This window comes from Aminobacter sp. SR38 (assembly GCF_014843375.1).
GTDB classification, from domain to species: domain Bacteria; phylum Pseudomonadota; class Alphaproteobacteria; order Rhizobiales; family Rhizobiaceae; genus Aminobacter; species Aminobacter ciceronei.
Genome location: NZ_CP062119.1, coordinates 228,764 through 286,434, shown reverse-complemented (window position 1 = coordinate 286,434; position 57,671 = coordinate 228,764). Strand labels below are relative to the sequence as shown.

54 protein-coding genes and 4 pseudogenes (2 of these 58 running past the window's edge) are annotated in these 57,671 nt (G+C 57.9%); 30 read left to right on the top strand and 28 right to left on the bottom strand.

Features of this window, described 5'->3' with window-relative positions; all coding sequences use genetic code 11:
* From IG197_RS34640 to IG197_RS34585, 12 genes are all read right to left on the bottom strand, one after another.
* Positions 1–898 carry the 5' portion of a C-terminal binding protein gene (locus IG197_RS34640; RefSeq protein ID WP_192321470.1) on the bottom strand. The gene continues 53 nt to the left of window position 1, outside the view, so the window shows 898 of its 951 coding nt (coding positions 1–898); the start codon lies at positions 896–898; its stop codon lies beyond the left edge, outside the window.
* Between the two features lie 113 nt (positions 899–1,011).
* Positions 1,012–2,061 (bottom strand): AraC family transcriptional regulator, encoded by a 1,050-nt coding sequence (locus IG197_RS34635; protein ID WP_192321468.1) that lies wholly within the window; start codon positions 2,059–2,061, stop codon positions 1,012–1,014.
* 2 nt (positions 2,062–2,063) lie between these two features.
* The gene (locus tag IG197_RS34630; RefSeq protein WP_192321466.1) at positions 2,064–2,900 is read right to left on the bottom strand and encodes a fumarylacetoacetate hydrolase family protein; all 837 of its coding nucleotides are present in this window, start codon (positions 2,898–2,900) and stop codon (positions 2,064–2,066) included.
* A gap of 1 nt (position 2,901) precedes the next feature.
* Positions 2,902–3,768 (bottom strand): alpha/beta fold hydrolase, encoded by an 867-nt coding sequence (locus IG197_RS34625; RefSeq protein ID WP_192321464.1) that lies wholly within the window; start codon positions 3,766–3,768, stop codon positions 2,902–2,904.
* Complete coding sequence (locus tag IG197_RS34620; RefSeq protein WP_192321462.1) at positions 3,765–4,754, bottom strand: oligopeptide/dipeptide ABC transporter ATP-binding protein; 990 nt, start codon at positions 4,752–4,754, stop codon at positions 3,765–3,767. The genes IG197_RS34625 and IG197_RS34620 overlap by 4 nt, the downstream gene beginning before the upstream one ends.
* The gene (locus IG197_RS34615) at positions 4,744–6,456 is read right to left on the bottom strand and encodes an ATP-binding cassette domain-containing protein (protein WP_192321461.1); all 1,713 of its coding nucleotides are present in this window, start codon (positions 6,454–6,456) and stop codon (positions 4,744–4,746) included. The genes IG197_RS34620 and IG197_RS34615 overlap by 11 nt, the downstream gene beginning before the upstream one ends.
* Complete coding sequence (locus IG197_RS34610) at positions 6,453–7,484, bottom strand: ABC transporter permease (protein ID WP_192321459.1); 1,032 nt, start codon at positions 7,482–7,484, stop codon at positions 6,453–6,455. Before IG197_RS34610 ends, IG197_RS34615 begins: the two co-directional genes overlap by 4 nt.
* A complete protein-coding gene (locus IG197_RS34605; protein WP_192321457.1) occupies positions 7,481–8,824 on the bottom strand; it encodes a tetratricopeptide repeat protein in 1,344 nt (447 codons plus the stop codon). Before IG197_RS34605 ends, IG197_RS34610 begins: the two co-directional genes overlap by 4 nt.
* A 13-nt stretch (positions 8,825–8,837) precedes the next feature.
* Positions 8,838–10,451, bottom strand: a complete 1,614-nt coding sequence (locus tag IG197_RS34600; protein WP_192321455.1) for an ABC transporter substrate-binding protein — start codon at positions 10,449–10,451, stop codon at positions 8,838–8,840.
* Between the two features lie 29 nt (positions 10,452–10,480).
* A complete protein-coding gene (locus IG197_RS34595) occupies positions 10,481–12,289 on the bottom strand; it encodes a hydantoinase B/oxoprolinase family protein (RefSeq protein ID WP_192321453.1) in 1,809 nt (602 codons plus the stop codon).
* A 1-nt stretch (position 12,290) separates the two neighbouring features.
* Positions 12,291–14,441 (bottom strand): hydantoinase/oxoprolinase family protein, encoded by a 2,151-nt coding sequence (locus IG197_RS34590; RefSeq protein WP_192321451.1) that lies wholly within the window; start codon positions 14,439–14,441, stop codon positions 12,291–12,293.
* A 492-nt stretch (positions 14,442–14,933) separates the two neighbouring features.
* Entirely contained in the window at positions 14,934–15,593 is a 660-nt protein-coding gene (locus tag IG197_RS34585; protein ID WP_192321877.1) for a TetR/AcrR family transcriptional regulator, read from the bottom strand.
* 183 nt (positions 15,594–15,776) lie between these two features.
* Between IG197_RS34585 and IG197_RS34580 the strand changes: the two genes are divergently transcribed.
* Together IG197_RS34580 and IG197_RS34575 are read left to right on the top strand one after the other, a co-directional pair.
* Entirely contained in the window at positions 15,777–16,529 is a 753-nt protein-coding gene (locus tag IG197_RS34580; protein ID WP_192321449.1) for an SDR family NAD(P)-dependent oxidoreductase, read from the top strand.
* A gap of 8 nt (positions 16,530–16,537) precedes the next feature.
* Positions 16,538–17,752, top strand: coding sequence for an acyl-CoA dehydrogenase family protein (locus IG197_RS34575; protein ID WP_192321447.1), 1,215 nt, complete (start codon positions 16,538–16,540; stop codon positions 17,750–17,752).
* Positions 17,753–17,850: 98 nt separating this feature from the next.
* Here the strand turns inward: IG197_RS34575 and IG197_RS34570 are convergent, their stop codons facing one another.
* Positions 17,851–18,879, bottom strand: a complete 1,029-nt coding sequence (locus IG197_RS34570; RefSeq protein WP_192321445.1) for a phosphotransferase — start codon at positions 18,877–18,879, stop codon at positions 17,851–17,853.
* Positions 18,880–19,338: 459 nt separating this feature from the next.
* Here IG197_RS34570 and IG197_RS34565 point away from each other — a divergent pair, with 459 nt between their 5' ends.
* The 19 genes and pseudogenes from IG197_RS34565 to istB all read left to right on the top strand — a co-directional run bounded on the left by IG197_RS34565 (position 19,339) and on the right by istB (position 35,825).
* Complete coding sequence (locus IG197_RS34565) at positions 19,339–20,088, top strand: ABC transporter ATP-binding protein (protein WP_246765529.1); 750 nt, start codon at positions 19,339–19,341, stop codon at positions 20,086–20,088.
* The gene (locus tag IG197_RS34560; RefSeq protein ID WP_192321444.1) at positions 20,085–20,819 is read left to right on the top strand and encodes an ABC transporter ATP-binding protein; all 735 of its coding nucleotides are present in this window, start codon (positions 20,085–20,087) and stop codon (positions 20,817–20,819) included. The genes IG197_RS34565 and IG197_RS34560 overlap by 4 nt, the downstream gene beginning before the upstream one ends.
* The gene (locus IG197_RS34555; RefSeq protein ID WP_192321442.1) at positions 20,816–21,730 is read left to right on the top strand and encodes a branched-chain amino acid ABC transporter permease; all 915 of its coding nucleotides are present in this window, start codon (positions 20,816–20,818) and stop codon (positions 21,728–21,730) included. Before IG197_RS34560 ends, IG197_RS34555 begins: the two co-directional genes overlap by 4 nt.
* A gap of 3 nt (positions 21,731–21,733) precedes the next feature.
* Entirely contained in the window at positions 21,734–22,879 is a 1,146-nt protein-coding gene (locus tag IG197_RS34550; protein ID WP_192321440.1) for a branched-chain amino acid ABC transporter permease, read from the top strand.
* The gene (locus tag IG197_RS34545) at positions 22,815–23,993 is read left to right on the top strand and encodes an ABC transporter substrate-binding protein (protein WP_192321438.1); all 1,179 of its coding nucleotides are present in this window, start codon (positions 22,815–22,817) and stop codon (positions 23,991–23,993) included. Before IG197_RS34550 ends, IG197_RS34545 begins: the two co-directional genes overlap by 65 nt.
* A gap of 188 nt (positions 23,994–24,181) precedes the next feature.
* Positions 24,182–24,823 (top strand): TetR/AcrR family transcriptional regulator, encoded by a 642-nt coding sequence (locus tag IG197_RS34540; RefSeq protein ID WP_192321436.1) that lies wholly within the window; start codon positions 24,182–24,184, stop codon positions 24,821–24,823.
* A gap of 87 nt (positions 24,824–24,910) precedes the next feature.
* Positions 24,911–25,096 (top strand): annotated as a pseudogene (locus IG197_RS37050) (leucine zipper domain-containing protein); the annotation flags it as partial.
* A gap of 71 nt (positions 25,097–25,167) precedes the next feature.
* Positions 25,168–25,262: pseudogene (locus IG197_RS37045) on the top strand (integrase core domain-containing protein); the annotation flags it as partial.
* Between the two features lie 590 nt (positions 25,263–25,852).
* A complete protein-coding gene (locus tag IG197_RS34530) occupies positions 25,853–26,329 on the top strand; it encodes a nuclear transport factor 2 family protein (protein ID WP_192321433.1) in 477 nt (158 codons plus the stop codon).
* A gap of 174 nt (positions 26,330–26,503) precedes the next feature.
* A complete protein-coding gene (locus IG197_RS34525) occupies positions 26,504–27,748 on the top strand; it encodes an NADH:flavin oxidoreductase/NADH oxidase (protein ID WP_192321431.1) in 1,245 nt (414 codons plus the stop codon).
* A gap of 8 nt (positions 27,749–27,756) precedes the next feature.
* The gene (locus IG197_RS34520) at positions 27,757–27,966 is read left to right on the top strand and encodes a hypothetical protein (protein ID WP_192321429.1); all 210 of its coding nucleotides are present in this window, start codon (positions 27,757–27,759) and stop codon (positions 27,964–27,966) included.
* Positions 27,959–29,368: an amidase gene (locus IG197_RS34515; RefSeq protein WP_192321427.1), complete on the top strand. Its 1,410-nt coding sequence runs from the start codon at positions 27,959–27,961 to the stop codon at positions 29,366–29,368. The genes IG197_RS34520 and IG197_RS34515 overlap by 8 nt, the downstream gene beginning before the upstream one ends.
* A gap of 42 nt (positions 29,369–29,410) precedes the next feature.
* Positions 29,411–29,674, top strand: a complete 264-nt coding sequence (locus IG197_RS34510; RefSeq protein WP_192321425.1) for a hypothetical protein — start codon at positions 29,411–29,413, stop codon at positions 29,672–29,674.
* Complete coding sequence (locus IG197_RS34505) at positions 29,664–31,274, top strand: AMP-binding protein (RefSeq protein WP_192321423.1); 1,611 nt, start codon at positions 29,664–29,666, stop codon at positions 31,272–31,274. Before IG197_RS34510 ends, IG197_RS34505 begins: the two co-directional genes overlap by 11 nt.
* Positions 31,275–31,913: 639 nt before the next feature.
* Positions 31,914–32,291, top strand: a complete 378-nt coding sequence (locus IG197_RS37040; protein ID WP_192321422.1) for a succinylglutamate desuccinylase/aspartoacylase family protein — start codon at positions 31,914–31,916, stop codon at positions 32,289–32,291.
* A 383-nt stretch (positions 32,292–32,674) separates the two neighbouring features.
* A pseudogene (locus IG197_RS34495) lies at positions 32,675–33,068 on the top strand (NADPH-dependent FMN reductase); the annotation flags it as partial.
* Between the two features lie 100 nt (positions 33,069–33,168).
* Positions 33,169–33,726 carry a hypothetical protein gene (locus IG197_RS34490; RefSeq protein WP_192321420.1) on the top strand — a complete coding sequence of 186 codons (558 nt, stop codon included), beginning with the start codon at positions 33,169–33,171 and terminating at the stop codon, positions 33,724–33,726.
* A 69-nt stretch (positions 33,727–33,795) separates the two neighbouring features.
* On the top strand, positions 33,796–35,025 hold the full coding sequence (istA, locus tag IG197_RS34485) for an IS21 family transposase (protein WP_192319869.1): 1,230 nt from the start codon (positions 33,796–33,798) through the stop codon (positions 35,023–35,025).
* On the top strand, positions 35,025–35,825 hold the full coding sequence (gene istB / locus IG197_RS34480) for an IS21-like element ISSme2 family helper ATPase IstB (protein ID WP_192314504.1): 801 nt from the start codon (positions 35,025–35,027) through the stop codon (positions 35,823–35,825). The genes istA and istB overlap by 1 nt, the downstream gene beginning before the upstream one ends.
* Positions 35,826–36,646: 821 nt before the next feature.
* On the opposite strand, the gene IG197_RS34475 is transcribed toward istB, so the two are convergent.
* The 5 genes from IG197_RS34475 to IG197_RS34455 all read right to left on the bottom strand — a co-directional run bounded on the left by IG197_RS34475 (position 36,647) and on the right by IG197_RS34455 (position 40,369).
* Positions 36,647–37,900 carry an ATP-binding protein gene (locus IG197_RS34475; protein WP_192321418.1) on the bottom strand — a complete coding sequence of 418 codons (1,254 nt, stop codon included), beginning with the start codon at positions 37,898–37,900 and terminating at the stop codon, positions 36,647–36,649.
* A 256-nt stretch (positions 37,901–38,156) separates the two neighbouring features.
* Positions 38,157–38,840, bottom strand: a complete 684-nt coding sequence (locus tag IG197_RS34470) for a hypothetical protein (RefSeq protein ID WP_192321416.1) — start codon at positions 38,838–38,840, stop codon at positions 38,157–38,159.
* 306 nt (positions 38,841–39,146) lie between these two features.
* Positions 39,147–39,392 (bottom strand): ATP-binding cassette domain-containing protein, encoded by a 246-nt coding sequence (locus IG197_RS36755; protein WP_192321415.1) that lies wholly within the window; start codon positions 39,390–39,392, stop codon positions 39,147–39,149.
* A gap of 49 nt (positions 39,393–39,441) precedes the next feature.
* Positions 39,442–39,879, bottom strand: coding sequence for an SHOCT domain-containing protein (locus IG197_RS36520; protein WP_246765528.1), 438 nt, complete (start codon positions 39,877–39,879; stop codon positions 39,442–39,444).
* Positions 39,880–39,976: 97 nt separating this feature from the next.
* On the bottom strand, positions 39,977–40,369 hold the full coding sequence (locus IG197_RS34455) for a Spy/CpxP family protein refolding chaperone (protein ID WP_192321413.1): 393 nt from the start codon (positions 40,367–40,369) through the stop codon (positions 39,977–39,979).
* 314 nt (positions 40,370–40,683) lie between these two features.
* Here IG197_RS34455 and IG197_RS34450 point away from each other — a divergent pair, with 314 nt between their 5' ends.
* The 5 genes from IG197_RS34450 to IG197_RS34430 all read left to right on the top strand — a co-directional run bounded on the left by IG197_RS34450 (position 40,684) and on the right by IG197_RS34430 (position 45,480).
* Complete coding sequence (locus tag IG197_RS34450; RefSeq protein WP_192321411.1) at positions 40,684–41,403, top strand: response regulator; 720 nt, start codon at positions 40,684–40,686, stop codon at positions 41,401–41,403.
* A complete protein-coding gene (locus IG197_RS34445; RefSeq protein ID WP_192321409.1) occupies positions 41,400–42,797 on the top strand; it encodes an ATP-binding protein in 1,398 nt (465 codons plus the stop codon). The genes IG197_RS34450 and IG197_RS34445 overlap by 4 nt, the downstream gene beginning before the upstream one ends.
* 145 nt (positions 42,798–42,942) lie before the next feature.
* Positions 42,943–43,245 carry a hypothetical protein gene (locus tag IG197_RS34440; protein WP_192321407.1) on the top strand — a complete coding sequence of 101 codons (303 nt, stop codon included), beginning with the start codon at positions 42,943–42,945 and terminating at the stop codon, positions 43,243–43,245.
* Between the two features lie 274 nt (positions 43,246–43,519).
* Positions 43,520–44,278 (top strand): UTRA domain-containing protein, encoded by a 759-nt coding sequence (locus tag IG197_RS34435; protein ID WP_210346937.1) that lies wholly within the window; start codon positions 43,520–43,522, stop codon positions 44,276–44,278.
* A gap of 152 nt (positions 44,279–44,430) precedes the next feature.
* The gene (locus IG197_RS34430) at positions 44,431–45,480 is read left to right on the top strand and encodes a Xaa-Pro peptidase family protein (protein ID WP_192321403.1); all 1,050 of its coding nucleotides are present in this window, start codon (positions 44,431–44,433) and stop codon (positions 45,478–45,480) included.
* Here the strand turns inward: IG197_RS34430 and IG197_RS34425 are convergent.
* From IG197_RS34425 to IG197_RS34400, 6 genes are read right to left on the bottom strand one after another with little or no spacing between them, the layout of a single operon-like run.
* On the bottom strand, positions 45,467–46,711 hold the full coding sequence (locus IG197_RS34425) for an aminotransferase class V-fold PLP-dependent enzyme (RefSeq protein ID WP_192321402.1): 1,245 nt from the start codon (positions 46,709–46,711) through the stop codon (positions 45,467–45,469). The two genes, IG197_RS34430 and IG197_RS34425, sit on opposite strands and share 14 nt — an antisense overlap.
* A gap of 53 nt (positions 46,712–46,764) precedes the next feature.
* A complete protein-coding gene (locus IG197_RS34420; RefSeq protein ID WP_192321400.1) occupies positions 46,765–47,796 on the bottom strand; it encodes an ABC transporter ATP-binding protein in 1,032 nt (343 codons plus the stop codon).
* Positions 47,783–48,793: an ABC transporter ATP-binding protein gene (locus IG197_RS34415; RefSeq protein ID WP_192321398.1), complete on the bottom strand. Its 1,011-nt coding sequence runs from the start codon at positions 48,791–48,793 to the stop codon at positions 47,783–47,785. Before IG197_RS34415 ends, IG197_RS34420 begins: the two co-directional genes overlap by 14 nt.
* A 4-nt stretch (positions 48,794–48,797) precedes the next feature.
* On the bottom strand, positions 48,798–49,682 hold the full coding sequence (locus IG197_RS34410) for an ABC transporter permease (RefSeq protein ID WP_192321396.1): 885 nt from the start codon (positions 49,680–49,682) through the stop codon (positions 48,798–48,800).
* Between the two features lie 2 nt (positions 49,683–49,684).
* Entirely contained in the window at positions 49,685–50,620 is a 936-nt protein-coding gene (locus tag IG197_RS34405) for an ABC transporter permease (protein WP_192321395.1), read from the bottom strand.
* A gap of 11 nt (positions 50,621–50,631) precedes the next feature.
* Entirely contained in the window at positions 50,632–52,212 is a 1,581-nt protein-coding gene (locus IG197_RS34400; RefSeq protein WP_192321393.1) for an ABC transporter substrate-binding protein, read from the bottom strand.
* 228 nt (positions 52,213–52,440) lie between these two features.
* Between IG197_RS34400 and glnQ the strand changes: the two are divergent.
* From glnQ to IG197_RS34385, 3 genes and pseudogenes are all read left to right on the top strand, one after another.
* Positions 52,441–52,533 (top strand): annotated as a pseudogene (gene glnQ / locus IG197_RS34395) (glutamine ABC transporter ATP-binding protein GlnQ); the annotation flags it as partial.
* A gap of 417 nt (positions 52,534–52,950) precedes the next feature.
* On the top strand, positions 52,951–53,655 hold the full coding sequence (locus IG197_RS34390) for a DUF2270 domain-containing protein (protein WP_192321391.1): 705 nt from the start codon (positions 52,951–52,953) through the stop codon (positions 53,653–53,655).
* A gap of 84 nt (positions 53,656–53,739) precedes the next feature.
* Positions 53,740–54,021 (top strand): hypothetical protein, encoded by a 282-nt coding sequence (locus IG197_RS34385; RefSeq protein WP_192321389.1) that lies wholly within the window; start codon positions 53,740–53,742, stop codon positions 54,019–54,021.
* A gap of 243 nt (positions 54,022–54,264) precedes the next feature.
* On the opposite strand, the gene IG197_RS34380 is transcribed toward IG197_RS34385, so the two are convergent.
* From IG197_RS34380 to IG197_RS34365, 4 genes are all read right to left on the bottom strand, one after another.
* A complete protein-coding gene (locus IG197_RS34380) occupies positions 54,265–54,768 on the bottom strand; it encodes a GNAT family N-acetyltransferase (protein ID WP_192321387.1) in 504 nt (167 codons plus the stop codon).
* A 16-nt stretch (positions 54,769–54,784) separates the two neighbouring features.
* Entirely contained in the window at positions 54,785–55,438 is a 654-nt protein-coding gene (locus IG197_RS34375) for an acyl-homoserine-lactone synthase (protein WP_192321385.1), read from the bottom strand.
* A 24-nt stretch (positions 55,439–55,462) separates the two neighbouring features.
* A complete protein-coding gene (locus tag IG197_RS34370; protein ID WP_192321384.1) occupies positions 55,463–56,308 on the bottom strand; it encodes a LuxR family transcriptional regulator in 846 nt (281 codons plus the stop codon).
* Between the two features lie 145 nt (positions 56,309–56,453).
* Positions 56,454–56,702, bottom strand: a complete 249-nt coding sequence (locus IG197_RS34365) for a helix-turn-helix domain-containing protein (protein WP_192321382.1) — start codon at positions 56,700–56,702, stop codon at positions 56,454–56,456.
* A gap of 272 nt (positions 56,703–56,974) precedes the next feature.
* Between IG197_RS34365 and IG197_RS34360 the strand changes: the two genes are divergently transcribed.
* Positions 56,975–57,671, top strand: the 5' portion of a protein-coding gene (locus tag IG197_RS34360; protein ID WP_192321380.1) for a threonine synthase. It continues 554 nt past the right edge of the window; 697 of the gene's 1,251 nt are visible here — the first part of the coding sequence; the start codon lies at positions 56,975–56,977; its stop codon lies beyond the right edge, outside the window.

Genomic DNA, 57,671 nt, shown 5'->3' with positions numbered 1-57,671 from the left:
GAATGTCCTCCGAACATTTGGTCTGCAGTTCAACTATTGCGGCTTCGGAATAGAAGGCTGCATGTGGTGTCACAATCGCGTTGGGGTAAGGTGCGAAGCGGGCCGCTTCGCGTCCGGTTTCAACCTCCAGCACGTCAAGCCCCACGCCGCCAAGATGTTTGCTATCTAGTGCGGCTAGCAATGCCTCGGTGTCGATGAGGCCGCCCCGTGAAGTATTGATGACTATGGTTCCCTTTGAAACCAGCCCCAAGGTTTCACGGCGAATGAGGTGGCGTGTCGACGCGTTGAGTGGAACGTGGAGTGAAAGAACATCCGACTGCGCCAGCGTCGCCTCCAGTGTCTCATCACGATGAAACTCAGCCGGCACCTCCGCGCTATAATACGGATCGTAGAAACGCACCTTCATTCCAAACGCTCTTGCTCGTGTAGCGAGAGCTGAACCAATCTTACCGAAGCCGACCAGACCCAACATCTTGCCCTGGATGCGATCCATTGGACGCAAAGCATCGAGGTTCCAGCCCCCTGATGTGGTCTGGGCTGCCCCAGCGTGAATTCCCCGCATCAAAGACAGCATCAATGCGACGGCATGGTCCGCCACTTCGTGGACGCAATAGTCCGGCACATTGGTGACCTTGATGCCTTTTGCCGTGGCGGCTGCAATGTCGATTGTATCGGTGCCAATCCCTGAACGCGCTATGATTCTGCAATTTTGCATCGCCGCTATCAAATCGGCGTCTACAGGCGCATAACAGTTCAATATCGCGTCGGCATTTCGGACTAGTTCTTTTAATGCTGCGCGATCGTTTGGCGGAGAAATCCGAACATCTGCAACGCCTGTTAGTATAGCTTCGGTAATATTTAGGTCTGGAAATACTGTGTCTGTAACAACGACTTGCACGGCGTGATCCTCTCTGCCTTGTTAACAAGAATGATCACATCATATATGAAAAAATGCCCGTTCAATCTTGGTATATAAGTGATATAATCAATAGCGGCGTATGAATAAGTACGCTAATGCGAACTTGGGGTGTCGTCAGCGCTATTGAGGGCGGACACCCCCCTGGACAAGCTACGTACGTCCGCGGGACGAAGACCGAAATGATCAAAAAACGTCTTGGAAAAATGGTTAGGATTGCTGAACCCTGATCGATAGGCAACCTGCGATATGCTTAGGCAGTTCAGCAGCGAATCCTGGAGCATGCGTTTGGCAGCAGCCAAGCGACGAGCGCGTATGACCTCGGAAACACACTGCTTGCGCTCCTGAAAAATCTGCTGGAGATAACGGGATGTGCAGCCGAATTCCTGGGCCAATGGCCCGACCCCGAATGTTGGATCGCGATACCTATCTTCGATGATACGCAAAGCGCGTTGCGCATGCGCGGTACGCACGGAACTGGTGCCAAGCGAATTACCTTGTCCTGCCAACATGGCTACTTTGAGCATGTCAAAGAGCACGTTTACCGCCCCACTTGCGGTTTTCTGAGAGAGTTTTGCCACAACCTCCGACAGTGTCTGGGCGTACGACATGAATAGCCTGACTTCGGGAATATCGGCAGAAAACGTCACAGCCGTCAGATCGTCGGCCGAAGCGTAGTATTCGCGGAGCATCTTTCCGCTAATCGTGAGCGTTCGCAGGCGATTGGGGGCTGGCTGCTCGTAGATGTATTGGTCCGCAGTCGATATCATCGCCAGATCACCTGGCCGTACGAGCGCCTCTCGTCCACGCTGGATCAACTTGATGGGATTCATCACCGGCATCGGGATATGGAAGAAATCGCCGGCCCCGCCGGTGCTCGCATGTTCCCTCAAATGTCGGATGGACATCGCGCCGCAACTGACCCCACCAACCCTCAGGTTGGGGAGGTCCTGTGCGTATAGAAATGCTGGGCGCTCACTGTCGCCAACGGAGCGAACATCCAGTGGAAAGTATGCCTCTCGCAAGGCATCTTGCCAATTGCGTCTATAGCGGGTCGCCTCGCCAGGGGCGACTTCCATCCGCAGTTGGTATCCAGCGCCCTGGCTTTCGTCGTGGGCTGAATCGATTTCGCTCCGTAACTGCATGGCTACATCACCTTCGTATGAAGCTCCCCAAGGGATTCGATCTCTACGGACACCCGGTCACCCGGCTTCAGCCATGCACCGCCGCCGCTTCCCATGGCGACACCTTCTGGTGTCCCTGTCAAGATCACATCGCCCGCCCGCAGGGTCATGAACCTGCTTACGTAGGAAATGAGCTCGTAAACCGGGAAGATCATATCCGCTGTGTTGGAGGCCTGCCGGACGTCGCCGTTTACCAGACAGCGTATGGTCAATTGCTGCGGATCTGGCACCTCATCCGCAGTCACCAGGCAAGGCCCAAGCGGCAAGAAGCCATCAAGGGTTTTGCCGATTGTCCATTGTCCCGTGGCCATCTGCAGGGTGCGCGCGCTCAGGTCATTAGCGCAGGCATAACCCAGAACGTAGTCAGCAGCTTCGCTAACTGGTATATCCTTGCCCGTCTTACCGATAACCACCGCCAGCTCGGCTTCGTAATCAATCTTCTCATCCACACCGGTCAACATGATCTCGGCACCATGGCCAGACAGGCTGTTGGCGTACTTCGCGAAGACAACGGGAGTGGTTGGAACCTGCATCTTCAGTTCCGCCGCATGACGCCGATAATTTAGGCCGATGCAAATGATCTTTTCGGGCCGATCGAGTGGTGCCTCCAGCGAAAGGGATGCAAGAGGAACCGCGGGTTCAAGCACCTCTTCACCTTGAAGACGCAATGCCTCAATTCCCTTGAGAGAAAGAAAATTCCGATCGGGGGAAGCTAACTCGGATGGTATCGAATAAACCATCCCTCCAGCCAGCACGCCGAAGCGTGACGTATCCTCGGTAGCATATCTCACAATCTTCATGTCAGTATCTTTCCTCGCTTAAAAATCTCTCGAGTGCTGCGTTTACGATAGCTGGCTGCTCTTCTTGCGGCAGGTGACAGCATTCGGGAATTGGCAGCACCTCGACAGAGGTACCCATGCTCCGCCAGACGGTTGGCATGTCGAACATTTGTCCAACCAAATGGAAGTCCGCGCCCCAAAGGGCGAGAATTGGGCATGAGATCGGCACATGCGCGTCTGCCTGGTCCTGCTCTAGATCAAGCGGTGCAGCCCGATAATCGTTGAACGCTCCCCGGAGAGCCCCAGGGCGGGAATAGGCACGGACATACGTCTGAATGGCGGCTTCAGAAAGCGCATCAGGCCGGTATGTCCAATCGGCAAAAAGATGCCGCAGGAAGATGTCCTCTCGGCCGGTAATCAGAGCTTCCGGCAAGTCTGGAATCTGCTGAAAATTAAAGAACCAGTATCCTTTGGCAATCCGCGCATTCATCTGCTCAAAGACGATACGCGTTGGCACGTTGTCCATGACGACCAAACGTGAAATGCGATCCGGAAAATCCTTCGCGAAGCGCGTCGCCACTCGTGCTCCGCGATCGTGACCGACTAGTGCGACGCGGTCGAGCTTCAAATGGTCGAGGAGAGCCAAGACATCCGTTGCCATGGTTCGCTTGTCGTAGCCTGACGCAGGCTTTTCTGTGTCACCATAGCCTCGGAGGTCGGGGGCGATGATGTGGTACGAGCCGGACAGATGTGCGATTTGGTGTCGCCAAGCATAGCTCGTCTGCGGATATCCATGCAGCAGCACAACGGCAGGCCCCTCCCCCGCCTCCAACCAATGCATCCGAATTCCGTTGAGCTGAGTGCTATTGCGATGAACAGCAATTGTCATGAGAATGAACCTTCAGGCGCGTGTTCAGACGTTTGCGATCCAGAGGCGTAGCATGCGACCCGCCCCTTGCCTGGACCGACTGTAAAGCTGGGAAATGTTCCGCTGCACGCCGCAATTTTCTCAGGGCATCGAGGAACGAACGGACAGCGATTTACAGGATTGATGGCGCTCGGAATCTCACCCGAGATCGGAGCCGCTGGCAACGTGACGTTCGGATCCGGTGGTAGCACCGAGCGCAGAAGCGCCATGCTGTAGGGGTGGCACTGGGTCTTGAAAATGGTTCGTGCTTCCGCTTCTTCGACCAAGCGTCCCAGATAGAGGACGGCGATTCTGTGGCTAAGCCTCCCTACCGCTTCCATGTCGTGCGAAATGAACAGGTAAGACGTGCCGTGCTGCTTCTGGAACTGAAGCAGCAGGTCGATGATGTCGGCCCGCACGGTTGGATCCAGCAATGATGTCGGCTCGTCGAGCACCACCACGTCAGGGCGCATAACCAAAGCGCGAGCGATACCGACACGCTGCTGCTCACTCGGGCTCAGCGAGATCGGATATTCATGTAGCAACTCGCGACAAAGGCCAACGGCATCCAAGATCTCATCGAGTGGCCGCACCATTTCCTTAGCTGTTCGTGCGCCAGAGAGCTGTAGAGGTTCGGAGATGGTCTGAGCGACGGTTCGGCGAGGATTGAGTGACGCGCTTGGATCCTGGAAGACCAGTTGCAGACGCCGCCGCATGACCTGGCGAAACGCGCCACGGCTGTCGAAAATGGGTTGGCCATCAAAAGTCACAGAGCCCGCGGTCGGTGGTTCAATACCGAGGATGCACCGCCCTATTGTTGACTTTCCAGACCCACTTTCGCCAACCAGACCTAGTGTCTCGCCGCGCCGCAGCACGAATGAAACGTCATTGACCGCACCTATGTAGCGGTTTCCCCCCAGGGAGAAATGCTTGACCAAATTGTCCACGTGCAGGAGTTCAGTTTGCATGGGAAAACACGACCCCCGATTTTTCGAACAGTGTTCTGGTTAGCTGGCTCTCTGGCTTCTTGAATATGGCCTTGGTCTTGGCCGTCTCCACGATCCGGCCGGCGTGCATCACGATGATGCGGTCGCAATAGTGGGCCGCGATGCCCAGGTCTCGCGTTACAATGAGCTGAGCCATGCCGTGGCTAACCGCCAATTGGGTCATCAGGTCCAACACCTGCCTTTGAACTGTCACATCGAGCCCGGCGGTGGGTTCGTCAGTGATCAAAATCGAAGGACGGTGCATGAGTGCAAGTGCGATGCAGACACGTTGTGCCATGCCGCCACTAAGCTCACTTGGGAATGCCCGTAGTCGCCGCTCTGGATCGCTGATCCCGACTTCTCGAAGAAGACCTATGAGCCGCGTGTTTACGTCCGCCTCTACCAGGTCCGTATGTGCCGCCAACGCAAGGCGCATAAAGTCTCCAACACGTACCATAGGGTTAAGAACCGACTTGCCGTTGCTGAACACGGGTGCGATGACGGTGCCGAGACGATCACGTCGTTGAGCAGGGGTGAGCGCGCCGAAATCTTCGCCTCCGACAGAAATGCGGCCCGATATCTTGAAACCTGGTTGATCTTGCAGCGTACCCACTAACGCCTGAACCAGCAGTGACTTGCCAGCCCCGGCGGCGCCCACAATCGCAACCCTCTCACCTTGAGCCAGAGCAAAGCTGACGTTGTCCACCAATGCTCTACCGCCGACCTGAACTGTCAGTTCTTTGACGCTAAGGCTCGTGGTGGGATACGGCTCAGATACTTGGGCGAATGCGGGAGCGGGCGATATGTCCGCATGTCGCTCAGCCCGGGTAATGCGCTTTGGCGTCAACAGGTTGGCCAGCCGGTCACCGCCGTTCGCAAACCAGAACACGATGAGTCCAAGTGCCACTCCGGGAAAAAGCGACGGCCACCACTGCCCAAGAATCATGAACTTCGCACCGGAAGCGATCATTGCGCCTAGTTCTGGCGTCGGAGGATCGATACCTGCGCCGACAAAGCTTAGACCTGCAGTAAGCAGAATTGAGAATCCGATTGTCACCGAGACTTGGGCAATAATTGTGGGGAGCGCGTTTGGAAGCAAGTGAACGAAACCCACCCGCCACGTTGACGCGCCGATTGCCACTGCTGCCTCCGCAAAGGGCTGCCGTCGCAACGCCAGCATTTCCGATCGCACCAGGCGCAGGAAGACCGGCCCGTTCACGAAAGCAATTGCAGCGATGATATTAAAGATGCTCGATCCCGCAGCCGAAACTAAGACCATCGCCAGAATGAACACTGGGAATGCCTGAATAATGTCTACGATCCTGAGCGAGAGCTCCGTAGTCCAGCGAGAAACGGGTGACTTCGCCCGGCCTTCAACGTAGCCGAGTACGACACCTAGCGGTGCGCCGATCCCCACAGAAAGCAGAGTTCCCAACAGCGCCACGAATACGTCGATGCGGAAAGAGGTTAGTATCCGGGAGAAGACATCGATGCCGTTCTCATCCGTCCCGAAGAGGTGGATCCATGACGGTGGTAGCAGCCTTGTCGCAGGATTGGCGACTTCAGGGTCAAAAGGAGATAACAAGCGCCCGAAGACTGCGATAAAAAGGATGATGCCGATTGCAACGATGCTAGGATCGAGTTGCAGCCATCTAACTGCCCGATTTCTTAAACGCCCTGTCATTTGGAATCCGCCATCACGGTTGGATCGGTCGCGAAATAGGCGAGATCGACCAGCAGGTATGTGAGCTTGGTGAAGACTGCCGCTATCAGCACGAACATCTGTACGGGTGCATAATCAGCTGTCGAAATCGCCTGGACCACATACTGACCTATGCCATTTAGATTGAACACGGTCTCGATCAGTACTGCGCCGCCTAGCAGGTAGCCTACGATGACACCGATCATGACGAGGATCGGTCGGATCGCGTTGCGAAATGCGAGACGGAACACTGTGCCGTCACGTAGACCCAGCGCGCGAGCATAGACCGAATAGGGCGATGTTATCGCTTGGACAAAATTGAGCCGGGCAATCTTGAAGATTGGAGCGCCATATACGAAGGCCAACGTTACGGCGGGCAACAACAAATGGGTAAGTGCGGACCAGAACACAGGAAAATCGCGCGCTGCAAGCGCGTCGATCGTCAGGAATCCGGTAACGGCTGGAGGAGGAGTATCCATCATACCGAGCCGCCCTTCGGGGCCGGGCAACCACCCGAGCGTGGAAAAGAACACGAAAATCAGCATTAGGCCCAACCAGAAATCTGGAAGAGCTCCAGCGAGCATGCCGTACCCCCTGCCAATCTTTTTGCTAACTGAAGCAGCGACGCTCTTTCCCGGTAGCGCGGAGAGCAAGGCGAGCGGAATGATAACAAAGATCACGATTGCCATACCGAAGGCCATCAGCTCAAGCGTTGCAGGCAAGCGCACTACCAAGTCATCTAACACCTCGCTTCCGTTGACCCACGAACGCCCAAGGTCGCCCTGAAAAAGCCTGTGCAAGTAGGCCAGGTACTGCTCGAGCAACGACTGATCGAGCCGTAGGCTTACACGCAACCGCGCCACACTCTCCTCGGATGCCAGTGGGCCGAGTTCCAGTCGGGCCGGGTCGCCAGGCAGTGCCCTGACCATGATGAAGGTCGCGATGGAGATTAGCAGCAGTTGAAAGGGCAACAGCGCGATGCGCTTTAACGCGTAAAGGAAAAGCTTCATCTTACGCCACCATACATTAGCGATACATTGATGCGTCGATCCACGTAGCCTTCGCCAAAGTGGAATGACTCTGTGGCATGGAAGTAGTTTGAGCGGAAGAAAACAGCGCGATTTGCCTTATGTTCAATACGCCTACGTTTCGCGTTTCTAGAATCCAGATGTTCGTCAATCGTCGAGGCGCTGGCGTTGTATTGATGGAAATTCCACTCTGGCGGCGCCGACACATCCGTTATGATCAGCCCGCCGCCGCCATCCCGATTGCAACTATCGTCTGTAATCCAGAGATTGAGGGTGAAGTCAGCTTGGTCGGCGTGAATGCGTGTGCCGGCGCCACGATTGTCGTATTTGTATGCCCATGCCTGCTTGAGGATGGTGTCTGCTAGCAGATGCGGCATGGCTGCGCGCGTTTCGCGCGCGATCGCAACAATCAGAGGGTGATCAAATCCTTCGTCGAGATAGGTTCCCACGTGACCGCCATGGTCTTTGGGTTCGAACCAAAACGTCGACTCCTCACAAAGTTGGCGCAACCCCATTAGCGCCTCCGGATTTAGGAAGTCGTCGACGATAATCAGTGGGAATCCTGCGCATATCTCTTCTGACTTCGCCGTCAACTCCTCAGGTCGGGAAAGAACTTGATCCGGCACGGCGACAATCGGTTCGTGGATCAACCGGTTGTAGAACCAGCCGATCCGGCGAGCGCTTTCGGTATCGATTGGGACCATTCTGAACGGGGCTTGCTTGTAGAGCGGGTTGGCAGAAAGTTCAGTAGACAGCGCGCTTTCCATCTCCGCCAGATCTTGCCTGATGGGGTAACGCTCAATCAGCATCCTAATCTGCGCGAGGTCGTGCTCCAGTTTCACGCCGTTGGTGGCATGATCTGTCAGCACTGCTGGGTGACGGCCGTCGTAAGCTCTCCGTAAGGACAGTGACCGCCGATACGCCAATACAGCGCCTTGGACGTCGCCGAGGTTCTTGCAAGCAGTTCCAAGGTTCCTGTGAAGGTCAGCGTTTTCGGGCTCTGTCCGCAGTACCGCAGCGATTTCCTCCGCAGCCAACCGCCATTTGCCGCTCTGCAGATATGCTTGGCCAAGGGCAGTTCGGCAGAGTGTCGATTGAGGAAACAGACTCAGTGTCGCCTCAAGGATGGCCAGTGCTTCAGCTAGCTTGCCCTGCTCTGTAAGGAGCATCCCCAGCAGACTGCCTGCCTCCGGTGGGGTGCCTGGCAGGCCCGCGATCGCACGGTAGCCACGTTCTGCTGCCTCAATTTGGCCGCGCCGATGTAGGTCCATTGCCTGCCGAAGAACTGAAGAAATTTCGGCATACGTCGTGTTGTTTGACATCGGCGCAGGGCCCCTATTTGAGGCTGAGGTCGTTGACGCGGTAGTACTGCGTAGGGTACCAGCGCCAGCCCTCTACGGACGAGGCCATTCCAGTCAAGAAGTAAGGCTCGACGATCCAACCCAGCGCTGCATCATTGTGAATTTGGCGCTGCGGTGTCTCGTGCGCCGCCGCACGTTCGGCCGGACTGACAATCGGCACCCCCTTAGCGATGTCGTCGTCGACAGCGGCGTTTGAGTAGTTCTGGTAGTTCACAGCGTTGCTCGTCCCGTAGATCAGGCCAAGCGCGTAATTCGGATCCGGCTGAATGGGGAAATCCAACCAGAGTGCGAACGGTGCCTTCTTCGATTGCACCAAGTCAGAATGTGCGGCCACCGGCATCTTTTGCAGATTTACCCGGATGCCAATTTGACGAAGCGCGGTCTGCATCAGGATCGCAACATTCTCCTGCACAGGGTCACCAGCGCTATACGCTATTTGGGTGTCAAACCCCTCCGCTAGATCTGCTTTTGCCAACAGATCCATGGCTTGCTTCAACGAACCCTTTTCGGCTCTGAAATCGACATAGCCTGGGTAGAGGGATGGAATGACGCCGTAGAATGGCTCGGCCATTCCGCGATAAATCTGCTCTGCCACAGCTTCGCGTGGCAGGACCATGTTGATTGCCTGCCGAACTTCGGGTTTGTCAAACGGCGCTATGGCATTGTTCATGATTGCATAGAGTGACTGGTTGCCGCGGACGGCTGCCACTCGAACGGAGCTTACGCCGGCCAGGGACACAATTTCGTCAGGCGAAAGCCCCTCCGCCAACTGAACTTTGCCCTGCGCCAGCAAAGCGACCCGGTTCGCGGATTCAGGTACGACCTGATAGATCACACGTTTGATCTCCGGTTCGCCGCGCCAATAGTTTGGATTGGCAACCAATTCGATCCGTCGTCCGGCATCCCAAGACACCACATGATAGGGGCCGTAGGACATCGAACCTGTGGAGACCCAAGCATTCGACCAAGGATCGTCAGACGTAGCGTGCTTCTTGGCTTCAACAGAATCGAGCCAATAGAAATAGGGGTTGGTGAGCACCGTGCAGATCTGGGGCATCGGAGTCTGAGCCGAAATCGCGACAGTGTACTTATCCACCACGCTCCACTGCTCGCGCTTTCCCGCATTGACGGAGTTCTGGATGAACTGGGTGATGGCGTTGTTGGCGATGGCCCGTTCGACACGATAGATGACGTCGTCAGCGGTGAACTCGTTGCCGGCTGCCGAGCGGACATTCGGACGTAAATGGTAGGTGGCGCTCAGTCCATCTTCCGAAAGCTTACAGGATTCGATGATGCCCGAATCCATCTTTTGGCCCGTGAAATCGGGATATTTGAACCCCGGAATCTTTCGTGGATCCCCTACGCCCTCTGAACCGAAGGGGTAGTCCACCGTCGCCCATTCCGCGCCGAGCTCGAGCACCTGCATGCCGATCGTCCAGGTCTGTGGTCCGGACTGTCGGTCAATGTCGATGCCCTGCGGTGTGCCTGGTATCGCGATCACAATAGTCGACTTGTCCTGGGCTAGTGCCGTCGAGCAAGCGCACGTCGCCAGTGCGGCCGCAAAGGCCGCCCCGTGGTATCGTCTCATATTCCTCCTCCTACTGTGTTGGGAACGGACTAGGCTCGTGTCTCCTGAGGATGGCGAGTACTCTGACCCGACCTCCGGATGGCCGTACGCTCCTGGTCGATCTGCAGCGTCCCATCCTCGGGCGAACCAGAGAATTCGACACCGTAGATTTCTTTGGCTGCGGCGATCGTGACCCACCGCTCCTTAACGTCGTGGAAGACCCGATCCGGGTCCCGTTCTAATGGATTGCCATAGCCGCCACCGCCATTGTCGAGACCGCGAATGCGCTCGCCTGGCTTCAACTCGGCGACTACCACATTTGGCAACTTATGCTGCTGACCGTCGGCGGTCAGTCGATAGGTACTTGCCGCAGCCCCATCCTTGCCCCCCCATACGCCGCGTGGCGGGTTCAGCTGCCCATCGCTGGGAACAACCACCGTGATAGGGGCATCCTTTGGCCCATAGATGACTTCAGTGCCAGGGGCACCTCGGAACCGCCCTGCTCCGCCAGTGTCTGGCACCAAGCGTACGGTTTCGATGTGGATAGGCATCTTGAGTTCGTCGAGCTCGACACTATCGCGGTAGATCAGCCCGCCACAGCACGGTAGACAGAAGGTAACCCAGCCGTCGGCTGACGGGGATGCTGGTCCCCCATTGGTGGACAGGAACAGCTGATTGATAAAGCTGTCGTTGTCGCGCCGTCTATCCTGCCCGGAGACGACGGCCATGCCCGTGCCGATGGCATTGCCGCCCTCCGCCAATCCGAAACCATCACCGATTTTAGCCAGTGCCGACTGCGTAACATTGATGATCCTGTCAGCCAGGTTTGTTGTCGACATGGAGCAGCTGTGGGGAAACTGCGGGATTCCGACCACGCAGTTTTCCCGAAGTAGAACGTGAACGCGACGCAGGCTGCCGGAATTGTGTGGAATGTCCCAGTCGATGCAATTGAACACGCCCGTGACGGCATTGTTGATGGCCGTTGCCTCCGACTGGTTCAAACCGCAATCAACACAATCCATGTTGTCGCGAAGATCTACCACAATGCGTGCCTGTTCCGGATTTACTGTGACTGCAACATTAACCGGGATGCCGGATGGCATCGCAGGTGTGGGATCATGGGCGATCGAATTCCGGAACGTGCCTTCAGGCAGCGCCTTGATGGCGTCAGCCATTCGACGTTCGGAGTAGTCCAGCCACTGCCGCACGAACGTCCGAACGCGAGCAATGCCGTATTTCTGAGCGAATTCCTTGAGCCTGCGCTCTCCGGTACGGGCTGCTCCGATGCCAGCCAGGTAGTCGCCATACCATTGCTCAGGCACTCTGATGCGCTTGCGGCACATCCGGATCACATCGTCTATGTCCTTTCCCTCCCGTTGAACCAGCACGCAAGGGAAGATCACAGCGCCCTCTTGGTAGACGTCCCGAGCCTCAGCGAAGTAGGTGGTTGGAATAGAGTTGCCGATATCGGCCTGGTGCGCTTTCGCGCTGACTGTGAAGAGATGTTCGCCTTCCACGAAGACTGGGACCAAGAGAGTATGGTCGGCAGCGTGAGTGTTACCCAGATAGGGATCGTTGTGCAGAAAAGCATCACCGTCGCGCAGCTGGGGATGCAAATCGACCATACTGCGTGCCTGGATGTGCGCCCCAAAAGAATGGACTGGAAGACCTTCAGCAATAGCCAGCAGTTCATTCTCACCGGTGACGATAGCGCAAGAGAAGTCGCGCGCCACATTAATGACAGCAGATCTTGCCGAACGCAGCAGCGTGTTGGACATCTCGCGTACGATGCTATCGAGGCGGTTCGCCATCACCGACAGGGTGATAGGATCCAGGAGGGTCGTGTCGTGATTGGTCATTTTAGGCCTCCACGGCTTGACGGGTTTTCATCGGGGCGTGAGAGCCGTCTTCGATGCCCGTGTGGACGATGTAGTTGCCGTGCGCGCTCACCGTCGCCCGAGCGTTTGGATAGACGATGATCGTGGTCGTCGGCTCGAGGATCATCGCGGGCCCACTCAGTTCACTGCCCAGGCTGAGATCTCCGCCAAGATAGGCTGGCATTTCGACCTTCCCGACGCCTGCGAAGTAGGCTTCTCGGCGAGCCACCGGCTTGGTAACCCCACACACCCGATTGCTAAGGCCAGCCGACATCGGCGGCGTATCGAGCTTTGCGCTCAGGCGGCCACGCCAATTTAGGCACTCGACCTGCTGATAGGGATCAGCAACGGCGAAGATCCGATCGTGGGCGGCATGGAAACTAGCGACGAACGCATCGAGATCGGCTGCGCTAGCAAACTGTTCGGCTGGAACTGGGACATCGATTTCCCACACCTGGAAGAGATAGCGTGCCTCACAGATGAAGCTGATCCGATAGTCGTCGATACCCCGTTCTTTGAGATCACCCGCAAACGCCTGCAGCTTGGCTTTCAGATCGGAGAGCGCTTGATTGACGCCGACAAAATCGAAGTTTCCGGTACGGGTGAAATGGCTGGACGCAAACTCCACCACGATTTCCGAATACTGAGCGCCGTATGCACTCAAAGCGCCCGCGGCCTTGGGCAGCAGTACCCTGTTGCAGCCCAACTCTCTAGCGATAGGAACGATGTTGAGGCCAGCTGCACCGCCGCCTGCCACCAGGACGCTTTCCTTGGGGTCAAACCCCTCGTTGATCGTGATCTCTTCGATCGCTTTGACCATGCGTTCGTTAGCGATCGCCAGAATAGCCGCAGCGGTTTCTTGGATGGGCCGCCCAAGCTGTTGAGCGACATCACCGATGACATTCTCGGCCGCCGCAGTGTCCAAAGTCATTCGACCGCCAAGGAACCGACCCGGATCCAGGTACCCCAACACCAAAGCCGCATCAGTCACCGTCGGCCTGGTGCCACCACCGTTGTAGCAGGCGGGCCCAGGCGTCGAGCCTGCGCTGTGGGGGCCTACACGCAACAATCCGCCGGAATCTACCCAGGCAATCGAACCGCCTCCCGCGCCTATGCTACGGATATCAACAGACGCCATGCCGAGGCAGTCGCCAGTAAATTGCTGACCAAGCCACGTCTCACGCGTGTATTTTGGCTGTCCATCACGGACCAGCGTGACATCGAAGGTCGTGCCCCCGGTATCGCAAACGATAACATTGTCGCCCAGCCCTTCTGCCAGCGCCGTGACCAGGCCAGCGGTAGGTGCCATGGCAGGCCCCGAGCGCACCATGAAGATCGGCCTTTCGACCACTTCATCAACGTGAAGGACGCCACCAAAAGATGTCGAAATCAGCAGGTCACCGGCGAACCCGGCAGCTTTGAGATCATCGGCAAGGATGCGTAGATGGGCTTGCATTAGCGGTTTCAGCGAGGCGTCGATGGCTGCCGCGCTCGTTCGCCGATACTCGCGAATGATCGGATTGATTTGATGAGACAGGGTAAACGCTAACCCCGGCAAATCGCGGAGAATTGCCTGCCCTACCTGCAGTTCGTGAATGGGATTGACGGTCGACCACAGGAAAGAAACTGCGATGGCTTCATAGTCACGCTGCTGGATCGTCTTCAACACGGATGCCAGTTGGGTTTCATCCAATGGCGTATGAACCCGGCCGTCGGAACTGACGCGCTCTTCGATCTCAAAAGTTGCGCTGCGCGCTACGTACGGCGCTGGGAAGTCCTGGTCGAACTGATGCGCGTTGAACTTTCCCCCCTCCTTGAGCACAAGAACGTCAGGGAAACCTTTGGTCACCAGCAGGGCGGTACGAGCGCTCTTACGCTCCACGATTGCATTCGTAGCACGCGTGGTACCATAAATAAAAACTCTTGTTTTCTTTAAAAGAGTTTCGGTGTTGATGCCGATTTCCTGCGCTGCCACTTGCAACGCCTTCATCAAGCCGACTGACGCGCGGTCATATGTCGTTAAAGATTTACCTAGAGTGATTGCACCACTTTTGGAATCACTAACAACTACGTCCGTAAAAGTGCCTCCTGTATCAACAGATACTGAGAAGACGCGCTCAGATGAGTTGGTCAACTTTTCCTCTCCGATTATTTATTGAGGAAAGCTAAGCCCATCAAACTCGTCGTGTCAAAAAGGCGCCTCGATCCCGGAGGCGGGTGTTTTCGCAACAGCGAAGATTGCCTAATAGTCTGTTTTTAAAGCGTTTTTATCCTGGATTGCGGCTTTTAGCCGGCATGAAACGACCTGATTTGGCTATGCAAGTTCGCATTTGGAGAGGATTACATTCGCGGCACGGCCAACTAAGCGCTTCGTAGCCTGCACTCAAGTTCAACCCGCCTTCGACTATCGCAGCGAGCGGCCATTCGAATGCCACCGGTCATATCGACGGCAGCGGAGGCGCGGCAGAGAGGAATGCGACTACTCTCAAAAGGACAAAGGCGGCGAAGGTGTGGGTAGCTGTCTGCTCAAGCCTGAAGCCGCCGATCAAGCTGGATAAGCACTGCCCCTTTGTAGCTCAGACGTCAAGCGACCTACTGGAATGAGCAATCTGATCGCCACGAGTTTTCATAGACTCGCCGGGACAGGGCGCAGCCCTGCCTCAACAAACGCAATCACCCCTGTGAGGTAAGCGTCCAGGCTAATATTGCGCCGACGATACTTGGAGCGTTTCACATACCAGTCCTGCAGCAGCGGCTTGATAAGTGATGCTGTTAGGTCGACGTCGATTGCTCTAAATGCTCCCGTTTCGACGCCCCGCCTCAGCACTGTTGCAAAGACCTCCTCGGTGGCCGCCTCACTATCAACAGCTTTGCGGCGCTCGACACTGGGGAATGCTTTTGCTTCCATATAGGCGAATACAAACCAAGGCTGCATCGCCTCCGTCAGGCGGATATGTGCCTCAATAAGCCATCTTAGGTGATTGAACGGATTGGCCATTACCTCATCCGGTGCAGCACAGAGAACTTCGCTGACGGTGGTCGAAACCTCACCTAGTATCATCGACAGCAGCATCGTTTTGTTGTCGAAGTAAGAGTAGAGGCCGCCCATGCTGAGGCCTGAGGCCTCGGCAAGATCACGCAGACTGGTGGCGTGAAACCCTTGTTTGTTCGAAAGGGTCAGAGTGGCATCGATAATACGAACAAGATTGGCAACCGCGACATGCGGCTTTTGTACACGAACAGAGTCGCGATGACGCTCAAGGATACGAGCGCATAACGCTTCCATCGAATATGCGTGAGACCGATGCGCGCGCTTGATGGACTTCACACAGATACCTTTGCAGCTACGGCGGTCCTGCTCCAAAGCCGCCGCGGTTCCGGATATCAGTTATTGGATGGTTGCAAAAGGGGTACAAGGCGCCTACAGAAAAACGAGCGCTCGTTCGATTTATTATCTGGGAGCTTGATCATGTTGTTCGAAGACCTCAAGGGAAAGAAGGCCCTGATTACAGGCGCATCTGGCGGGCTTGGCCTCCGTTTTGCCGACCTGCTGTCAACCTACGGCGTCGCTGTAACCTTGGCAGCGCGCCGTAGTGAAGCACTGGAAGCCGCCTCTTCCCGCATACGGGCACGGGGCGGCAGTGCATATGTCATTCAAATGGACGTAACCGACAGCAACTCGGTCGCAGCCGCTCTTTCGGGTGGAACCAGCTTCGACATATTGATCAACAATGCGGGCATTTCCGGTTCTGGGCGCGCTCTGGATCTCGACGAAGCGGAATGGGACCGAGTGCTCGACACCAATCTCAAAGGGGGGTTCGTGGTAGCTCAAGCAGTGGCGCGCGGCATGAAGGCGGCGGGTCACGGTGGATCGATTGTTAACATCGCCTCTATTCTCGGCCATCGCGTGGCGGGAAATCTCAGTGCCTACGCCACGTCCAAGGCGGGAGTGGTGCAACTCACTAAGGCACTTTCGCTCGAATGGGCACGCGAAGGCATCCGCGTGAACGTCTTGTGCCCAGGCTACATCGAGACAGATATCAACCGTGAGTTCTTTTTGTCAGAGGCAGGCCTGCAACTGATAAAGCGAATCCCGCAACGCCGACTTGGAAAGCCAGAGGAACTCGACGGAGCCCTACTGCTGCTCGCCTCTGCCGCCGGCAGCTACATCACAGGCTCGTCGATCGAAGTCGACGGTGGCCACCTTGTCTCTTCGTTGTGAGGACCATCATGGATTTCGAGATCTCCCAAGAAGTAGAGAACTATCGCGTCCGAATTGCGGAATTCGTACACCGTGAAATCCTGCCGCTGGAAGCCGATAAGGCATCTTTCGATGTCCACGGCAATATTGCGCTACCGTTGCTCGAAAGCCTGCGTACCAAGGCGAAAGCGAACGGGCTCTGGTGCCTGCAACTGAAATCAGAAACGGGCGGCGCCGGCATTGGCAAGATGGGCATGGCTGTCTGCTACGAGGAGATGAACCGATCGATCTTCGGTCCCGTGGTTTTCAATTCTGCCGCTCCCGACGATGGCAACATGATGATGCTGGAGGCGCTGGGCACAGCCGAGCAGAAGGAGAAATGGCTGAAACCAATCATCGATGGCAAGGTGCGCTCGGCTTTCGCCATGACCGAGCCGCACCCAGGCGGTGGCTCCGACCCATCCATGATCGTCACTCGCGCCGAAAAGCGTGGCGACAAGTATGTTGTTAGCGGCCGTAAGTGGTTCATCACAGGTGCGGAGGACGCCCACCACTTCATCCTGATCGCGCGAACTTCAAACGACCCGAAGAGCGGGTTGTCGGCCTTGCTGTTCCACAGGGATCAGCCTGGCTGGTCAATCAAGCGTCGCATCGAGATCATGGGTCCGGAGGAGCACGGCGGGCACTGCGAGCTTGAATTCGATGGCCTCGAGATCCCCGTTGAGAACCTTCTGGTTGGAGAGGGTAGTGGCATGAAGGTGACCCAAGTGCGGCTTGGGCCAGCCCGCCTCACCCATTGCATGCGTTGGCTAGGACTTTCCAAGCGCTGTGTTGAGATTGCACGCGCTTATGCCGCCGAACGCTACGGCTTTGGCGTCAGGCTGGCCGACCGAGAGAGCATCCAGCTCAAGCTGGGTGACCTAGCCATGCGGATCGAGATCGGACGTATGCTGGTGATGAAGGCGGCGTGGGAACTCGACCGCGGCGGCTTCGCCCGGAAAGAGGTGTCGATGGCAAAAGTGCAAGTCGCGAACGTTCTACACGATGCCGCGGACGTCGCCATCCAGATCAATGGCGCTCGCGGCTATTCTAAAGATACGGTGCTTGAATGGATCTACCGTTACGCGCGTCAGGCACGGCTGGTCGACGGTGCTGATGAAGTACACAAGATGGTGCTCAATCGCTCCCTCAGCGAGGAAGGCCCAGGCTTCTGGCGTTGGCGTGTCGAAGACCAGGCAATCTAATAGAGCGGCGGAAAACTGGTTCCTGAAGGGTACCCGCTGAGCAAGCCGGGACCCACCAGGCCAACCTGCTCGAAATCAGGAGTAAATTACTAGCCAGTTCAGATCAAAGCAACTGCGTCTCTTATCAATATTGGTATCGATTGCTTGATGTGATCGATTCCTTGGGGGTTAGACGCGTTACCAAGAGCAGCACGATAAACTACGCCCTGCAATATGCTAATTAGTCTGAAATACGAGAATGCAATATAGTAGTTCCATCTCGGGATACCTGGAATTCCACGAGCAGAGCAATATGCGTGCAAAAATTCTTCTTCCGTCGGAATACCTAGGGCTGGCCTTGAGAGCCCGCCCAATCCCGGTAGAAACTGCCCGTCAGAAGGCATCCGCCATTGCATGCATATATATGCCAAATCTGCGAGAGGATGACCGAGGGTAGACAATTCCCAGTCCAGAATTGCAAGAATCTTTTTGTCATCTTTGGAAAATATAAGATTGTCGATACGCAGATCGCCATGAACTAGCCCGCTGATCCCGTCATCGGAAAGTTTATTATCTTTGAGCCAGGAGATCAGGGACGCCATCCCTTGATCTGGCTCCTCAATCGACTCGAGGTACTGTGTCTCCCAACGAGTTACTTGCCGTTCGAAGTAATTTCCCGGCCGCCCAAAATCTGACAAGCCGACCTCTTGCACATTAACCGAATGCAAGGCCGCCACCACCTCAGCGATCTTGCCAAATATGACTCTGCGTTGCAAAGGCAGGTGGTTTGGCAAACTCGGGTTCCAATGGATGTTGCCGTCCACAAACTCCATGACGAAGAAATCTACCCCCAACGGATTTTCACCCTCACAGAGGCAGAATGCTTCAGGAGTTGGGACGGCAGTGTCCTTTAACGCGCAAATGACTCTGAACTCGCGATCAACTGCATGAGCTGACTTCAGCAGTTTTCCGGGCGGCTTCGAGCGCAGCACGTAATCGCGATGCGTCGTCGTCATCTTGTAAGTCGGATTGGATTGGCCGTCGGAGAATTTCTGCATCGACGTTATCTGGCCGAAACTTTCAATTCGCTCAGCCAAGTATGAGCCGAGCTCTCGAATGACTGAATTCTCAAGCGAGTAGTTGGTCATTTCGGTCCTCTCACGACGTCCGCGGTTGCTACCGAGACTGAAGCGCTTTCATGGGCTCTAGACAATGATCATACATCGGGATCGACGCTACCCTGTTGACATTATACCCGGTAGTATGTAGGCTTTTAATGCGGTAATAAGCTCATGTCTACCAAATCGAAATAAAAAAATCTGGGAACTTCGGACGGCGAGCGGCGCATCTGGACGTAATTGCGTATCGTTAAATAGGGTCTTCAAATCACTTGCATCGAATCCGGTGCAATGCGGAGCCATGTGACGAATTTGGTTCCATAGCTTAAAAACATGCGTGCTTCATTTTGATCATTAGGAGCTTGTTATGCTCCTATTCTTCGTGTGACGCCACGAGATCTTACAGATCGCACTCCTGCAATACGCCTCCTACGCGTGATCAGCCAAAGTTCGTTGCGACTTTCCGAACAGTGATGAGGGATTCTGTTCTTGGCACTATCAGACCGATTGGAACCGCTTGAATTGCGTTCGGTGTCTGTCACCTTTCAAGGGCTGGCGGCGCTGTCGGATGTCTCAATGAAGGTTGAGCGAGGTCGCGTCGTGGGCCTGATAGGCCCGAACGGCGCTGGCAAGACTACTTTGGTGAACGTTCTCACCGGATTTCAAACACCAAGCCACGGTCAAGTAATCCTTGGGAGCCGGATCTCAGGTCAAAGCGCCCACCGAATACGTAGAATTGGGATCGCCCGGACATTCCAGGCAGGCCGCTTGTTTGCTGGATTGGACGTAGTGGACAATCTGGCCATCAGCGGGGTTGGCCTTGGCCATTCGCGTCACGCTTCTGAGGTGGAAGCCCTTAGAATTCTTGACTGGCTTCAGGCTCGTCATCTGAGGGGCCTCCCAACTGCGGGCTTGCCCTACACAGATGAAAGGCGCGTTGGTATTGCGCGCGCCTTGATGTTTGGACCGAAGTTTCTCCTGCTGGATGAGCCCGCAGCTGGAATGTCAGAAAGCGAAGCCAACGATCTTTCAAAGATCGTTCGCCGGGCAGCTACCGAGTTCGGCTGCGGTGTCCTTTTGATCGAACACAACGTCAGTCTCGTTTTGTCCGTGTCGGAGCACGTCTACGTTCTCGACTCCGGGCGTCTGATCGCGGAAGGCGACAAAGCCACCATCCTCCGCAGCGCGGTCGTGAGAGAGGCATACTTGGGTAGCCACGCTGGTGAGGACGAACAATGAGCAAGCTTGCGGTCAGTGAGTTACAAGTCGTCTATCGCCGCCTCGTTGCACTAAGCGGTGCAACTTTCAGCGTGCGAGCGGGCGAACGCGTGTTCATATCTGGCCCGAACGGTGCCGGAAAGTCGTCCCTGCTCAAAGCGGTAAGTGGCATCGTGCATGCCGCCAATGGCCGTGTGGAACTGGATGGAGAAATCATCAGCGGTCAATCTCCTGATGCGGTGGCACGTAAAGGCGTCTCTATGGTTCCTGAGGGACGCGAAATCTTCTGTAGCTTGACCGTCAAGGAAAATCTGATGGTTGGAGCAGGGATGCGCCGCGATCGCGAGGCGATCGGCAATGACTTGGAGAGCGTGTACGACGCCTTCCCGCTCCTTCGCGACCGCCAGAGTTCTAATGCAGGGACGCTTTCAGGTGGCCAACAGCAAATGTTGGCAATCGGTCGCGCCCTGATGACAAACCCAAAACTAATGCTGGTCGACGAGCCCTCGTTGGGTCTCGCGCCCAAGATCGTTGACCAGGTCTACGAAACGCTGGTCGCGCTCCAAGTTGAACGCGGCTTAACCCTTGTCATCGTCGAGCAAAGCGCTGTGAGGGCGGCACGGGTGGGTGGCCGAATGCTCCTGCTTCAGAACGGCAGAATAGTCGGCGATGGCGATGCACAAGCGTTCTGTCAGCAAGACAAAGTTGCGGAAGCATATTTCGGAGCTTCAAACCATGGACACGAAAAATGACAGGAATTTTGCAGCTTGTCTTCGACGCCCTTTCTCTCGGTGGGCTCTATGCCATGGCAGCCCTCGGAATCGCCCTGATCTTTGGTGTGATGAAACTCGTCAACTTCGCCCACGGCGAGTACATCGCCTTCTGCGTCTTTGCGATGATCGTGCCCTCGACTGAGGCAGCCGCCGTGATGTCATTGGGAGCCTTACCAGCTTACGTGCTGGTACCTTTGTTGCTGCTCGTAGGGGCCTTGCTAGCTATCGTATCGGAATTCCTGGTGTTTAGGCACTTCCGGAATGCGTCTCCCGTTACCATGATGATCGCATCGTTTGCGTTGGGCGTTGTCATCCAGAATAGCCTTATCGCAGTCTACGGCGGTCGGCCGAAATCCATTAACCTCTGGCCGGAGCTGAACACCCCAGTGACCATGTTCGGGGCCAGCATTCCGCTCCTGCAACTGATCGTCATCCTGACGACGGTACTGGTTGTGGTCGCGCTGGCGATATTGGTGAAGCGTACGCGTTTCGGACTTGAGATGCGCGCCGCAGCTGAAAACTTCGACATGGCGCTCCTGCTGGGGGTTCGGGCCAATACCGTCATCACAGGGGCTTTTGCGCTGTCAGGCTTCTTAGCGGCCGCAATCGCCATGATCCTGGCGATCCAAACGGGCATCGCGGACGTCAGGATGGGCGGGCCAATCATGCTTATCGCGTTCATCGGAACCGTAATCGGTGGCATGGGCAGTCTTGTGGGAGCTGTTGCCGCAGGTTTTTTGATCGGTGCAGTCTCCGTAGTCCTGCAGTCGTTTCTTCCACTGGATGCACGCCCCTTCAGAGATGCATTCCTGTTCGGCCTAGTGATCTGCTCGCTGCTGTTCCGCCCTCAGGGACTGTTTGTATCCCGCGCGGCCAAGTCGAGGATCTGACCAATGTCTTCCCACTCTTTCAATCGCCTTCTTACGCTGTCGACGCCTATCTTGCTTGGGTTGTTGCTACTCGCAATTGTGCTGCTCGTTACATACTTCGGTGGAAACTCGATCGGGCGTACCACAATTGAGATGCTGATCCGGGTGGTGCTGGTCGTCGGCCTCTGGATGTTTATCGGAAATTCCGGCGTCGTCAGCTTCGGGCATGCCGCGTTCATGGTGATCGGCGCTTACGCATCCGCATGGCTAACGATCAAGCCACAGATGAAAGCACTGCTCTTGCCAGGTCTTCCTGACTGGCTGGCCAACGCAGAATGGTCACCGCTTTACGCAGCACTGGCAGCAGGGCTTTTTGGCTCGATAATTGCTCTTGTTGTCGGTGCAGCCTTGCTGAGGTTGACGGGAATTGCCGCCTCCATTGCGACATTCGCATTCCTCGCCATTGTCTACACCGTTTATTCCAGCTGGGAATCGGTGACTGGCGCGACAAGTTCAGTCGTAGGCCTCCCCCGATATGTCACCATCTGGGTTGCGTTGGCCTGGGCTGTCACGACCATCTTCATCGCCAGCATTTATGCTAACTCAGCGTCGGGACTGGCCCTTCGAGCGACGCGTGAAGACGAAGTCTCGGCGTCCGCGAGCGGCATCGACGTATATCGCCATCGCCTGATCTCCTTTGTCCTCAGTGGCTTTTTCACTGCGGTTGGTGGCGCGCTGATGGGGCACATGGTCGGCGTCCTCAACCCCGACAGCTTTTATCTCAACGTCACATTTCTAACCCTCGCAATGCTCGTTGTGGGAGGAACGAGCAGCCTCACGGGAGCCGTCTACGGCGTTCTTGTCATTTCGGCCTTGGTCCAGTTCTTCGTTCGCCTAGAAAGTGGCATCACCATTGGCCCGCACACTCTAATCCTTCCGGGAGGAACGCAGGAAATCATGGTCGGAGTTGCCATGATACTCAGCCTAGCGCTTCGCCCTCGCGGCCTAAGTAGCGGTGCGGAACTACGCATCCCTGCTTGGTGCTTGTCGTCATTCATCGACGAAAACTCTGAAGTCTATGACCCTTTCAAGCAGGAGAAGCTCTATGAGAAATCATCTGACAATCGCGGCGCTAGCATGCAGCCTCGCCTTTCCAACAGCGGCACATAGCGAAGATATCGTTGTCGGTTTCGCTATCGCTAAATCCGGGTGGCTCGAGGCCTATGACAAGCCTGCGACCACGGCAGCAAAGATTCGCATCGATGAAATCAACAAGGCGGGCGGCCTCCTCGGCAAGCAAATCAAGATTGTCGAGGCCGACACAAAGACCGACCGCGAACAGGGTGCGAAAGCGGGCCTTGAGGTTCTGGACGCAGGCGCAGCGATGATGGTGGTCAGCTGCGACTACGATCTGGGGGCCCCGGCAGCTCTGACAGCTGAATCGGCAGGCAAGAATTCGTTCTTCCTCTGCGCAGAAGACATCAAGGCCGGCATCCAGGGTGTCGGCCCCAACAGCTTTTCTCCTTCTGTCCTGGCTGCAGTCCAGGGAGCCACAATGGCCGAATGGGCCAACTCAAAACGCGGTGCGAAGTCCGCCTACGTTCTGCTCGATACGGCCATCGAATACAACAAGGGCGTATGTAAAGGCTTCGACTGGATGTGGGCTGAACTGCCGGGGACCAAGCTGTTGGGCAGCGACACTTTCAAGAATAACGACGCTTCGATTGCCTCGCAGATCACTCGCATCAAGTCACTTTCTGAGAAGCCCGATGTCGTCATGCTCTGCTCATTTATCCCCGGCGCGGCTTCCGCAGTTCGTCAGCTTCGCGCGGCTGGTATCGACTCGCTGATTGTAAACGGATCTGCCGTCGATGGTTCCTACTGGCTGGGTTCAGTTCCAAATCTCTCCAACTTTGTTGTTCCGGTGCTCGCCTCGATCTACGGTGACGATCCCCGCCAAGACGTGAGAAACTTCAACGAAAAATACAAGGCTGACGCAGGGTCATACCCATCAAGCACTTATGCCTATCCGGGATATCTCCTGATCGATCTTTGGGCAAAAGCAGTCGAGCGGGTGGGAACCACCGATACCGCGGCAGTGACCGCAGAGCTTGAGAAGATGCGCGACGAACCAACGATATTCGGAAACTGGACCTTTTCAAGCGAACTGCATCAGCAGAACACAGGTCTCATGCAGATCATTGAAGTAAACGATGGGAAACCCGCGCGCATCGATGAGTGGACTATCAGCAAGCCAGTTCCGCTCGATGTTCTGTTGAAATAATCTGCGTGTGTGGCGCTGTCGAGCACCGACAGCGCCAGACACTGAACGCTATTGTGCGAGTGATCGTCACCTTTCTATTCTGAAAGCCCCAAATTCGGCTCGCAGACAACGAAAGGAACAAGCCAGTAGGAGATTCCCGCCTCGTATCCTATAAACGCTAACTGAATTCCATATCGTGAGGACCTGCCTTGGATATCAACGTTATTGACGCCTCTGAGCGCGAGCAATCGCTGCAGATCCTCGATGCCGCAGCCCACTGCTTCGCAGACTCTGGCATCGACGTAGCGTCAATCGAGGATATCGCTAGGCGCATGTCTGCAACTAAGGGGAAAATCTACTACTACTTCCTCACCAAGCGGCAGATCGTCCTTGAAGTTTGGCGCCACTCGATTGAGCTGACGACGATCGCTGCCGACCAGGCAGTTGTGCCGGAAGCAGACCCTGTAGAGAAGTTGTATGCGATCTCATTTGCGCACGCGATGAGCATGATGACCCATCAACATTTTCATCGAACCGCTATTGAATGCATGCGCCGTCCGCCGCTTAAGATTTCGAGCGAAAATGAGCGGGCGTTGGCCGGGAAGATCAAACAGCAGCAGAACGACTATGAGTCCATTTTCCGAGACATACTTGTTTCGGGCATTGAAAGCGGCGTGTTTCGTAATGCGCCGGTCGGCGTGTACGCCCATTCCGTGATTTCGCTGCTCCATGCTCCAGCCCATTGGTATCGCCCCCGTCAAAAGGACGCTGAAGCCAACCGCGCCGAAATAGCGCATACCATTGCTAATATGGCCGTCGGGAGCGTGCGCAGATTTGATGGCGAGCCCTAGCTGTCGAAGCCATCAAGGTTGTTCATTCGAGCAGGGACTGAGAAGCTGGGGTTGCGAAGCCAACCAACCTTCAGTGGAGCTCCCCGAATGAACGTCCATAAGAATGCGCGTCTGACGCCGTCAGCTCGAGTGCTTTTGGTACAACGAATTGAACAGGGCTGGAGCGTGCGGCGTGCTGCCGGTTCGGCCGGGGTTTCGGAACGGACGGCCTATCGCTGGCTCAGCCGCTACCGGGCCGGCGACCGGGTTCTGTACGATCGCAGCTCAGCGCCGCACCGCTGCCGGCATCGGCTGGCAGCCATGCAGGTGTCGCGGATCGAGCAGTTGCGGCGCTGCAAGATGCCGGTGCTCGACACATCCGCACAAGGCCCTACACCCCGCGCACCAACGGCAAGGCCGAGCGCTTCATCAGACTTCGCTCCGCGAATGGGCCTATGCCAGGTCATCCGGTTCGCTTCCTGACGTCGACCTTGGAGTCGACAAACTACATAGTCAGCAGCGAGGGTTACCCGAGAGGTGCAAGGCATAATCTTCATCCGCGTCGGCAGTCAGGAGGCTGGCGTGCTGGGGTCGCGGCCTCGGGCGGTGCTCTGACGCCGGTTTTCCGTAGCGCGTTTCCGTCCATATTCGCTTCTCGCAATGCCGCTTCTTCTTTGAGCCTCGCCAGCGCCAAGCCATTCGCCCCCAGGGACGCGCGTTGATCACGTTCTTGGCAGCACAGCCCCATAAAGTGCTTCTCGCGAAGTCGCCGAGCGAAACCTCACTGCGGTTACGGCTGCGGCCAGGAGCATGAAATCTCGTACGGCCGCGTTCCGGCGCATTTAGGGCTCTGTGGGACCTTCAGCGCATCATATGACTGCGGTCGAATTGACTTATGCACTGCACACCAAACCCACTTTCCACCCCAGGCCATCTACAAGCCAGTTGACATTATACCGAGTAGTATGTGACATTTGAACAGGACTTACGGGGATCCAAAAACAACAAATCAACCCGACGCTGTCTGACAACACCATGGGAGTGATGGTCGTGAAGACGTACGAAGAAAGATTTGCAGCACTCGAAGCCGTTCAAGCTATTAGGACACTGAAGCATCGCTACATGCTTGAGTGTGATAACGGCTACAAACCTGAAAAGCTGGGCCTTATGTTCGCGCAGGACGCGATCTGGGAAAATTCTCAGGTGTTTGGACGCCATGAAGGCAGGCACGCGATCGAGAGCTTCTTTGCAAGAGTGTCCTCGCAGATCGTATTTGCAGCCCACCTTGCGCTGAACGACATTATCGATGTGGAGGGTGACACGGCGACTGGGCAATGGCGCATGGTCATGCCTTGCACCATCATGGAAGACGGAAAGTCCGTGAGCCGCTGGATCCTCGGCGACTATGAGGAAGTCTATGTACGTCAAAATGGTGTTTGGCTTTTCCAGAACGTCAACTTCTTCATGAACTTCAACACGCCAGTCGACGAGAGTTGGGTCGGAACAGAGATGCTGCGTCCGCGGTAGGACCCAGGCGGCGGCTCGAAGTTGCTGGCGCGCTTTTCAACCGTCAGGAACATTGCTGTTCATCTGAGGGTCAGCGGCAAGTTGCGCCACACCTAGAAACCAAATTCTGAGCGTTCTTGGACACGACATCACGCTACGCGGTCAGTGGACACGGATAAGAAACCGGAGTCGGAAATGCCACAAAACATGTTGTTTCACCCCTTACAATTGCGAGGCCTCACCTTAAAGAACCGCGCTGTGGTAGCGCCCATGTGTCAATACGCTGCCACGGACGGCAAACTTAACGATTGGCACTTCGTACATCTCAGCCAATTCGCCCAAGGCGGATTTGGATTAGTCTTCGTCGAGGCGACAGCAGTAGAAGCCCGCGGCCGCATCACTCCGGGATGTAGCGGTCTATGGTCGGACGACCATATCGCCCCGATGAAACGCATCGTTGACAGCGTCCATGCGCGCGGCGCGGCGATCGGCGTTCAACTCGCACACGCTGGTAGAAAGGCCAGCCTTTCGGCAGCCTATGCTGGCGACAAACCGCTGAGCGGCACCGAGCCCGAAGGCGGCAGTGGCATATGGGACCCGATGTGCGAACCGTGGCAAACTGTCGGACCGAGCGCAATTCCGTTTGCTAAAGATTGGCCCGCACCGCAGGCTTTGACTGCGTCCGAAATCCGTGAGGTCGTTGACGCCTGGGGCGCGGCAGCCAAACGCGCCGACCAGGCAGGGTTCGACACAATCGAAATTCATAGCGCCCACGGCTATCTCGGCCATTCATTCCTGTCTCCCCTGTCAAATCACAGAACAGATGCCTATGGCGGCGACCTCGAAAACAGGATGCGCTTCACGCTTGAAATAATCGAAAGCGTGAGAGCCAACCTGTCAGATCACAAGCCGCTCTTCCTTCGTATCTCGTCTATTGACGGCAAAGCTGGCGGCTGGGCTATCGAAGACTCTGTCGTGCTCGCCAAACGCGCGAAAGCGCTCGGTGTCGACGTAGTGGATTGCTCTTCCGGCGGTATTGCCGGATACGGAGAAAACACTCTGCCGCAGTCATCACCCGGTTATCAAACGGGATTTGCCGCAGCTATCAGGCGGGAAGCAGACGTAAAAACCCAGGCGGTTGGGTTGATTGTTGATCCTGGCCAGGCTGAATCTGTTTTGCGTTCGGGTCAGGCCGACCTTGTGGCACTGGCGCGCGAGGCGCTCTACAACCCTTATTGGGTTAGACATGCAGCTGCAAAACTAAACGAACAGAACAGCTTCCTGGACTGGCCGATCAAGTACGGCTTCTTCCTTGAGATGCGTTCAAAGGGACTGTTCTTGGCGCGGCCAGGTGACTCCGACACCATGACCGTCGCGGGGGCGAGAGATCAGCTCGAGGTAACTCGCGATCGCCACTTGAAAACCGCCGAACAACAGTGAGGCGTACCATGGCCAAGCGTCAGACACTGATGGCGCAAACGGTATTAGACGTTGCCGCCCAGATCGCGGGGCAACCCGTAGATGAAGCGCGAGCCGAGCGCTACGCAGCGATCCACGAGCCAATTCTCCAGGCAATCTCGGGCTTGAGAGCGATGCCCCTTAAGAACATCGAGCCTGCCATCTTGTTCAGGCCTGTGGGAGGCAGCAGCAATGAGTGACCTGACATCACTTGAGGTGCACGAGTTGGCAGCATTGCTCGTGCAAGGGGAGACCTCACCAGTCGAAATAACCGCAGCTTTTCTAAATCGGATTGGGTCGGTTAACCCGCTATTGAACGCGTTCGTATCTATGGACGAAGAACGGGCCTTGAGCGAAGCGCGGCAAGCTGAAGCCGAAATTGCAGAAGGCAGATACAAGGGCGCCCTGCACGGGATCCCAATCGCTCATAAAGATCTCTATGCAACTTCTGGGATGCTTACCACTGGGGGATCGAAGTTACTTGAGGGCAACACGCCAGACGAGGATGCGACGGTGGTTGCCGCTTTGAAAGCAGCTGGCATGGTCACACTGGGTAAGACCAATACGCATGAATTCGCATATGGCCCCACAAACGAGAATTCGCTCTTTGGTCCCGTTCGGAACCCTTGGAACACTTCGCGCATCTCGGGCGGCTCGAGTGGTGGCTCGGCAGCTGCCGTTGCAGCCGGTCTCGCTCCGATTGCCAGTGGAACCGACACTGGCGGCTCAATCAGGATACCTGCGGCATGTTGCAGCTTGACGGGATTGAAACCTACTTACGGGAGAATAAGCCGTAGCGGTATCCTCCCACTTTGCTGGACCATGGACCATCCAGGCCCGCTGGCTCGCTCTGCACGAGATGCAGCTCTGTTTCTCCAAGCAACCGCGGGTTTTGACCACACCGATGCTGCCTCTTCGCAGGCCCGAGTGCCCGACAACTACCTCGCAATGATGACAGGTGATGTCAGTAAGTTGAAAATCGGGGTGGTGCGCAATTACTTCTTCGATGGCACCCAGGAGCATGTTGCCGCCCTCGCTGAGGATGCTCTTGGCGTACTTGCGGCACTCGGGGCGGAAGTGGTCGACATCCAAGTCCCGCATATGGAGATGTCGGCGGCGGCGGCCTTGGCCATCTATCTTGCGGAAGCTACTGCCTACCATGACGACTGGCTTGGTGATCGCGCCGATGAGTACACGGAACAGGTTCGAACCTTCCTGGAACTGGGCAACCACCTGCTTGCGAAAGATTATCTCCACGCTCAGCGTTTTCGCACTCTTCTTGGGCACTCGATCGCCAAGGCGTTCGAAAGCGTGGACGTCATAGCCACGCCCGCGGTCGCAATGACAGCGACGCCGATCGGCGAACCAAAGGTGACGATACGCGGCCAAGATGAGGCCGTTTTTGGTGCGCTCCTTCGCAACACGGAGCCTTTCAACCTGACTGGGCTTCCGGCGGTGGTCGTCCCTTGCGGTTTCGATTGTGAGGGAATGCCTTCAGGCCTGCAGCTAGTTGGCCCTGCGTTTGCGGAAGAACGCATTTTGAATGCCGCGCACGGCTATCAGCTTGCGACAGACTGGCATCGCCGCAGACCTCAGAACTGATCTGGCCTCTTAAAAGCCGTTCAATACAATGAGAGACCTGCAATGGTTCATCAACCAACCCAGGAATCGCTCGCCAACGTATTTGAGGATTGGACCGAGGGTTTGAATTCTGGTCGCATCGATGATTTCTACGCCTGCTTCCACGAAGGTAGCGATATACTTGACGAGGACCATCCCCGGCACATGACGAAAATTGAACTCATTAATCACTGGCAGCTACTGTGCTGGCATCAGAGTGTGCTGGCTGGACGCTTCACTGGCGTAAACCAGTTCCGTTTAGGCAAAGGACATTCTGATGCGTATTGAGCCCCATCTCGCACGTCGGGCGGCGAACCATCAACCGCTCACGCCGCTATCTTTCTTGGACCGAGCGCTTGCTGTTTGCCCGGACCGCCCGGCAGTGAGATGGCGCTTGAGGTCGTACAGCTATGGAGAGTTTGGCGAACTCGTTCTTCGCATGGCGGACGCGCTGGAAGATTGGAGGGTTGGTGCGAGCGACGTGGTCGCCGTTATGGCCCCCAACCGATTTGAGATGTTAGCCGCGCATTTCGCCGTGCCGGTACTCGGGGCTGTCATCAACGCGCTAAATCCACGCCTGGACGTCGATGCTGTTACGTACATTCTCAAGCATTCGGAAGCGCGGGTAATTCTTGCCGACATGAGCTGCGCGGAGAAAGCCCAAAGTGCTGCCGCGGCCGCCGGGATCAAGTGTGTTGTCCTCGCAAGCCAGACGGGGGACGGGGGATTCGACGTTCTGAGCGCTCCGCCTGCTCGACCAAGGCAGCTTTTGGCCAACGTGAAGGATGAGTGGCAACCAATTGCTTTGAATTACACGTCGGGCACCACGGGCAGACCAAAAGGCGTCGTCTACCACCACCGCGGTGCCTATTTGAATGCCATCGGGAACCTTATTGCGCTGGGTTTTGACGACCGCACCAGGTACCTTTGGACCCTCCCGCTTTTTCACTGCAACGGTTGGTGCCATGCATGGGCGGTCACCGCCGCCACAGGTTTCCACGTCTGCCTGGACAAGGTCGATCCACAGGAGATTTTTGACAGTATCGCCGATCAAGACGTTACACATATGTCCTGTGCGCCCGTAGTGCTGAATATGTTGCTTGATCACCCTGCGCGGTCCACAAGGAACCCCAGCTCGACGTCGGTCCGGGTTGCGTCGGGTGGATCATCCCCATCCAGTGCGTTGATCTGTCAGATGGACGCACTCGGGTTTGAATTCATTCACCTCTATGGCTTGACAGAATCCTTCGGCCCCACAAGCGCTTGTTCCCTCCACAAAACCGAGACCGAGCTTGATGTCAGCGACAGGGCCAAACTTTTGTCCTCCCAAGGCAACCGACATTTAACAGCAAATCATATTCGAGTTATTGGACAAGACGGTCAAGACGTTCCGATGGACGGGAGCTCCGTTGGGGAAATTGTATTGCGCGGCAACACTCTGATGGCTGGGTACTACGCCGATCCGAGAGCAACCGATGAAGCGTTTTCCCGCGAGTACTTTAGCACCGGTGACCTAGCGGTAATGCATTCGTCAGGAAATATTGAAATCCGGGATCGCTCCAAGGATGTCATTATCTCCGGTGGTGAGAACATTTCCAGCATCGAGGTGGAAAATGTTCTTCAAATGCATCCAGCAGTTCTCATGGCGGCGATCGTTGCCGCACCGGATTCGAAATGGGGGGAAACCCCTTGTGCGTTCGTCGAGCTGCGCGCAAATGCCCAGGTTGACTCGGAAGAGCTGAGGAAGTTCTGCCGCCTCCATTTGGCCAGCTTCAAGATTCCCCGCACATTCGTCTTTCAATCCCTTCCGCGAACCGCGACAGGAAAAATTCAGAAGTTCCTTCTTCGTGAAGCTGCGCGCACATTTTCACAGGCTCAGAACCAATAATCCGGGTCCACCATAGCGGATGCCCAGAAGAGTCCCGAACCTCGACCGGTTCAGCGCCAATAGGGGCGCCCACGGCTATGTTCACACGGCTTCGTTAACTTTCGGACATCCGGTTGGGGACGCTCTGAAAGGATGGCTCGACCTCTGGCTGAGATGCAGGCAGAGTTGTGCGAGAGCATCGACCTTACAGGCATGAAGCACTCGATGCCTCCCTCGTCTGGCCATCCGATGCATCGCTAGCCATGATGGACCCTGCCGCAGCCCGCACGGCAACCGCAATTGGCGCCCGATCTAACCTACAGTGATGTAGTCATCGTGTTCGAGATCTTGTCGGGTTCCACGAAGCAGGACGTGAATGAGGTCATTGAGGATACGAATGTTCACAGGGCCGCCTGTTGCATGATAGTACGAATCTGGACGGCCGCGGCCGATCTAGCGAGAGGCAGGCATTCCAATGCGTGCAGCAATCCCAGCCATACTGGACCCTTATCTTGCTAAGAGGGTGGCAATATCGCTAGCCATGATCATCTCGGGGCCAATGCGCCCATCGAGGGAAACACCAGTCGGATGGCGGCGGCGCCACCACACTGTCGGCGACAGCCCAGGCGCTCGGCATTCCAGCCCTGACGACCGAACTCGGTGGCGGCGTCACTGTTACGAGCGGGCGAAACGCTGGCGCAAGACGGGGTGCTGCGTGTGCTGAAACATCTGGGCATCCTGCCCGACGCTGTAGTTGAGCCGGCGGGACCGACACGACCCATGCGGGTCGATTGCAGGCAGGCCTTCACCTACGCTCTGGTCAGGGGGATATTCGAGCCTGCAGTGGCGGTGGGAGACGAGGTTGAGGCTGGAGATCCTGCGGGCACAATCCATCCGATTGCTGGGCCGTCGGAGCCTGCCAGGTCAGTTCATTTCGCGCAGTCGGGCCTTGTCGCCTGCCAACAGGCTCCCGCCCTTCCCGAGCCAGGTGACTGTCTTTTCAAGCTTGTCATCGACACTGCGCCTCCCACGATCTGAGAGCGAATAGCACTTCCTTGGTTGGGTCTTCCGCCGAGCGGATGAAATCGCGAAGAGTTGCATATCCCATGATAGGGGGCGGTCGCGGTCACATGGGCGCACAGCCATGCGCGGAACTTCGGCGACTGCCTAGCGTTTGGATGATGTCGCCTATCAAATGCACGGGAGGACCGATATGAACAACATCATTTATCTGGTTGGACTGGTTGTCATCGTAGTGGCCATACTGTCGTTTTTTGGACTTCGTTAGCCCTTAGTCGCATTCCAAAGGCAAGTGGCCGGATAGGGGCTCTCCGCCGGACTTTGAGCCTGGAGCTCGTTTTTTCGGAAGTGGTGGGAGGAGGTTGTCGTCGATATCTCTTCGGTAGCGCCGCTGGAGAACGGATTTGTCGCGGCTGGCCTGCGAATATGACCGCAACTTTCCCTTGCAAGGCGTGCTCTTCGACGGCTGCACCGCTCTGTCACTCGCCCTGTTCCTGTTATCCCAATCATGGGTTGGGCTAGACCCAGGACTGGATGAACGACATCTACCCGATGTGGGTCGCCGCCCATGGCAAGCAGGCCGGTGAGGCCAAGCTGGTGGAACTGGGCTGGCCTTATCCCCGCCATCTCGCGGGACGGCTGTTTTCGGTGGTTGTTCATGGCGACGTCGAAGGCGCGAAAAATGTCATGCGCCTGCTCGTCGACTGGCTCGCCTTCATGCGGCTGGCGCCGGCCACCAGCAGGGCGCAGCTCGACGGCTATATCGGCTACTGGCAGCCTTATGCCACGAGCCACCTGGCCTAGGACGAGGATCGCGACATCCAGGAACTTGCATGCACTGACTCTCACGATGCTAGATTAACAGAAGTGGGGGCGTTTGATTCGGGAGAGGTCCGTGTTTGGAGCGAAGCCGCTTATAACTGCAATTCTGTTCCTGTCACCGGCCAGCAGCCTTCACGCAGGCGATGGCACCCCTTTTGTTTACATCGCAACCCAGGATCCGTTCGTCAGCTCCGAAGGCCAGGTTCGGCTGAACGACGTCCATGTTTTCGGGGGCGTGTTTGGCGAAGGCTCCTTCGGCGACAATCTGCAATTCTGGAACGTGGACTACACGGACAATTACCTCGTTGGAGCTGCCTTTGGACGCGATTTCCGTGAACTTGGAGCAGGCTTCGTTCTTGGCGGGGTAGCGGGGGCGGCAATCCGGTTTGGCGACGATGATAAGACGACCGGGGAGGTTTGGGCCGGCCTGAGACTCCGCCACCATGGGTTTGTCATAGGCGATCTGGCGATTGCGCCGGCGGTAGCCGTCGGTCTTAGTGCCGTGACTGGACCTACCGAGATCGAGCGCCTTCGCGAGATCAGCCGGGACGGCGATGCAACGCTACTTGGTGTCAGGCGAAGTGAGAAATTGACCCCCGAACGAAACGAAGAACTGACCCCTCGTTTTTGAGAGGATCAGTAGATGAATGTTGAATTTCCATTGAAGCTCGCCGTGTCGAAAACAGCGCGAGTTGAGGAGATGCGGTCGGGGGAAGAGGTTTCAGCGATGGTTCGACTGCATGAGGTTGGCTGGGGATCGAAACGGATTGCGCAGGAGTTCGGCTGCGCACGCAATACGGTTCGTCGCTACCTTCGTGAAGGTGGTGTGGTGTCGTATCGCCAGCCTGCTCGTCGAACAGCGTTTGACGGTCTGGATGATTGGCTTCGGGAGCGCTTTTTCCGCCACGACGGCAATGCCGATGTCATTCGCCAGGAACTGGCGAGCGAGCATGGCATCGTCATTGGGTTGCGTTCCGTGGAGCTTCGAGTTCGACAATGGCGACGCGAGTTGAAAGCGCAGAAGCGGGCGACGGTCCGCTTCGAGACGGCGCCGGGTCATCAGATGCAGATCGACTTCGGCGATACGCGTGTCTGGATCGGCGGCGAGCGGGTGCGGATCCATGTGTTTGTCGGAACGCTTGGCTATTCCCGCCGGATGCACATTCGAGCCTCGCCGAGGCAGCGCCAAACCGACTGGTTCGAAGGGATGGAAGGCGCATTCCTGCGGTTTGGGGGTGTTCCGGTGGAAGTTCTGATCGATAACGCGAAGGCGCTGGTCGAACACCATGATGCGGTGACGCGCGAGGTGAAGTTCAACGCTCGGCTGCATGCCTTCGCCCGGTATTGGGGCTTCACGCCGCGGGCCTGCGCTCCCTATCGGGCACGCACGAAAGGAAAGGACGAACGCGGAGTCGGCTACGTCAAGAAGAACGCAATCGCGGGACGCCGGTTCGAGAGTTGGGCGGCGTTCGAGGCGCATCTGGACCGGTGGACACGCGAGGTGGCCGACCAGCGTGAACACGGCACCACCGGTGTCGCGCCGACGGAACGCTTTGCTGCTGAAGCTCGTACACTGCGCCCGCTGGCTGGCCGAGCGCCATTCGGACAGTTGCGGGATCTGGTACGCAAGGTTCAGGCAGACTGCGCGATCGATCTCGACACGAACAGCTACTCTGTGCCTTGGCGCCTGATCGGCGAGAGCGTTCAGGTCGTGGTGCTGGCAGGCCGGGTGATCATCCGTCATGCGGGCCAGGTGGTGGCCGATCATGCCCTGTGTCGAGGGCGACGGCAACGGATCGTGGACCGGGCCCATTTTGTTGGCGTTGCCGGCTTCGAAGGGCCAGTGCGCGCAGATCCTGTCGAGATCGCGCCGGCCGCCTTGCTGCGGCCACTCGCGGAATACGAGGCGGTTGTCGGAGGAGCCTGGTGATGACGAACGTAGATCACGACGTGCTCATCGCAACGCTGGACCGGCTGAAGTTGACGGCGATCCGCGACCAGCTCGATACGCTGCTGGATGAAGCGGCTCGTTCGAAGATGACCTTGCGCGAGGCCCTGGCCTTCCTGGTGTCGCGGGAGATTGCCCGCCGCGACGAGCGGCGCATCTCCATGTCGAGCAAGCTCGCCCAGTTCCCCTTCGTGCGCGAGCTGGACGGCTTCGACTACGAGGCGCAGCCCTCACTGGATCAGGAACAGATCAGGGAACTGGCGACCTGCCGATGGATCGCGCACGGCGACACACTCCTGTTCCTGGGGCCGCCGGGCACGGGCAAGACCCATCTGGCGGTCGCCCTGGGCCGAGAGGCCATCCGTCAGAATTACAACGTGCAGTTCATCACGGCGGCGACGCTGGTGGCGATGCTGGCCAAGGCTCATGCCGACGGCTTGCTCGACAAGCAGTTGACGCTCCTGTCGCGGCCGAAACTGCTCATCATCGACGAACTGGGCTATCTGCCCTTCGAGGCCAACGCTGCCCATTTGTTCTTCCAACTGGTGTCGCGGCGCTATGAAAAGGGATCGATCCTGATCACCTCCAACCGGTCCGTGGGCGAATGGGGAAGCGTTTTTGGAGACCCCGTTGTGGCCACGGCGATCCTGGATCGCCTGCTACACCATTCCACGGTGATCACCATCCGGGGCGACAGCTACCGGCTCCGCGAAAAGCGCCGGTCCGGCCTTCTGCAGAAGGCCGGACCGGCGCTCGAAACCAACGAGACAGCAAACCAATGAAGGGGGTCAGTTCTTCAGTTCGCCAAAGGGGTCAAATCCTCGCTTCGCTTGACACTTGGGTTCGTCGGTCCCGAACTCTCCTTCCGACTCAGACAAATTCCTGACCTCGAGTTGGTTTACCAGTTGCACCACAGGTCGGGGGCAAACGGCTTTTTCGGCGACATGGCCGAAGGATCGAACGCAAATACAATCGGCTTACGCTATCGTTTCTAAGTGGAAACAGGCCTAACAAACGTCATTCTAGTTGCGGCTGAACTCAGTCCGAGCGTCGGTCCGTGGGTGTCGTTCGTTCGTGACGATGCGCATTTCACCCTCAATTCTGCTGGCCAGTTGCAAGGTGGCGACTCGCGCGCCCGAGCCCCGGTCGGGATCTGGAGATTGAGCGTGTTTCCAGTTCGGCTGCCAGCAAGGCTGGCGGCGCCGCGACGTGTACCGACATATGCTCCGGAATAGTGCGAACCGTCCGCGCGCAGATCTACGCCTATGCGCCGTGAGAAGACAACTTTCGCCCGGCAATTGCCCTCCAGATTGAGCGAAGCACCGCTGGTGCGTGATTTGAGCGTACAGACGACAGAAACCGGCGCAGAGTCCGGCCCCGGTCTGACCTGACCGGAGCCCTGCCAGCTGCCAGAGAGCGATTGAAGAAAGTCCTTGTCCTGAACAACCGCGGCCGACATGAACATCACTGCCAGGGGTATTGCCAAAAACCAGCAGGACGGCAGGAGAAAAGCGCGGTGATGAAGGCGCAGCAGAGGACCGCACCCACGGCATCGTCACGGTGTTGTTGTCTAGCAGCTTTCCGCCGGCGAACCGGGGGGCCTTCACATGGACCAGAGCAGCGAGAGCGGCGCCCCTTGAAGCCTTTCTCCAAAGGGTGTGATGCGGTCATGATCATGCAGGACCAAGCCGCGCACGAACCGATCACCAACGGCGTCCTGAAGCTGTCGCAACCCCCGAAAGTCATCCGCCTTAATCGTCGCCGACGCCTTAACTTCAATGCCAACGATTCTGCCACGGCGATCTTCGATAATCACGTCGACTTCATCGCGGTCTTTTGTCCGATAGTGCGTGAACGACAGGCGCCTCTCGGACCAAGACGCGAGTTTGAGCAGTTCCGAGACGACAAAGCTTTCCAGGATGGCGCCAAACCGGGTCTTGTCCGCGCGCAGGCGGTCGAGTTCATCCTCGCGCAGGGCAGCAAGCAACCCGGTATCGATGAAGTGCAGCTTGGGCGTTTTGACGAGCCGACTGAGGCGATTGTTCGACCATGGTGCAACAGTCTTCACCAAAAACAGCCGCTCGAGAATGGCGATATACTTCTGGGCGGTGACGCCGGATAGTCCCAACGCCGAACCATAGCTACTATTGTTGACCAACTGCCCCGCGTGTTCGGCCAGTATGTTCAGCAATCGGGGCAAACGGTCGAGTTGATCGATGTTGGCGATTTCCCTTACGTCACGATCCAGGATCAAGCTGACATAGTCTTCAAGCCATGAGACGCGTCTGGCCGCAGAAGGCCGTCGAAGCGCTTCGGGATAGCCGCCAGCGAGGACGACGTTCATCAAATCCTCGCCCAATACGGTATCACCTTCGACCGCGGGCTCTTCTCCGGCGAACATACGATCCAGAAAGCGGCCTGGGCTTGAGCGGATTTCGGCCTGGGCGAATGGCAGGAGTGGAATGACGGCCATGCGACCGGCCAACGAGTCGGCGATTGTGGGTATGGTTGCCAGGTTAGCAGAGCCGGTAAGGAGAAAACGGCCAGGCTCTTCATCTTCGTCTACGCTTGCCTTTATGGCGAGCATTAGATCAGGTGCACGCTGCACCTCATCGATCACGGCGCGCCGAATCCCACGTATAAAGCCAATCGGGTCCGCCCTTGCGGCGCTCAACGTACCGGCATCGTCCAGAGTGACATAGGTGCGGCCGTGGTCCGAAAACATTCGCGCGAGGGTGGTCTTACCTGCCTGCCTGGGTCCGGAAATCAAAACAACGCGCGTGTCGGCCAGTGCCGCTTCCACCAACGGGGCAGCTTTGCGGTCGACAATAACCCTTGCAGCGGGGCGCGTATTCATGCGGCCATTCTTAACTCATTCGTCGACCGATTTAAAGCCAGATTACGTCCATTCCTAAGCGACAGACCGTCGATCTTCGACCACACAGTCAACACCCTGCCATATCTGCTGGTGCTAGACTTCAGCTCGCCGCTCAAACTGATGACGGACCGCGTGGTCTGCGCCGATGCCCGTTCAGCCGGTCCGTGGGTGGGCCGGCATCCGTCGTTCCTGAGTTGGCCATGCTGTTGCCGGACTCGTTGCGTCGCTATCGGCGCTATTGCTCATACTGCGGATCAGTCATGGAACCGCGCATGCCATGCCCTATCATGCCGCCGCCGTTCTTCATCATGGCCTCGTGCGCCGCGACCATCCCGCGCCGGGCAAGATCGGTCACTTCGGCGGCGTGATCCTGAAGCGCGTTGACGGCCGCCTCGTCGGTCGAGGTCTGGATGACGATAATGCCTTTGTCGGTCACCTCATACACGGTCTTGATCTTGTCCTTGAGATCGAAGATCGCGTGCAGCGCGGGGGTCTCGATCGGCAGACCCGGGTCCTGCCCTTCGTCGACCCGCTTTCCCATTTCGGCGACGTGCTTCTTGATCGTTGCCGCCACCTGCGGATCGTCCGATTCGGTAACGGTGCGGATGCCGTCCGGGAGGTTCGTCACCGTACGTTTGATGCGATCATGGTTGGAGAACAGGTCATGGAGGTCGCGGCGCTCGTCCATGGTTGCGTTGCCGCCAATCATTCCCATGCCCATCATGCCCGCCCCCATTTGACCCCGCATGCCTGGACCCATCTGGGCTTGCATACCGGTCCCCATTTGACCGTGCATCCCCATCATTCTGCCGGGACCGAAGCCGCCTGGCCCATGACCAACTGACTGCGCCAAAGCCCAACCGCCGATGAGCAAGGTGGCCGCGGCGATACCGCCAATCACCAAAGTCTTCTTCTTCATCTCAATCTCCAATATCTGTGCAACTGAGGGTCTGTTGCTTGTGCACATTGGAGAGGCTGGATTTTACCCAAGTTTTTCAGAAAGAGGGTATTTTGTGACAAAGTTTGTCAACCGTGGCACCTACATGTCGTCGAAAGGAACAGCACCCACCATTAGAGCAGGCGTGTGAAACGCTCTTCATCATACCTGCCTGTCGCCTGCGGATTCTGCTCAACCTTTTTCCACAGGGTGAACGCGAGAATTCGCTGGTTTCAATCTCCAGCCGGCCGTCGCGCAATATGGTCGAAGCGATCGAGAACCATCTCGTCATGGGTGACGACGCCGATGGTCGCGCTCTGGTCGATCGCGATCCCTCCGCAATAGATTCATCACGATGCGCGCGCGTGCGGAATTGAGCGGCGCGGTCGGTTCGTCGGCGAGGATGATGCGCGGCGGATTGGCAAGCGCACGGGCGGGGGCGACGCGCTGGGCTTCGTCGCCGGAGACGGGCATCGCGTGCTTGCGGTGGCCGACCTCATGATAATCGAGCAGTTCAACGGCTCGCGCTGTCACCAGCTTTCGCCATGGACACATAACCTCGTCAAATCTGCTCGGGGTACGCTCAAGCGCCCAGAATGCGCCGCCGTTCCTCGAATTCCTCCTTATCGATCTCGCCGCGCGCGAAGCGCTCCTGGAGAATGTCGAGGGGGGTCTTAGTAGGCGTTTGCGCGAGTCCGCCCTGGCTCGTACCCGCCAGCCAACGGACAACCAGAACGACCAGCGCAATGATCGCTGCAATGAACAGAAGCATCGCGAAAGGACCAAAGAACATCCACCAGGCTCCATCCCACATGTGTGGACCGTAATAGTAGGGCTGCTGCTGCTGAGCTGCCGCTGGCACCGCTCCCAGCGCGGAAGCCACCGTACCAATGGCCGACCCGAGCATACCGCCGATTTGCATACGTCCCTTAAGGAGCCCTGTTTTAGGCGTCATCGGAACCTCCAACATCAATGCCTCCTTATATTCCCAACAGAGTTGACGGTCTTTGATCTCGGTCAACGTTAAATCGAACCATGCCGTCTGATGATCACCGGCGGGTCACCACGTGTCGGCGCGCCGATATCGGCGAATGCCGGCGCGCCAAGAACCGGTTGCGTCAACGCCAGAGCGGCGAGCCTCCGGCGCGGCCATGCATCATGCCGGGACCAAAGGCCAGGCCAGGCAAGCTCTCCTGCGCCTTGGCCTTCTGTGTATCATCAAGTGTGGCGAGGAGTTCGTTCGCCGCTATTTGCGCAGCGTCGAACTGCTTGCGGCCCAAATCACGGGTTTTGGTCATCTGCGCAAAATGATCCTGTGGCGTGGCGTCCTTGGGATCATTGCCGACTGCTTCGAACGGTGTCGTCATCGTCCCGGCCGCGTCCTTCAAGGCCTTGGCGTATTTGGTCCAGGCGGCCTCCTGTTCCGGCTTGATGGCAAGATCGGCCTTGAGTGCATCGACCCGCGCGGGGTCGGCGAAGGTCTGCCCACCGTACATCATGCCGGGTCTCATGCCGCCTTGTCCGTGCATGGACATCGGGCCGAAGCCACCGGGGCCATATCCGGCCGATTGCGCGTAGGCCCATCCGCCAGTGAGTAAGATCGCGGTGGCGAGGCCACCAAGGATAACTGTTCTCTTTTTCCTGTCTGTCTCCATAGTCGGGGCAACAGTCAGTTCCGTTGTTGGGTGCATTCAAAGCGCTGGATGTCATCGGGGTTTTTCAGGAAACCGCCTTTTTGTGACAAACTGTGACTGAGCCAACCGCTGAAACATCTGGACACAACAATTCCGGGACGGCCGGAATGGGTTTGGGTTACAAACCCGCCATGAACGCTGTGCCTCACATCCTTATCGTCGACGACCATCGCGAGATCCGCGATCTGGTCTCGCGCGCGCTCGCCCGGGAAGGCTATCGCGTCAGCGCGGCAGCCGACGGGCGCGCCATGCGCAAGGCGCTGGCTGACAGCCGCATCGATCTCGTCCTGCTGGACCTGATGTTGCCCGGTGAAGACGGCCTGTCGCTGTGCCGCGCCCTGCGTGCAGATTCAAACATCCCGGTCATCATGCTGACGGCCAAGGGCGACGAGGTGGACCGCGTCATCGGGCTTGAGATGGGCGCGGACGACTATGTCGCCAAGCCCTTCGGCAGCCGCGAACTGGTCGCGCGCATCAGGGCGGTTCTGCGCCGCAGCGGCGACGCCCCGGCAGCAACAACCGGCCAACGCCCCAAGCACTGCCGTTTCGACAGATGGGTGCTCGACACCGGTGCACGCGAGTTGCTGCGGGACGACGGCGTGACGGTCCCGCTCAGCACCGGCGAATACGACCTGCTGATCACATTCGTCGAACGGCCACAGCGGGTGCTTAGCCGCGAACAACTGCTCGACCTGGCACGGGGGCGCTCCGCCGCGGCCTTCGACCGTAGCATCGACACCCAGGTAAGCCGCCTGCGCAAGAAACTCGAGCGCCATCCCGGCGAACCGAAGATCATCAAGACCGTGTGGGGCGGTGGCTACATGTTCACGCCGGCGGTCGAGCATCAATGACTCGGTTCGTTCCGAAAAGCCTTTTCGGCCAGACGCTGATAGTCCTCGTCTCGGGGCTCCTTTTTTCCCTCATTTTCGGTTCCTGGATCTATTCGCTTGACCGCGGGCAAGCCGTCCGCGCCGTTGGCGGCTTCGCTTTGGCGCAGCGCGTCGCCAATCTCACGCGACTGGTTGAGGAAGCGCCGCTCGACTGGCGGGAGCGGATTGTAACCGGTATCAGCGATCAAGCCTTTCAAGTAACTCTTTCAATAGACGCTCCCTCTTTCGACCAGGCAGAGAACGATGTGGCAGTCTCGCAGGCGATCAGCGAATTCCTGATTGAAGAATTGTCGCTCGGGCCAGAGCGGCGGCCGCTTGTGTCGGCCACCGCAGGCGCAGCCCGTATGCCGGGCCCGATGATGGGTCCGGGACCCGGTGCTATGATGCATGGCATGGGTCCGTTCGGCGTTTTTGGCGGATTCCGAGATTTACAGGTTGCGGTCCCCCTCGCCGATGGCCAGTGGCTCATCTTCGCAACCGTCCTGCCCGAGAGCGGGTCGGGCTTCTCACGCCAGTTCCTGGTGTCAATGGGGATCATGGCGGTCATGGTCCTTGCTGCCTCGGCCTGGGCGGTGCGCCGCGTCGCAGCGCCACTGGGCGCACTGTCGGCGGCAGCCGAACGATTTGGCAGGGATCTGAACGCGCCGCCTTTACCCGAAGCCGGCACGACGGAAACTCGCCATGCCGCACGCGCGTTCAACGCCATGCAGGCGCGCTTGCGCAGGCTGATCGAAAGCCGCACGCGGCTGCTGGCCGCCATTTCGCACGATTTGCGCACCCCGCTAACGCTGCTGCGGTTGCGCGCCGAAAATGTCGAGGACACCGGCGAGCGCGAACGAATGCTGTCGACCATCGCCGAAATGGACGCCATGGTCGGCGTCGCGCTCGAGTTCGCACGCGACGAAGCGAAAACGGAGCGCGCGCGGGCGACTGACGTGACCGCGCTCATTCAAAGCATTGTCGACGACATGGGCGACGCCGGGCTTCCAGTCGAAATGGAGCACTCGGAACCAGTCGTCCTGCAATGCCGACCGATGGCGCTGAAGCGCGCGCTGACCAACCTGATCGAGAATGCGGTCAAGTATGGAAAAGCCGCGCATGTTGCAATCGAAACGACACCAGCGTCGGTCACGATCATGGTCGATGACGAAGGGCCGGGGATTCCGGAAACGGAGCTTACCCGCGTCTTCGAGCCCTTCTATCGGGTCGAGGGATCACGCAGCCGCGAGAGCGGCGGCGTGGGTCTCGGCCTCGCAATTGCCCTGTCGGCGGTTGAGGCACATGGCGGTCGGTTGACGCTTCGGAACCGACCTGAAGGCGGCCTTAGCGCCATGATTTGGCTGCCACGCTCATGACATTGAGCGCGCCCAGCATCCAGTCGACGCCTCCTGGATATCTTACCCACCGCTTTTGTTGCGGGCTGGGTCAATTCATGGCCCGGTGCTCAGCGTTGCTTCAGTGAGGCGACCGCCCGGTTGCAATGGCAAGGTGGTGTTGCTGGTGATGCATACCAACCGTCATCACTCCGATGAACCCGAGGCCTCGGATCTTGTCGAGATCGCTTGTCTTCGCCGGCGTTACCGTCAACATCGCACCTTCGGGGATTTCAGCGGCCTCGAGCCGCCAACCGTTGACCCCGTCCATCGAACGGTAGCGGAACGGCTGGATGCTTGGTTCGGAGAAAACGATTGGAAGCTTCCCCCGAAGGGCAATTGGCAAGGAATGGCCTCGGAAATTGGCGTCACTCCGGAAACCCTCTACCGGCAGCTGGCAGTTCGTCGCCGTCGCAATATCGTCACCTGAAAAGCTTCCAACCGTCTACGACCTCTGTGGCGAGGAGGCACATCGCTGTCCATTATTTGATCTTTCTATCGTATGCCCGTGCCCCTTTTATGTTCAGGGGCCACGATGCTGCGCAGGGCTATTGTGGCGCCGCATGCCTGGCCTCTCTGAGGAGGTATCGGCCGCGCTTCCGAAACGTCTGGGAGTTATTGCAGAAATCGGCATGGTGTCTTATGTGTAGACAATACGCTGGCGTGGTTCGAAGAGCATTTTTTGATGGGGCTGCCGGGACGTGATGGACCAAGAAACCAACACTGAATTGGCTGACACGATCGAGCTGGACGGCAATGGTCCGATCTACAGGCAGATCGAGCGCGCGGTTCGTGCCGAGATCATGAGCGGGCGGTGGCCCGCCGGTCACCGCATCCCTTCCGAGCATACGCTGCTGGAAAAATTCTCGACGACCCGGGCAACCGTCAGCAAGGCGCTGTCCAAGCTTACCGAAGCAGGACTTCTGGAGCGCCGGCGCAAGCAGGGAACGCGCGTTGCTCAGACCACTGAATCGCATGCGGTGATCGGCTATCTCGATATCAGGCAAGACATCGAAGCCAAGGGCAGGACCTATGCCTACCGGGTGGTTGGCTCGTCCGTCATCATAGCCGGCGCTGACACATCTGTCTGGCCGGAGGTAGAAGCGGGCACGCCCTTGCTGCGCCTTCATGCGGTGCATAGCGGTTTCGGCAAGCCCGAAGTGCTGGAGGAACGGCTCATCAGTTTGCAGGCTGCCCCGGATGCGGTGGATGCGGATTTTGAGACCGAAACGCCGAACATCTGGTTGCTGGCAAGGCTTCCATGCACGCGGCTTCGACACACCATCCGCGCTGAGATCGCAACCGCAGCACAAGCCGCGCAACTCGGCGTCGCGGCCAACGCGCCGCTGCTGGTGTCGCTTCGCCAGACATGGGCTGACGCCATGCCGGTCACCTGGGTAAAACTGATCTACCCTGCCGACCGCAACGAGTTTGTCGGCGAATTCAACCCGCTTCAACCGTGAGCACAAAAGACCAAATGGACGGCGCGTCGGTGGACGTCAAAGAGCTGGCCCGCAGAAACCGGCAAGCCATCTTCAATCAGATCGGCGACAGCAGCGTCGTGTTGGTCGCGACCCAGCCGCACCATGTCTTTTACTGCAGCCGCTATAGGAGCATGGGTTTCGACACCAGCTGGCTGCTCAAGATGGCAGTGGTCTTCGTTGAAGACGCCTGGATCCTCGTCGGCCCAAAAGCAGACCTCTGGTCCGCCGCCGAGACCGTCGGCAAGGACTTGCGATACTTTTGCTATGGCAACTTCTTCTTCGACGACCAGGAACTGCGCGAACGCGAAGGAACCGATGTCGTCGAGTTCGCCACGTTCGATGAAGCTCTCTCCGCTGCCGTCGCGCAGCTGGCCGGCGGCAGGCACAAGCTCGGCATCGACAGCGTGGATGGCGCCTCCCCCAAGCTCGTTTCGGCACCAGGGTTGCAACTGATCGACGCGCGCGCGACCGCGGCATTTTTCCGCGGCGCCCGTGCAATCAAGAACCCGCTCGAGATAAGCCTTTTGCGCGGTGCATCCGCTTTGACTGAAGTCGCTCTGGGCAACGCCCTGCGCGATGCCAAGGCAGGCATGACGGAATACGAGCTTGCCGCCAGAATATCCTCCGAGATGATCTCGCAAGGCGGCTCGCCCGGCTTCGTGGTCGTCACCTCGGGAGAACGCAGCGCGCTTGCCGATGCCTATCCGACCCGGCGGCGGATCGGTGCCAACGACATCGTGCGCATCGATGTCGGCGCCACATTCGGCGGCTATTGGTCAGACACCGCGCGAACCGCCTTTGTCGGTGACCCGGGCAAGGATGTCATGTCGGCGTTTGCGGCGACCTCGATGGGCCACCGCAAAGCCTCTGAAATGGTCGCACCGGGGATGACCACCGATGCGCTGTTTCATGAGGCCGTGGCAGCCGTCCGCCAGGCCGGGCTGCCGCAATACATGCGTCACCATGTCGGGCATGGCCTCGGCATCGAGAGCCACGAGTATCCGACAATCGCAGCCTCAAACCCCGTCACGCTGCGGGAAGGCATGGTGGTCAATATCGAGGCGCCTTACTACCGCCCCGGCTGGGGCGGCATGATGAGCGAGGACACCTTCCTGGTGACCGCCACCGGCGCGGAAGCGCTGACCAGACTCGACCGCGAGTTGTTTGTCATACCCGGGTAAGGGTCGAGCCGAACCTGCCAAGGACGATGTCGGTTGCTTCGACGAAACGATCGATCTCTTCGAGGCTGTTCGACAGGCCCGGCGACACATGGATGCCTTTCAACGAGGGGTCTTCATCCATTGCAAACGACAAGACGTTGATCTTGAATTCGTCGAGCAGCGCCTTGGCAAACTGTCCATGATCAATGCCGTCGAGCACGAATGCGCCAAAGCCGGTGCCCGGCTCGGCGTCGATGTCGGTAAGCATCGTGACTTTCTCATGCCTGCTCAGCGGAATCATCCAGCGGTTGCGCATATAGCGCAGCCGCGCGGCCTTCTCCTCCTGACCGATCTGCAAATTGAAAGCCAATGCATCGGGAATTGACGCCGGCAGCGCTTTGAACACCGACCCGACCTCCTCGAACTTCTCGATCGAGTCCACCGGTTTGTTCGACCAGCTTGCCCACATCGGCCAGACGTCGGCGATCTTGTCCCGCCTGACATAGAGAAAGCCAGTGCCGCGCGGCCCGTACATCCATTTGTGAAGACAGGTCGCAAAAGCATCGCAGCCAAGCTCGTCGAGACGAAAGCAGATATGCCCAGCCGAATGGGCGCCATCTACGAAGCTGAAAATACCCTTGGCGCGCGCCAGTTCGGCCAACGGCTTCACAGGCAGCACCTGGCCGGTACGGACGACCACGTGGGGAAATGTGATCAGCCGCGTGCGCTCGGTAATGGCGTCCGAAAAGGCTTTGACGAACTCGGCGTCGCTGCCGCGACCGAAGGGAAGATCGACGAGCTTGAGCATAATGCCGTCGCGTTCGACGCGCTGCCGCAAGATCGCAAGGTTTGAATCGTAGCAGTATTTCGTCGCGATGACTTCATCGCCTGGCTTCAGCGTCACGCCGTTCAGGACGGTGGCGATGCCTTCCATGGCATTGCGCGTCAGCGCGATCTCGTCGGCGCCGCCGCCGAAATAGTCGGCCAGCATCTGCCTGATCATAAGCGAGGAACCACTTTCCTTCAGGTCGCGAAATGGCTCGTATTCATCGAGCTCATAAGAAAGCGAAAGGTCGACGAGCGACCTGACCCGTTCGCGCACTTCGAGAGGCGCCGACCCTCGCCGGGTGTTGACGAGTTGGGTGTGGGTGTACATCGGCGCCATGGTCTTGCGCACCGCGCCCCAGAACTCCTCGTTGTCGGGAGCATTCTTCAGCGAGCTCGCATGAGCTGTGTCACTGTTCAAAAACATCCTGGATGCCTCCGTCGTTCAGACTGAATCTGTGTCGATGTTGTTGCCGGCGCCTAGGCTGACAATTGCTGTGGCAGGCGTTGCTGCTCGGGCCGCGCCACGACCTCGGTTGCCCTGATCTGGGAGGCAATAATGCATGCCGCGCCGTGGCCGGGACCAACCCAGACCGTCGGCGGCTCGGCCGCGGCGCATGCCTGCATCGCGCTCGGGCACCGCGTTCGAAACCGGCAGCCGGATGGCGGATTGGTCGGGCTCGGAATGTCCCCCAGCAATGCCGGAACCTCGCGCGTGGCCTCGATGCGCGGATCGGCGCTTGGGATCGAGGCAAGCAGCGCGCGTGTATAGGGATGGGTCGGTCTTTCGTAGACATCGAGCGAGGTCCCCTGCTCGACTATCTTTCCGAGATACATCACATAGACGCGAGACGCGGCCTGACGGACGAGCGCCAGGTCATGGGCGATGAATAGACAGGCGACGCCCAGATCCTTCTGCAGGGTCAGGAACAGGTTCATGACCTGGGAGCGTATCGACAGGTCGAGTGCGCTGACCGGCTCGTCGCAGATCAGAACGCGCGGCTCGACCGCAAGGGAGCGGGCGATCGCCACGCGCTGGCGCTGACCGCCGGACAGTTCGCGCGGATAACGTTCCGCGACCGTGTCGGGTAGCCCGACCTGGTCGAGCAATTCGTGAACCCGCCGACGCTGCCGGGCCCTGTCGTGAACCCCGATGATTACCAGCGCTTCGGTTATCGCCTCGCCGATTGTTTGTCGATCGTTGAGCGAGGCATATGGATCCTGGAACACATACTGGATCGCTCGTCGGGTCTCGCGCAGCTTGCGTCCGCCAAGGCCGCTCAGGTCGATATCATCGAGCAAGATGCGGCCGCTTTGCGGGCGTTCTAGCCCGACGATCGAGCGCCCCAGCGTCGACTTTCCGCAACCGGATTCACCGACCAGACCAACGATTTCTCCGGGACGGAGCTCGATGCTCACGCCATCGACCGCCTTGACCCATTTGCCGCGTTCGACGCTCTTGAACCGCGTCACCAGGTTTTCAACGCGCAGGACTGACTTAGTGCTGGACATACGCGCCCCCGTGATTGTGCTTGTTGATAATCGGACAGGCGGCTGAAACCAGCGGCTGAACCGTCGACACCAGCGCCGGGCGACTGATGTGGCAGCTTTCGATTGCCGCGTGGCACCGAGGCGCGAACGCGCATCCCGGGATAGGTGCGCCCAGGATCGGCGGTGCGCCAGGCAACCCGCGAAACAGCGAGCCGGGTGCATCGTCGGCACGCGGAATGGCGTCGATCAGGCCCATCGTGTAGGGATGCCGCGGCTCGACCAGAACGTCGCCGACTGGCCCGTATTCGGCAACCCGGCCGGCATACATGACGGCAACACGCGAGGCGATGCCGGCCACCACGCCCATGTCGTGGGTGATGAGCACGATGGCCATGTTCAGCCGCTTCTGCAGGTCCTTCAGCAAGGCGATGATCTGTGCCTGCACGGTGACATCGAGAGCGGTCGTCGGCTCGTCGGCGATCAACAGCTTCGGCTCGGCGGCAACCGCAATGGCGATCATGACGCGCTGGCGAAGCCCGCCTGACAGTTCGTGCGGATACTGCTTCAACCGCGCATCGGGGTCGGACATCCTGACCAGCTTGAGCAGGTCGAGTGCCCTGCTTTCGGCCTGGCTGGAGCTCAGGCCCATATGCAGTTCGGTCACCTCGGCGATCTGTCTGCCGATGGTGCGCGCGGGGTTCAGCGCGCTCATCGGATCCTGAAAGATCGTTCCGATCGAGCCGCCGCGCAGCTTTCGCAATGCTGGTTCGGCGATGCCGACCAGTTCGGTGTCGTTGAACAGGATCGAGCCGCTCAGGTCGACATTGACGCCCGTCGGCATCAGGCCGAGAGGGGCAAAGTTCAGCACCGTCTTGCCGCTGCCACTCTCGCCGACGATGGCGAGCGTTTCGCCAGCATTGACAGAGTAGCTGACCCCGTCGACCGGCCGGATGACCGAACGCTGGGTGAACAGATCCACGCAGAGATCCGAAACCCTCAGAATATCCTTCGAAGCCATCCGGTTATGCCTTCTTCCATGCAGCTGCCGTGACTCGCCTCTGGCGAAGGGTCTTGCGGGAAAGCGGGGTGGGCACCCGGTTCAGCGCAATGGATTCGCCAAGCAGATTGAAGCCGATCACGGCCAGAGTGAGCGCCAGTCCTGGGAGGATGACCTGACGCGGCGAAGACTCGAGATAGGGCAAGGCATCTACCAGCATCTGGCCCCATTCCGGCGTTGGTGGCTGGATGCCCAGCCCAAGGAAACTCAGCGTTGCGATCGCCAGGGCCACCGCTCCTGCATCTGCCGTCGCGTAGACAAGAACGGCGCCCAGCGTTGCGGGCAGCAGGTGATGGAAATAGATCCGGGCCGGACTTGCCCCGAGGACCCGCAGGGACTCGATGTAAGGCCTGTTCATGACGTTGACCGCAACCGCCCGGCTGATGCGCGCGCTGCCCGGCCACCAGGCGAGTGCCAGCGCAAGGATCATATTCCAGTAGCCGGTACCGAAAATCCCGATAACGGCCAGCGCCACGATAAGGCTGGGCATCGCCAGCCCGACATCGACGATCCGCATCAGGCCCTCTTCGACCCAGCCACGGCGATAGCCCGCAACCGTGCCAATGGTAACGCCAACAGAAAGCGCGAGCACCAGGACAAGGGTCATGCCGACAACCGAGGTTCGCGCCGACAGGATCAGCCGGCTCAGTGTATCGCGGCCGACATGATCGGTACCCAACCAGTGGGCGAAGGACGGGCCCATATGCGCCTGGAGCAGGTTTTGCGCATTCGGATCATGCGGCGTCAGCCATGGCGCGAAGATGCCGAGGAAGAGAAAGGTGCCGACAGCCCAGATCGCCAGCCTGGGCAGGCTCGAGGTGTAAGACAGGAATTCACGAAGAAATTTCATGGTCAGCTTCCCTGGCGCCGAAGTTTGGGATCGGTGAACATCATCCCGATGTCGACGAGGAGGTTGAGGACAACGAAGAACGATATGAAGACAAGCAGGCACGCCTGAACGACCATGAAGTCGCGGAACAGAACACCCGATAGGAACAGGTCGGCCACGCCCTTGAGGGCAAACAGTGGCTCCACGACAACCGCGCCAACCACCATCGCACCCGTCTGGGCTCCCAGCGCATTGATGTAGGTCGGTGCGATGTTGGGCAGGGCGTGGCGGACAAGGATGGTCCGCCGTGTCAGGCCCTTGGCAACCGCGGTCAGCGCAAAGGGCCGCGACATCGCCTCTTCCAAGCCCACACGCACGACCCGGCTGAGCACTGCGGCGGGCAACAGTCCGATCGTCATCCAGGGCAGGATCCAGCTCGCAAGACCATCCGAGCCGAAGGTGGGCAGCAGCCGAAGCTGCACTGCCAACCCATAGATCAAGAGCGCGCCGACAAAGAACGATGGCATCGAGGCGCCAAGCAGGGCGACGGTGCGGGTGGCAACATCGGCGAACCGTCCCGGCCAAAGCGCACCAGCAAAGCCAAGCACGAAGCTGAAGAGCATCGCAAAGGTCGCACCGCCGGCAACAAGCGTTGCGGTGATCGGCAGGCGGCTGGACAAGGCCGGCCCGATATCCTCACCGGTCTTGTAGGAAATTCCGAGATTTCCCTGCAAGGCGCCGGTGAGCCAGTGCGAGTACCGGGTGACGATCGGTTGGTTTAGCCCTAGTTCCAGCTCTATCTTGTGAATGTCGGCAAAGGTAGCCTTTGGGGTGCGCAGCTCCGCGATCAGGACCGCGATGTTACCGGGCGCCGACACCACCAAAGTGAAGCAGAGCAGCGTCGCCAGCACCAAAAGGACAAGCGAGTTGCGCAACCGGCGCGAAACTAGTGTCAGCATCGGATCCGCCCTTACGCGCCCAAGGTGATGTTCTTGTAGGGAAGGTCGTATTCCGTCGACGGTGGCGTGAAGCCCTGGACCCGTGGAGCATGCGCCCAGATGATCGGCGCGTAGAACAGCGGAGAAATCGCAACCTCGTTGTAGAGCCAGTCATAGATGGCCTGGGTCGCGCCCGCCACGTCGGCTTCCGATGCCGATGTAGCCGCCAGCACCAACGGGTCGAGGTTTGCCGGATCGAGGAACAGCTTGCCGTCGACGCCATTGTTGAATGTCGACAAGAACAGGCCAACAAGCGTTCCGAACGGTTCGTAGGGCGCGCCCAAGGTATAGAACAGCGCCATATCGTATTTTCGTGCCGGGATGTCACTGTGGCGCGAGGCATGGTCGACCGAGCGTATTGTCAGTTCGATGCCGATCTCGCCAAGCTGCGACTGCAGGATTTCGCCGAGCGAGCGTGAGCCCGCCATCTGCTCTTCAGAGACCACCAGTTCCAGCGACAGCTTCTTGCCGTCCTTTTCGCGGATCCCCGAACCGATCCAGCCTGCCGCATCGAGCAGTGACTTGGCCGCCTCCACGTCGCGCTTGGCGACATCGAAGCGCTTGCCGGCATGCGGAACATTGGCGGGAAACAGACTGCCCGCCGGCTCTGCCAGGCTCTGGTAGAGCACCTGGCCGATCGCCGCCCTGTCGAAGCCGATGTTGATCGCCTTGCGTACACGCACATCTTTCAGCGCTTCGTTCCGATCAGGATTGTAGGCGAGTACGATCGTCGTCGTTCCGGTCTCTACCGTGACCGGGATGCCGGCACTTTCCAGTGCTTTGGCTTCTGTCGCCTTTATGGGAGCCAGGTAGTCGCCGCCGGCCAGATCGATCTCGCCTGCCCTAAGTGCTGCCATGCGGCTGCGCGAATCCGGCAGGACCTTCAGCTCGACGTGTTCGAAGGTTGGCAGATCGCCCCAATAGCCATCAAAGCGCTTGAATGTGCTTTCGCTGTTCGACGCACTTTCCTGAATCCATGGCCCGGTTCCCACCGGTGCCTGATAGTTACCTTCCTTATCGACCGACTTCGGGCTGAGGAAGCGCGACGGCCGGACATAGGAGAATTCGTAGAGGAGTCCGAGCACCGGCTCCTTGAACTGCAGCTCGACCGTGTGCGGGTCGACGATCCTGTGGCCGGAATACAACCGCGAAGAATTCATCCAGTTGTTGGCAGGCTTGCCAATCCAGCGATCCAGGTTCCACATCATGGCCTCAGCGTCCCAGGGCGTGCCGTCCTGGAAGGTCACGTTCTGACGAAGCTTGACGCGGAGCAGCTTGCCATTGTCCTCGACGGCCCACTCGGTCGCGAGCGCCGGTTCGATCTGGCCATTCTTGCCGTAGCGCATGAGGGGCTCGAACATGAGATCCTGCACGGCCCACAGGCCGATATATTTGTGCGGATCGAGATTTCCCGCCGGCTTGGCGATCGCAACGATCAGATCGCCATGCGCCTTGGCCTCCTGTGCGTAGGCGGCAATTGTCGACGACAGACCGCCGAATAAAGCCGGCGCAACCGCCAGGCCCTTGAGAAAAGTGCGTCTTGATGCGGTCATCCAAGTTCCCCTTGTGACATTTATGGTGGTGTCGCTGCCCGGCTTGCGGCGTCGCGCAAGGCGGAGACACTCTTTTGTATAGACAATAAAAACGTAGCTTGTTTCTTTTGTCTATGCAATAGGATTTTTGGAACTTCTGATGCTCGCATACGGGTTCAAGGGCGAAGGTGTTTCTTGTTGAGTTGAATCCATGCACCGGCCCGCGAGGCGATACGACAGAGCACGGCCAAGGAGGTGCTCGACGTCATGACCGGGCTGGCCCAGGAAGGCATGACGATGATCTGCGTTACCCATGAGATGGGCTTTGCCCGCGAGGTGGCGCTCAGCAAGCTTGCCCGGCAGCTTGATGCCGGGGAGCTCCGCGGCCGCATCATCATCCTGCCGGCATTGGGCTATCCGCGGTGGAAGGCGGATGTCGCCGCTCGATCAGTGATGGTTCGGGCCGCGATCGAATGACAGATATGGGCTGCCTCGGTATGCGACTTCAAACGGATCCGTACCGCCTCGAGATTTTCCTCACAACGCCATCGGCAACAAGGTGCCGATATCGCTCATGAATGGCTCCGGCGCATCCCATCCGTCATGAGCCCAAGCCCGGAAAATCCTCCAGCCGGGCGGTTCAAAATCTGAGAGCACCTCGCGGGCCGCGTTGCCAACTGGATCGACTTGGCGGGCTCGTGCGTTGTATTAGGCCTATTGCGGCCGCCCCCTCGTCGCGCAACTAAATGCGAGTCATGAATGTTGGACCCTCCAGGCTCCTCGGCTGAAAATACAACCGTCCTCATCCATTATTACCGCGGCGAGATGGCGAGGATGTCGAGTTGGCGGTCACGGCTGGATCAGACCAGCAATTGGGCAATCACCGTTACCGCAGCTATGCTTTCGGTGTCGCTGTCGACCCCGACCGCCCATCACGGCGTGCTTTTGTTTGCTATGCTGCTGATTGCACTTCTGCTTTTGATCGAGGCACGCCGCTACAGGTTTTTCGATGTCTACAGGGCGCGCGTCAGGCTTCTGGAACGGCATTATTTTGCGCCGCTTTTTTCTGATACCAGTCAGGCTGATCATCAGGCGGCCGGGCGTCATCAGGCCGAGCTTCATCAGAAATGGCAGCTTGCCTTGGCAGACAGTCTGAGAAAACCCACATTCAAGATCACGCAGTTACAAGCCGCAGCCCGCCGCCTCAGGCGTAACTATGGTTGGATGTTCCTGATCCTTTTGTTCGCATGGCTCCTGAAAATATCTTCGGCCATGCTGCAACCCGCCGGCGCCGTGGTCGATGTGCAGGCCCCTTATCTTGACCTGATTGCGAGCGCTCAGTTGGGGCCCGTGCCTGGTGCGGTGGTGATGGCGTCAGTTGGATGTTTCCACCTTCTGCTGCTGTGGATTGGCTGGCAAGATCCACGTTATGACGAAGCAATCGAGGGCACCGTCCATGTCTGACATCGGTGATATCAGCCAAACATGGTCATGTGCGATCGGTTGCGCCGGAACCGCGGCTTGTCAGCGATTGCGGAGAGACGTTCGATGAACTTCATTTCGGTCATGGCGCCTACCGAGGAGGTTGCCCGGGAGCAGGCGTCCACCAAGACTGGCTATGACCCGGACACCATCGGCCGAATGTCCCACATTTTCGAACAGGGCAATAACAGCCGCCAAAACACTTTCATCTTCGAAACAGACAACGACGTCACCAAACACCCCCTCTATGCCAAAGCCACGCTTGCCCAGGTCTACGACCTGACTGGAACAGCGATGAACGATGGTCCGGTGCTCAGGTTCGGTCCTGAAGTGACTGTTGGCGGATAGCATTAGGCGTTTGGTTTCAGCAGTGGCGTTTGTCCCTGCTGCAATGGGGTGTTTATCGCATGCCGCAATGGCAAATCGAAAAGCCGCGCGACATACTGATTGGCTTCCTGAGCGAAACAGGCGAAGCCATGGCCAGTCGGTGTGGCGTTGGACAGAAGCGTTGTCTTGCCGGTCGCCGCTAACGTTGGCAACACGGAAATGGCGCGTGGTTCCAGAACGCCGCCAGCGGAGTCGTCGGTTTGATCAGCACTGGGCGAGTATGGTGGGAATCTCGCCTGCCATGATCCTCTCGCGGCCGATGCGTCCCTCGAAAGAGGCGCCTGTAAACGAAAAGCCGCAGCTCTGGTAGAGCGCATCGGCCGGTTTGTTTTGTGTATTAACCGACAACATGAGACGCGAAATTCCAGGCCGGTTGTCGCTCACCCATTGCGCAGCCTTTCGGACTGCCGCCGAACCACGCCCCTGGCGTTGGAAGTGAGCGCCGATGCGAAAATTGTGAAGCGTCATGACATCGGGCATTGCCCACACGGGAAGTGCGGGCGCTTCCCTCAGGACGAAGAATCCGATCGTGCTTGCATGGTTGATCACGATGAACGGATGAACGGCAGACGGATGGGGGCTGCTTCGCAGGCGGTCGAACAGCTCCGTTGTGGGCCCGCCTGAAAACTCCTTTTGCCCTTGGTCAAGACCGAGTGCTGACACAAGGTGTTCGTCGGACAAGAGAAGCTCCCGGATCTGAAGGTCCATATGCATGGCTCGATTGTTATGGGCCCAGACCCGGGTTCGTATCATATCGCGGTGGCACGCCAGATCGATTGAGCACCGATCCCTCCAGGCCATAAAAGTGCCTGGTGCCTGCAAGAGCTGCCTCTGTCACTTCGATGAGAACGGCGACAATCTCGCAGTCGTCCTGGTGCAGCGGGTCGCCCAGTAGCTCCACCGTCCAGCCCATAGCGCGTAGCCGGTCTGGCCAGAATGCTTCGCATACGACGCTGATCTTTCGAATTCCAAGCTGTTGGCTGGCCTCGAGCAAGCCGCAAAGCATCTCGCCCGCCAGATGCGCTGGTTTACCCGAGTTGCGGTAGGGCAATGCGATGAAGAATCGTGTCCACTCAAAGATATCGGAGGCGCGAGGCGGACGGCCATTGGCAAGTTCGGGAAAGACATCGCAAAGCAGATGCGGCTTGGTGGTGGGGACGAGTCTGGTCCCCCCTACAACGTCGCCGCGGCCATCGATCGCGATCAGGTAGACTGCATGTTCGTTGTCGAAAGCGTCCATCTCAATTGCGATCGGGCGCGCAAGCGCCCGCCATTTTCGTTCAACCACGTAGATTTCATGGCGCAGTTGAAAATATCTCTTGAGTTGTTCCTGATAGAGTGCCTTGTTCGACCAATCGACAACCAGGATATGAGCCATGGCGACCTCCAATCCTTAGGGTAATCAGTCGCCAGGCTCGTCGCTATAGCCAAATTTGGTGAGGGCGATCACCTGGATTTCTCCAAGGACCAAAGCTTTCACGATTGCCTGCGAGATATTGTTTGCGCCCAGCTTTTCGCGAATGTGGCGCTGATGCGCTTGAACCGTGAATTTTGACACGCTCAGGATTATCGCAATGTCTTCCGCTGCCTTTCCCTCGGCGCACCACTGCAGCACCTCGGCCTCGCGTGGTCCCAGGATTCGCTGGCGTTGGCGGTCAAGGCGGCCTTCAAGCCGACAAATTGCCTGAAACGCATTCAGGCATAAGGCTTCAACCAGTGGCCGGTCAGACGGAGGCACTTCTACCCTGTCTCCCGCGGCTGTCACCACGGCAGGACCATGAAGCGGGATATGGACCGGCACGCAAAGCCCTTCTTTCATTGAGAAGTCACGTGCCTCATCCATCACCAGCTTGGCACGCGGCGACATGAGTTCTGGTTGCAGATCGCCCCACAGGAAAGGGAAAGCGCTGCGCCGGCATTGAGCGACACATGGGTCATGCTCAAAATGTCCCTGCTCGACGTAGCGACAATACCATTCCTGCCGCCAGCCATCGCAAAGGATCTGGCGGCGCCAATCCTGATCCTCGAAAACCGGCAGGCCAGTGATCAAGAGGTCACTGAAGCCATAACGTTCGAGGTGGCGTTGAAGCGTGGTCAGCACTTCGGCCGTCGTCTTGACGTGCAAGATTTCCCAGCTGGCCTGCGCGAGCCTGAGGAACTGCCTTTCTTCTTCGATCTGTATCGTCGGCCTCCACAGACTTTTAAGACTGTCGGAAGCAAGGTTATCTGAAAGATCGGCAAGTCTCAATTTACAAAAATTCGCACTTTCGCAGAATCTAGCAAATGTAAAATAATTCAAAACAGAGAAGTCAATAGATATTTTCTGCTATCCATCAGGTACTTCTGAAAAAGCTTGAGGTGAATTACGTATTTTCCTTCTTCTTGGGAAGAGGTCAGGGTTCTTTGCCTTCGGTGCTTGCGCGGTCAAATGCCGAAGGCTCTGCGATCAATTCCCATTCCTCGACGCCGAGCGTCCGCGCCAGCACTTCCAGCGTGTCGAGCGTCGCATTGCGGCGGCCGGTCTCAACGCTGCTCACATAGGCGCGCGAAAAGCCCGACAAGACAGAGAGTCGTTCCTGAGACAACTCCCTTTCCTTGCGAAGCCGGCGGACGTTCAGGCCAAGTCGAAGGCGGATATTCATGATGGCGCAGCACCTGCTCTGATCACTATAAGATGGCACACTTTAGGAGTCATTTTTATTGACATCAACCGCCATGCCTGTTTGAACCATTTATGTGATGGACGCCCATCCCTGAGAGGAATGATGAAGCAGGCTTTTCGGTTGTGGAAGGTTCACTACCTCCTGACGCAAGACAAGTGCCGCCAAGCGCATGGTAAGCTTGGCTGGTTTGTTTGGGATCCACTGTTTTTCGTGCGTTCTTGTGATGCCGGATATTTCATGGAGTTTCAGCCATGAGGAGTGTAATCGGCTATAGCTGCATCCGGTGTGGCGCGCATTACCCCAAGGATATGAAGATCGATTCCAGGGGCTGTCCAATCTGCGCGCCCGTCGCACCCGCCAATCTGGCGCCGGTTTACGGTAAAAAATCGCATGCAGACAGCGCGTCCCCCGCAGTCGGATCTGGGCATCAATCGCTGTGGAAATACAGCCAGATGCTGCCTTGCTCGGAGCAGCATATCGTCACTTTGGGTGAGGGCCACACACCGCTGATACAATGTTCGCGGATCGGTTCATCGCTCGGCGTGGCTGACCTTTTTGTCAAGGACGAGAGCCGCAATCCGACTTGGTCATACAAGGACAGGTTCTCGACGCTTGCAGTCTCAATCGCGCGCTCGCAGGGCGCCAGGGTTGTTGCGACGGCCTCCTCCGGCAATGCGGGTGCTTCGCTTGCGGCATACGCGGCACGCGCAGGAATGGAATGCGTTGTGGCAACATTTGCGGGCACAGCCAGCCCCATGTTGTCGCAAATCAGAAGGCATGGCGCAACCGTCGTATCTCTGGCCAATAAGGTGGATCGGTGGACATTGCTCGCCGAGGCGCAGCAGCGGTTCGGCTGGTTTGTTACGTCGCCTTTCAGCGCGCCTGTGGTCGGAGGACACCCCCTCGCCATTGAGGGCTACAAGACGATCGCATATGAAATCGTCGAGC

Coding starts and splice junctions, on each gene's coding strand:
- IG197_RS34635 (WP_192321468.1), bottom strand. CDS start 2,061: ATGCAGTTACGGAGCGAAATCGATTCAGCCCACGACGAAAGCCAGGGC.
- IG197_RS34630 (WP_192321466.1), bottom strand. CDS start 2,900: ATGAAGATTGTGAGATATGCTACCGAGGATACGTCACGCTTCGGCGTG.
- IG197_RS34625 (WP_192321464.1), bottom strand. CDS start 3,768: ATGACAATTGCTGTTCATCGCAATAGCACTCAGCTCAACGGAATTCGG.
- IG197_RS34620 (WP_192321462.1), bottom strand. CDS start 4,754: ATGCAAACTGAACTCCTGCACGTGGACAATTTGGTCAAGCATTTCTCC.
- IG197_RS34615 (WP_192321461.1), bottom strand. CDS start 6,456: ATGACAGGGCGTTTAAGAAATCGGGCAGTTAGATGGCTGCAACTCGAT.
- IG197_RS34610 (WP_192321459.1), bottom strand. CDS start 7,484: ATGAAGCTTTTCCTTTACGCGTTAAAGCGCATCGCGCTGTTGCCCTTT.
- IG197_RS34605 (WP_192321457.1), bottom strand. CDS start 8,824: ATGTCAAACAACACGACGTATGCCGAAATTTCTTCAGTTCTTCGGCAG.
- IG197_RS34600 (WP_192321455.1), bottom strand. CDS start 10,451: ATGAGACGATACCACGGGGCGGCCTTTGCGGCCGCACTGGCGACGTGC.
- IG197_RS34595 (WP_192321453.1), bottom strand. CDS start 12,289: ATGACCAATCACGACACGACCCTCCTGGATCCTATCACCCTGTCGGTG.
- IG197_RS34585 (WP_192321877.1), bottom strand. CDS start 15,593: ATGGAAGCGTTATGCGCTCGTATCCTTGAGCGTCATCGCGACTCTGTT.
- IG197_RS34580 (WP_192321449.1), top strand. CDS start 15,777: ATGTTGTTCGAAGACCTCAAGGGAAAGAAGGCCCTGATTACAGGCGCA.
- IG197_RS34575 (WP_192321447.1), top strand. CDS start 16,538: ATGGATTTCGAGATCTCCCAAGAAGTAGAGAACTATCGCGTCCGAATT.
- IG197_RS34570 (WP_192321445.1), bottom strand. CDS start 18,879: ATGACCAACTACTCGCTTGAGAATTCAGTCATTCGAGAGCTCGGCTCA.
- IG197_RS34560 (WP_192321444.1), top strand. CDS start 20,085: ATGAGCAAGCTTGCGGTCAGTGAGTTACAAGTCGTCTATCGCCGCCTC.
- IG197_RS34555 (WP_192321442.1), top strand. CDS start 20,816: ATGACAGGAATTTTGCAGCTTGTCTTCGACGCCCTTTCTCTCGGTGGG.
- IG197_RS34550 (WP_192321440.1), top strand. CDS start 21,734: ATGTCTTCCCACTCTTTCAATCGCCTTCTTACGCTGTCGACGCCTATC.
- IG197_RS34545 (WP_192321438.1), top strand. CDS start 22,815: ATGAGAAATCATCTGACAATCGCGGCGCTAGCATGCAGCCTCGCCTTT.
- IG197_RS34525 (WP_192321431.1), top strand. CDS start 26,504: ATGCCACAAAACATGTTGTTTCACCCCTTACAATTGCGAGGCCTCACC.
- IG197_RS34520 (WP_192321429.1), top strand. CDS start 27,757: ATGGCCAAGCGTCAGACACTGATGGCGCAAACGGTATTAGACGTTGCC.
- IG197_RS34515 (WP_192321427.1), top strand. CDS start 27,959: ATGAGTGACCTGACATCACTTGAGGTGCACGAGTTGGCAGCATTGCTC.
- IG197_RS34510 (WP_192321425.1), top strand. CDS start 29,411: ATGGTTCATCAACCAACCCAGGAATCGCTCGCCAACGTATTTGAGGAT.
- IG197_RS34505 (WP_192321423.1), top strand. CDS start 29,664: ATGCGTATTGAGCCCCATCTCGCACGTCGGGCGGCGAACCATCAACCG.
- istA (WP_192319869.1), top strand. CDS start 33,796: ATGCGGTCGGGGGAAGAGGTTTCAGCGATGGTTCGACTGCATGAGGTT.
- istB (WP_192314504.1), top strand. CDS start 35,025: ATGACGAACGTAGATCACGACGTGCTCATCGCAACGCTGGACCGGCTG.
- IG197_RS34475 (WP_192321418.1), bottom strand. CDS start 37,900: ATGAATACGCGCCCCGCTGCAAGGGTTATTGTCGACCGCAAAGCTGCC.
- IG197_RS34470 (WP_192321416.1), bottom strand. CDS start 38,840: ATGAAGAAGAAGACTTTGGTGATTGGCGGTATCGCCGCGGCCACCTTG.
- IG197_RS34455 (WP_192321413.1), bottom strand. CDS start 40,369: ATGAGACCCGGCATGATGTACGGTGGGCAGACCTTCGCCGACCCCGCG.
- IG197_RS34450 (WP_192321411.1), top strand. CDS start 40,684: ATGAACGCTGTGCCTCACATCCTTATCGTCGACGACCATCGCGAGATC.
- IG197_RS34445 (WP_192321409.1), top strand. CDS start 41,400: ATGACTCGGTTCGTTCCGAAAAGCCTTTTCGGCCAGACGCTGATAGTC.
- IG197_RS34435 (WP_210346937.1), top strand. CDS start 43,520: ATGGACCAAGAAACCAACACTGAATTGGCTGACACGATCGAGCTGGAC.
- IG197_RS34430 (WP_192321403.1), top strand. CDS start 44,431: ATGGGTTTCGACACCAGCTGGCTGCTCAAGATGGCAGTGGTCTTCGTT.
- IG197_RS34425 (WP_192321402.1), bottom strand. CDS start 46,711: ATGTTTTTGAACAGTGACACAGCTCATGCGAGCTCGCTGAAGAATGCT.
- IG197_RS34420 (WP_192321400.1), bottom strand. CDS start 47,796: ATGTCCAGCACTAAGTCAGTCCTGCGCGTTGAAAACCTGGTGACGCGG.
- IG197_RS34415 (WP_192321398.1), bottom strand. CDS start 48,793: ATGGCTTCGAAGGATATTCTGAGGGTTTCGGATCTCTGCGTGGATCTG.
- IG197_RS34410 (WP_192321396.1), bottom strand. CDS start 49,682: ATGAAATTTCTTCGTGAATTCCTGTCTTACACCTCGAGCCTGCCCAGG.
- IG197_RS34405 (WP_192321395.1), bottom strand. CDS start 50,620: ATGCTGACACTAGTTTCGCGCCGGTTGCGCAACTCGCTTGTCCTTTTG.
- IG197_RS34400 (WP_192321393.1), bottom strand. CDS start 52,212: ATGACCGCATCAAGACGCACTTTTCTCAAGGGCCTGGCGGTTGCGCCG.
- IG197_RS34390 (WP_192321391.1), top strand. CDS start 52,951: ATGTTGGACCCTCCAGGCTCCTCGGCTGAAAATACAACCGTCCTCATC.
- IG197_RS34385 (WP_192321389.1), top strand. CDS start 53,740: ATGAACTTCATTTCGGTCATGGCGCCTACCGAGGAGGTTGCCCGGGAG.
- IG197_RS34380 (WP_192321387.1), bottom strand. CDS start 54,768: ATGGACCTTCAGATCCGGGAGCTTCTCTTGTCCGACGAACACCTTGTG.
- IG197_RS34375 (WP_192321385.1), bottom strand. CDS start 55,438: ATGGCTCATATCCTGGTTGTCGATTGGTCGAACAAGGCACTCTATCAG.
- IG197_RS34365 (WP_192321382.1), bottom strand. CDS start 56,702: ATGAATATCCGCCTTCGACTTGGCCTGAACGTCCGCCGGCTTCGCAAG.